The organism is Syntrophomonas wolfei subsp. methylbutyratica, from assembly GCF_001570625.1.
Lineage (GTDB): Bacteria > Bacillota > Syntrophomonadia > Syntrophomonadales > Syntrophomonadaceae > Syntrophomonas > Syntrophomonas methylbutyratica.
The window spans coordinates 1-57671 of the sequence record NZ_BBQT01000016.1 but is presented as its reverse complement, the minus strand read 5'-3'; the positions used below and the strand labels follow the sequence as shown (position 1 = coordinate 57671).

Sequence of the window (57671 nt, the reverse complement as noted above, 5' to 3'; positions counted from 1 at the left end):
TTTAAATCCACCGGGGTAATGATTTCCGATCGTAACCCCGAATGTAGTAATGAAGAAATCTTCATGCGGGATTTCTTTTCGAATTGGAGATACCCGGAGAAGGATTTCCGGGAGTTTTTCGAGTGCTTTTATGAACGGGAATTTCCTCTTTTGGAGCCTTACTGTAAGCCCTTTGCCGGGGTTCCGGAAATGATGGAGAAATTATTTGACCAGGATTTGAAGGTAGTAGTTGCCACCAATGCCGTGTTTCCCTTGACTGCTCTGCAACAACGCCTCAATTGGGCCGGGGTGGGCCATTTTGATTATGATTTGATTACCTCCTACGAAATCATGCATTTTTGCAAGCCCCATCAGGAGTATTACCAGGAAGTTGCTGAGGTGATCGGGGTAAAGCCTGAAGAATGCCTGATGATCGGCAATGATGTGGGAGAAGACCTGCCCGCCGGCAAGATTGGCATGAAAACATTCCTGGTGGAAGATATGCTGATTGACCGGGGGGTTGGATTAAGCCCGGATTGGCGGGGAAAACTCAGTGATTTGTTCTCTTTCATGGAGAAAATCTGAGTATTCCAAACCCCGACAGGTAATAATAGAGTAAGTTCCGGATCCAGACCATTCTAAAGCAAGCGTTGGTAAAGCGGGATGCAACACCCGGAAAGGCGAACAATTAGATAATACATGAAAGTGCAGGTGTTAAACCATTTCCACTAAGAAGAAGAAAAAGAAAAAGGTCTTGAGTGAGAAGGATCTGTTAAAAATAGAGATTGCCAAAGAACTGGGGATATGGGAGCAGGTAGAGAAAGAAGGCTGGGATTCCTTGAGCAATGCCACCTGCGGTCGGGTAGGGGGGCTTATGAGCAAAAGACTGCGGGATAGTGGAGCAGGAGATAAAAAAAAGCTGCTGTAGGGTGTTGGTTGGGGCCGGAAAAAGGCGGTTAGCGACTTTTCAGGGTGGAAATGCCACCCTTTTTGCTTTTTTATGAAGGCAAAGTTCCAGCTTTTTTAAGGTATGACTCCACTGCAAAAACCCTTTTGTTGCATAAGGGTTGCATAAATATACAAAGCGAGCGTTGGCGAAGCATGGATGCAACACCCGGCGAAGGCGAGCAGGCGAAAGGGGGCGAGCGACAGGATGTCGCGAGAGCGCTTCACCCATGGACGGGAGATTAGCGCGGTACCCCTTGAGCCGCGAGACAAGCCGCAGGTGTTGCCCATGCGAAGCGCCCTGTCGGGCACAACTGATGCTCCCTGCGGTCGCTATTAAGGACGCTGGAGCGGTATATTTATACAAGCCAATGAATATTATAACTTTTTGCAGAAGAATCAAGGTATAATAAAAAGACAAAGCAGGAGGTATATAGCAATGGACGAGATTGAAAGAGTAAGGCTTTATCTAAGCGAGAAAAATCCGGAATTGAAAATTATTGTACTGGAGGAAGACACCAGTACGGCCCCTCTGGCGGCACAGGCTCTGGGTACGGAAGTGGGACAGATTGCCAAATCGATTTTATTCAAAAGCAATGGAGATAAATATTTCATGATAGTAGCGGCGGGAGATGTAAAGATGGATAACAAAGCTCTCAAACAACTGCTGGGGAGCAGACCCAGAATGGCGAATGCTGAAGAGGTCCTGGCGGTTACCGGCTTCAATGTCGGGGGTGTCTGCCCATTTGCCTTGCCGAACCCGATTCCCATTTTTCTCGATGAAAGCCTCAAGCGTTATGATGTAGTTTATGCGGCCGCAGGGACAGCCAATACCGCCCTTCCCATATCCTACGAGGAATTGATGCGACTTACCGGAGGGTCACCCTGCCGGGTTGCGCGTGATAATTAGGAAACAGGATGATGATTTATGCCGGGTAGTTTTGTTCACTTACATAATCATTCCGAATACAGTCTTCTGGACGGAGCCTGCCGCATCAAGGACCTGGTAAACCGGGCCGTGGAACTGGAGATGCCGGCGGTGGCCATAACCGACCATGGGGTGCTCTACGGGGTAATCGATTTTTACCGCGAGGCCCGCAAAAGAGGAATCAAGCCCTTAATCGGCTGTGAGCTCTATGTGGCCCCGCGCAGCCGTTTGGATAAGGAAGCCCGTATCGATGACAATCTTTATCACCTGACTCTGCTCTGCAAGAATGAGCTGGGTTACAGGAACCTGGTACAGCTGGTAAGCCGGGCTTTCCTGGAAGGTTTCTATTACAAGCCCCGGGTGGATCAGGAGCTCCTGGAAAAATACCATGAGGGTTTAATCGCCCTCTCCGGTTGTGTGGCCGGGGAGATACCCCGCCTGCTCCAGAGCGGGGATTACCTGGGAGCCCGGAATAAAGCCCTTTATTACCAGGAATTATTTGGATCGGGAAATTTTTACCTGGAATTGCAGGATCATGGTTTACAGGAGGAAAAGGCAAGCTTGCCCGGCCTGCTTCGTCTCAGCCGGGAAGATAATATTCCCCTGGCGGCCAGCAATGACTGCCATTACCTGAGGAAAAAAGACGCCCAGGTACATGATGTGCTTCTATGTATTCAAACCGGCTCAGTGGTAAACGATGAAAAACGCCTGCGCTTTTCGGGCAGCGAATTCTATATGAAAAGCCGGGAGGAAATGGCCGCGCTTTTCCCGGATTGCCCGGAGGCATTGGAGAACACTCTGAAGATTGCCGATGAGTGCAATCTCGATTTTACTTTTGGCGAATACCATTTACCCGTATTTGAACTGCCGCCGGGACATAGTGCCGAGTCTTTCCTTAGTGAAATGGTACATGAGAAGTTCCGCCGCAAATACCCTGATGCGCAGGAGAAGATAATCGAGCGCCTGGAATACGAGTTAAGGGTTATAAATGAAATGGGCTTTGCCGCCTACTTTCTTATTGTGCAGGATTTGGTCAACTGGTCCCGGCAAAACGGGATTCCGGTGGGACCGGGAAGGGGCTCGGCGGCAGGAAGCCTGGTGTCTTATGTGTTGGATATTACCACTATCGATCCCCTGCGTTATGACCTGCTTTTTGAACGCTTTCTCAACCCGGAAAGGGTGAGCATGCCGGATATCGATATTGATTTTTGTTTTGAGAAGCGGGACCGGGTAATAGAATACATCATAAGCAAATACGGAGCCGACCGGGTGGCCCAGATTATAACTTTCGGGACTATGGCGGCCCGCGCCGCCATTCGGGATGTGGGACGAGCCCTGGATGTACCTTATGGGCAGGTCGACCGTATTGCTAAAATGGTGCCGGCTGAACTGGGGGTCAGCCTGGAACGGGCCCTGGAGATTTCGCCGGATCTTTTTACGGCTTACCAGAGTGATTATAATACCCGCAACATACTGGATATTGCCCAGGCTATCGAAGGTATGCCGCGTCATGCATCTATTCATGCTGCCGGAGTGGTTATCGGCCGGCAGAGTTTAAGCGAGATTCTTCCCCTGCAAAAAACTCCGGAAGGCCATGTGCTAACCCAGTTTACCAAGGAGACGGTAGAAGATATCGGGCTGCTAAAAATGGATATACTGGGTTTGCGTACCCTGACTGTGATAGACCGGGCCCTGGAGATAATCAAGAAGACCCGGGGCGAGGATATTGATATTAGCAGCATTCCCCTGGATGACGAAGCGGTTTACAAACTGCTGTCTGCCGGGGATACGGCCGGAGTCTTTCAATTGGAGAGCGATGGTTTGCGCCGCTTGCTCTGCGAGATGAAGCCCGACCGCTTCGAGGATATTATCGCGGTAATAGCGCTTTACCGCCCGGGTCCGCTGGGCAGCGGCATGGTGGAGGATTTTATCAACCGGAAAAACGGCCGCCAGGAGATAGAATATATCGATCCCTTGCTGGAGGATATACTGAAGGAAACCTATGGGGTTATTCTCTACCAGGAGCAGGTGATGCGGGTGGCCAGCGAGCTGGCCGATTTCACCATGGGTGAAGCCGATGTTTTACGGCGGGCCATGGGCAAAAAGAAGGCGGAGGAATTGATGGCCCAGCGGGATAAATTCATAGCCGGAGCAGCCCGGAAAGGGATTGGCCTGGCCACCGCCAGCCATCTCTTTGACCTTATGGAAAGCTTTGCCGGCTATGGTTTCAACAAAAGCCACTCAGCCGCCTACGCCCTGATTTCCTACCAGACCGCTTACCTAAAAGCCCATTACCCGGTGGAATACCTTTGCGCTTTTTTGAGCAGTGTAATAGATAATCAGGATAAAGTAGTTTCCTATATTAAAGAATGCCGGAGACTGGGGATAAAGGTACTGCCCCCGGACATTAATGAAAGTTATGAGAACTTCAGCGTGGCCCGGGATGCCATTCGCTTCGGCCTGGGGGCGATAAAGAATGTAGGGCAGAATGCGGTGAAAAACATTGTAGAGGCGAGAAAACAGGGGCTTTATACCTCCCTTTTTGACTTTTGCCGCCGGGTGGATCTGGGGCAATTGAACAAGCGCATGCTGGAAAACCTCATACTGGCCGGTTGTTTTGACTCGCTGGATTTTAGCCGCAAAGGGGCCTTATCCATTATGGAGGAATGCGTTAATCTCTCTCTGGCGATAAAACAAAATGAATGCAGCCAACAAGGCTCTCTTTTCGGGGATGAAATGGAGATGGTGGAAGAGCCGATTATAAAGCTGAAGGGCGAATATGAACCCCGGGAACGGTTGTTAAAAGAGAAAGAGGTACTGGGCTTTTTTGTTTCCGAGAGTCCCCTGGATGAATTCCGCTCTCTGTTACCCCTGCTCAGTACCCATTGTTTGGAAGATATTAACCTTTGGGAAGAAGAATCCTATGTTCGCGTGGCGGGGATAGTGGTGAATTTAAGCCGCCGGGTCAGTCGCAAAGGGGAGAGTTATGCCCGTTTCTTCCTGGAGGATCTGGGCGGGAGGATCGAAGTGCTGGTTTTCCCTTCGGCCTACCGGAAGAATGGTGATCGTCTGGAGGCGGACCGGGCAGTAATTGTAGAAGGCTACTTCGACCGGCGTGAGGAACAGCCCAAAATAGCCTTGCGGAAAACGGGCCCCATACCGGAGTCGTTGCGGGAAATGCATCTTCGCCTGGCCGGGAATGGCAATGGCGAAATGGATAGAAATAAGCTGGTAAAACTTATGCAAAAATACCCGGGGGATATTGAAGTCTTTTTGCACTTGCCGGGACGCCGCCTGCTGGTCTTGAATGAAAAATTCAATGTTTCCCCCAGCCAGGATTTAAAGCAGGAATTGGCGGCTATTTACGGTCCGCAGAATGTCTGGTTCAATTAGGACTTTTAGGGAAGGAGCAGAGCATATGAATGATAGTGGCTATATAGGAGAACAATATATTGTGGTTAAAGCCCTGGAGAATGGGGTAACCATTATAGGATTAACCCGGGGCAAAGACACCAAATTCCATCATACGGAAAAACTGGACAAAGGCGAGGTAATGGTACTGCAGTTTACTGAACATACTTCAGCCGTGAAGATCAGGGGACATGCCGAAATACTTCATCGCTACGGAATGAGTACCAGCGAAAGTACAATAAGCAGCAAAAATCCTTAAAGATACTGGCATATAACTTACTTTGCAAGCTAAATAATGCATTTTGCTAAATGCGAGGGGCAAAAAAAGAGGGCTGCCGGTGTCTGGTTCCAAAGGGGGAAACCGGCTTGCAAAAAATAGGAATATTGACCAGTGGGGGGGACGCATCAGGCATGAACGCCGCTATTCGGGCGGTGGTCAGAACAGCCCTCTATCATCAGATGGAGGCTTATGGCATACACCTGGGATTTGAAGGATTAATGGCCGGGAATTTTGACCCTATGTCCCGGGGGTCGGTGGCCGATATCATTCACCGGGGGGGAACCATATTGCAGACCTCGCGCTCACAAATCTTCATGACCGGCAATGGGCGGGAAAAGGCCCGGGATGAACTGCAGAAACGGGACATTCAGAACCTGGTCATAATAGGCGGGAACGGGAGCCTGCGCGGAGGTTATGAGCTTAGCAAACTGGGAATAAATGTTATAGGAATTCCCGCTACCATAGATAACGACATAGTATATACCCGTTCCATCGGTTTTGACACCGCTGTGAATACAGCTCTGGAAGCCATCAACCGGATCAGGGATACCGCTACCAGCCATGGGCGGATTTTTATTATTGAGGTTATGGGGCGGCATTGCGGGGAGATTGCCCTGGCGGCAGGTGTGGCCGGGGGAGCTGAATCCATCCTGATACCGGAAATCGAGACCGACCTGGATGAGGTTACCAGAAAGATCAAGCAGGGAACCCAAAGGGGCAAGCTGCACAGCATAATAATACTGGCTGAAGGGGTTTACCCGGTGATGGAACTGGCCCAGGAAATAGAAAAAAGAACCGGCAAGGATACCCGGGTCAGTATCCTGGGACATACCCAAAGAGGGGGCACGCCCACGGCTGTGGACCGGATAATGGCCTCACGCATGGGTATGGCCGCAGTGGACTTTATCGTGGAAGGTAAAAGGAATGTAATGGTGGCGGAAGAAGGAGATAGAATTCTTCCGGTTCCGCTGCAGGAAGTAATTAGGGGAAGCAAAACCCCGGAACTGGCAATGTTTGAGATAGCCCGAATACTCTCTATTTAACTGTTGAGACAAGAGGACGCCGGGGTGACACGGGGACGGGGTTGTTGACAAAATTCCTTCTCTCTAAACCCTATTTTCGTATTAATCCTTGACTCCACTGCAAAACACCTTTTGTTGCATAAGGGTTGCATAAATATACAAAGCGAGCGTTGGCGAAGCATGGATGCAACAACCAGGCGAAGGCGAGCAGGCGAAAGGGGGGCGAGCGACAGGACGTCGCGAGAGCGCTTCACCCTTCGGGTACGCCTGGTGTTCCACCCTGCGGGTGTCACTATTAAGGTTGCCTCCCATGGATGGGAGATTAGCGCGGCACCCCTTGAGCCGCGAGACAAGCCGCAGGTGTTGCCCATGCGTAGCGCCCTGTCGGGCACAACTGATGCTCCCTTCGGTCGCTATTAAGGACGCTGGAGCGGTATATTTATACAAGCCAATGAATAATAATAACTTTTTGTAATAGAATCATCCTTGTATATCAGAACCGGCCCTATGATATACCCAAAGACTATCCCCATGTCAGAGTGAAGGAGATGGCTTTATGAGAAAAACCAAGATTATATGTACCATTGGCCCGGCCAGCGAGCAGATTGAGAACTTACTGCTTATGATAGAGGCCGGCATGAATATCACCCGCCTTAATTTTTCCCATGGGAGCTATGAAGAACACCAGAAGAGAATTGCCAACATACGCGAGGCCCGTAAGAAGGCGGGAGTACCGGTAGCCATAATGCTGGATACCAAAGGACCGGAGATAAGAACTGGCTTGCTCAAGGCCGGAAAGGTGAAGCTGGAAGCCGGGCAGCGTTTTGTGCTCACCACCCGCCAGGTAGACGGAGATGAACACCTGGTACAGATCACCTATGATCGCCTGCCCCAGGAGGTGGAAAAGGGCAACAGCATACTGCTGGCTGATGGCTTGATTAATCTGCAGGTGCTGGAGACCAGCGATACGGACATTATTTGCCAGGTGGTCAATGGTGGGGAACTGGGAGAGAGGAAAGGAATCAATGTACCCGGAGCTCGTATAAACATGCCTTTCCTCAGTGAAAAAGATAAAGAGGATATTAACTTTGGCATAGAGCAAGAAGTGGACTTCATTGCCGCTTCTTTCGTGCGTACAGCGGATGATGTGCTGGAAATAAGGCGTCTTTTGGAGCGGCGGGATGCCGACATAGATATAATAGCCAAGATTGAAAGCCAGCAAGGGGTAGAAAACCTGGAAGACATTATCAAAGTAGCTGATGGGATAATGGTAGCCAGAGGGGATTTGGGAGTGGAGATACCGGCGGAGGAAGTACCGCTGGTGCAAAAGAACATCATAGAGAAATGCAGTCCCCGAGGAAAGATGGTGATCATTGCCACCCAGATGCTGGATTCCATGATAGTAAACCCCCGTCCCACACGGGCGGAAGTTTCCGATGTAGCCAATGCTATTTTTGATGGTGCCGATGCCATTATGCTTTCAGGAGAAACAGCTGCCGGGAAATACCCGGTTGAAGTGGTCAAGACCATGGCCCGCATAGCCGGGCGGGCGGAAGAAGTGTTGCCTTACCAGGAAATCTTGCGGCAGAGGAGACTGCAAGGAGAGCTGTCCATAACGGATGCTATCAGCTTTGCCACCTGTGCCACCGCCATGAATTTGAACGCCTCGGCCATAATTACTCCTACCGTAACCGGTCTTACCGCCAGGATGGTAGCCAAATACCGGCCCCAGGCCAGTATTGTCGCCGTTACCACTGAAAAGCGGATATTGAACAAGCTGGCTCTGGTGTGGGGCGTCTACCCCCTCTTGATTCCTGAAACCTCAGGCACCGATGAATTATTCGAAGAATCGATAAAAGCGGCCTTAGAGTCTTCCTATATTAACAACGGAGACCTGGTGATATTGACTGCCGGAGTGCCCATCGGTTCCCCGGGAGGCACCAATCTTTTAAAGGTTCATGTTGTAGGCCGGATTATGGCCCAGGGTATGGGCATAGGCAAAGACCCGGTTACCGGGAGGGTAAGAATAGTAATTTATCCGGAAGACATGGAAAAGATTAAAGACGGGGACATCGTTGTAACCACCAGTGCCGACTGTGCCCTGGCCCCCCACCTGTCCAGAATTGCCGCCCTGGTAGCGGAGGAAGGAGGCCTGACCTCCAATGCGGCTATTATGGGTTTGAATGCAAACATTCCCGTCATTGTAGGAGCCAGAAACGCCACCGGTCTATTGGAGGACGATATGCTGGTCACCCTGGATACCCCTCATGGCCGGGTCTACCAGGGAATTGCCCGGGTACGCTGATAATTTCGGAAGTTTAAACTACGAAAGAGGCAAAATTGGTTCTACTGCTTACTATGGCCTCTTGTACGGCTATCCTTCCAGCTCATGGCAGCGTCTAACTCCCCAGGTCATGAGGAAATAGTACAGGAACAGGGCGGCCAGCCCGAACCCCAGCAGTATGAATAAGGCGGCCTGAACCGGGGTATGGATATACCGGATTACTATATAAATAATACCTCCGCCGAGCAGTATGGCCAAGAGCATGGAAAAAATCACATTGAAATTCTGCTTGAAGGCTTGTTGCTCGTTTTCCCAATTGAGTTTGGGGTTGTATAGATCTATAAGCAATCCCGCTTCTACAACCGGGATGACAGCCACCAAGGTCACCCCCACCAGCATGGCTATCAAATAATTGTCCAAAGGCATCAAAACTCTCGCCGCTATTATCATCAAAACCGCGCCGCTCATTCCCAGCAGATAACCGGACAACAGTTTGGCCAGAATCTGTTTGCGGTAGGAAAGGGGAATATATTTGGAAACATATAATTCCCTGCCCTCCCGTGATATCGAAGTGGCGGTAACAGCGTTGGAGCCGATTATAAAAACAATACCCCCGACAATTATAGCCATGATAATAGTCTGCCCCCGGGGTTCACTTAAGAGCTTTTCCCAAGGCATAGTAGTTTCTTGATTGCGCCCCTGGATAAAAAATGGAATAGTCAGCAGTACGGGGACCAGCAGATTGGTCATTACACTGTTGATAAAATAAGTCGGGGTCCGAAACAGCAAACGCATTTCTTTGGCCCAGTATGACAGGAGCGGCGGCAGACCCTTGCCCGCCCGGCGGTAATCCGCTTCACTCAATTTCTTCCTTTTTACCGTGGTTTCCGTGGAGCCCACCAAACCTTTAAAATACAACTTATCACCGGTGAGCCAGGCTAGAGCCACCACCAGCAATGAAAGCCCGGCAAATACCAGCAGGTTCACCAGCCCGCTTAGCTGATCGGCATTGATCAAGGCCAGCCCCAAATAGCGGGTGGAGGGAAAGACCCGGCTCATCAAGTTCATCAGACCGCTGCGGTCGGTGAGCAGGTGCTGCAAATATGCGGTGTCCATGGCATTGGGACCTGATTTTTGAAATAGGAATTGGTAGCCTACCGCCAGTACGATGACCACCAATCCGCCCAGAATCTTCAGGAGGTCTTTGCGGCGGCTCAAGTTGGCAAACCGCATAATGATGACCGTTGGTATGGTAGCCAGCCCCAGGGGCAGCAAGGGAACCAGGGCAAAGCCAACCAAGGCGTACAGCCAATACAGAACGGAGGCACCGCTCTTGATCCCGTAAACCAGCAGCGGGGGCAGTAAAAAAGGCAAAGCGCTCAGGTATTCGTTGACCAGCACCACCGAGAAGCGGGCCCCCAGCACCTGATAGCCGCTCAAGGGCAAAGCCAGCAGGCTTTGGGCGTCATCGGCAAAATAGAAGAAATTGATGATATAGAAAATCCCAAATAGAAACACAATGAAACTCACCAGTACAATACCCAAAGTCAATATGGCTCCCTCCTGTCCCAGCGGAGCCAGCGCGTCAAAACCCCGAACCAGCAGCTTGACGTACAGAGCAATAGTTGGAGCCAAGGCTACAATGATCAGGAGCACCAAGCCAATCTTTTTGAAATATGGCTTGCGGTTCTTCGAGGTTTTCATTTGGAAAATCGAAATGCCGAAATAATTTATTAATAAGATTTTTAGCAAAGCCCAGAATCTATGCATTTTCCGTCAACTCCAGGAACAGATTTTCCAATGACCGGTTTTCCCGGGCATGAGTGCGGATTTCCTCCAGACTGCCGCAGAAAATCATCCGCCCTTTGTTGATTATAGCCAGGCGGTCACATACCTTTTCGGCCACTTCCAGCACATGGGTGGAGAAGAAAACCGTTTTGCCGGCATCGGCATGTTCACGCATCATTTCCTTCAAATCATAAGATGAACGCGGATCAAGGCCGGTCATCGGTTCATCCAAAATCCAAACCGGTGGATTATGCAGCAGGGCTCCGATCACCACGATTTTCTGTTTCATGCCATGGGAATAACTCTGAATCAGATCGGCGGCGGCCGTTGACATTTCAAAGCGTTCCAGCAGTTTCTGAATGCGTTCCACCCTGATTTCAGAGGAAACCTGATAGACGTCGGCCATGAAGTTCAGGTATTCGATGCCGGTGAGGCGCGAGAAAATATTGGGGTCGTCAGGTACAAAGCCGAACTGCATTTTGGCCTCCAATGGGCTGTCTTTTATATCCCGGCCGTTGATTTTGATGCTGCCCCGGTCGGCATTGAGGATTCCGGTAATCATTTTGATCAGGGTAGTCTTCCCAGCTCCGTTGGGACCCAAAAAGCCGAATATCTCCCCGCCTTGGACGGTCAGGCTGACATCGTCCACCGCCTTGACCTGGCCCCGGTTGTAGCTTTTGGATACTCTGCAGATTTCTATCATATAACTCTCCTAACCTTCAAGAAACTTGCCGTTAAGCTACTTTCTTACACATATTTACATACTGCATCATAGCATAGCAATAAGGAGAAGACAAATTTCAAGGCAGAGTAAAGCACCGTAATTTTTAAACATCGGAAGAACCGATCTATTTGTGGCTTTGCGGGAAGACCGGCCTTACCGGAACAGCATGAGCTGGGAGCAGATTGCCGGAATCATGAACGAAATGCCCAGGCCGGCGACCTGGAAATATCCCTATATCTCTCTATTCCACAGGGCTTTTAAGGCGATGGACAGGCCGGGAAAATCCGGATGTTCCACCAACTCCTCTTCCATTCCGCCCGCCACCAAGGCGTATACACCATCATGCCAGGCGAAACACTCAAGCGTTTTTTCCTGGGGATTGACCAGCCAATAATGTTCTACCCGGGCCTCCTGGTAAATCCGTCTTTTTTGCAAACGGTCTTTGCGGGTGCTGGAAGGAGACATAACTTCCACAACTAGCATGGGCGGCCCGTCAATCCGGGTATCTTTTACAATAACTTCCTGTTCGCTTGCAACATAAAGCAAATCCGGCTGGACCACGTTAACATCATGCAAGGTAACATCCAAGGGTGCATTAAAGACCTCACCCTTGGGATCAACCTTCCAGAAGTAATCTTCCAGGATTCTTTGCAACCTGCGGGAAACCCGCTGGTGCATAACATTGGGTGCCGGTTCTTTTATCAACATGCCGTCAAGAATCTCGAAATGATAACCCGGCTCTTCCGGCAAGAGCAGGTAATCCTGGTAGGTAAGCTTCCTGGGTTCCTCAGTTTCATACGGGGATGCACTTTCCTGAATGCTGCCGTTACTCAGTGCTTTGATTACATCGTCCTTTTTATAGCGGTACTGCTTGTTGCCCAGTTCAATGTAAGGTATTTTCTTTTCCCTGGTGTATCTCCATATCGTTTCCACCGAAAGATGCAGGGCTTCGGCCAGAGCCTGGGCCGTTATCAATTCCTTATCCATGCTCATGAAACCACCTCCATCATAATTATAAGCAACCTGTAAACTATAATCAACTATAATCAACTAAAGTTGACCGTTATCAATAATAAAATCCGTTAGAAAGTAATTATAACACCTGATTACGAATGGCATATTTATGGCATTATTAACGAAAATTATTCTATTGTGACAATACATAGGGGAATATGAAGGAAAATCGTGGTTGTTTGTTTAATGATTACTATGCTAACAAATAGGGAATTGTGCGGAAATGTTGGAAGAATCCAAGATTTGCGATGTTTTGTTCTCGGCTCTTTCGTCTAATAAAGAGAAGGCGCAACGTGCCTGGTACAAAATAGGAAACAGGAGTTAACCATTTACCAGCTTCCCATTATCCATATTTGGTTTTGCCCATTAGGCTAATGATGCGAATGGTTAACAGCGAATTGTCTTGTTGAGAGAAACATAAAGATTAAAGATAACATGCATTTGATAAAAGGTGAAGAATATGAGTGACATAGAAAAAGAGATCCAGCACCGGCTATTTGAGTTACAGGATCTAAAATACAAAGAGTTTTCGTGCAAACTTATGCCGACGGTGAACCCGGAAACTGTGATTGGCGTCCGCACGCCGGATTTGCGCAAGCTCGCCCGGGAGTTTTCCAAAATGCCGGAAGTTTCGGAGTTTCTCAAAATCCTGCCGCATGCGTATTTCGAAGAAAATAACCTACACGGTTTTCTGATTGAGACGATAACGGATTATGATGCCGTCGTTGCTGCCCTTGACGAGTTTCTGCCATATATAGATAACTGGGCGACCTGTGACCTTATTTCACCGAAGGTATTTAAAAAGCATCTGCACAAGCTCTACGGAAAAATCAAAGCCTGGCTGAAGTCAGATCGGATTTATACGGTGCGCTTCGGGATCGGAATGCTGATGAGATTTTATCTCGATGACGATTTCCGGTCGGAGATGATTGAGTTCGTGGCATGTATCCGTTCTAAAGAATATTATGTAAACATGATGATCGCCTGGTATTTCGCAACGGCATTAGCCAAGCAGTACGAAGCCGCTTTGCCGTACATTCAGGAGCAGCGTTTGGAGAAGTGGACGCACAATAAAGCTATCCAGAAAGCGATTGAGAGCTATCGGATCGGAACGGAAGAAAAGGCGTATTTGCGGACACTGAAAGTAAAATAAGGAATTTTCATTCTTTCTATGATACGCAGCAATTGTAGAATTCCGATATACTAAACATTAGTAGATTAATATGCAACAAGAGATTCATTTGAAAGTCAGGCAAATTTTTGCACGGTTTTAGGTTAGCTGTAACAGTACAGGATTGCCGGATGTAATATTATCGAATATTATTGCTATAACCAGTAAATAAAAGAATTTTATTAAATATGAGGATGGGTTAGCATTATGAAAAAATTAGTTATTATATTGCTCTTATTTATGATTACGATATTAAACGCTTGTTCGGATGTCCGCGAATCTAATAATTTTGAAGACTCCCAGCAACCGCTTACCAAGACTCAGATTGACGAAATTATCACAGCCGCAACTGAATCTGTTATAGTAGATGTTGATTTTTCCCAAATTTCAAAACCTAATCCGGTTCAACAAACAGAAATTAATGAAAGAATGCACTGTCTCGGTGAGAAGCTAAAGGGAAAGGTTACGATTGAAAATAGAAATATTGTTGTTGCTCGGGTTAACGGAGAAACTATTACGGCTTCAAATTGGTATTGGGAAAAGATTAATAAAATCCTACAGGCGGAATTCAACAATAAGAGTATTCCTTCTGATGCAGAAATACTGAGTGATTTAATAGAGACCAAAGTGATAAGCAGTGCTGCAAGAAGCCTGGGAATATATCCTCCTGAGGCTCAGATTAAGGCTTATATAGCAGACCAGCAAAAGTATATAGAAATTTTAAAACCGGAAGAAATTACTGTTCTAATACAGGCCTGGGGCATTTCAGAGGAAGATTATTTCTTATTAATGGAAAATCGCTTTGCTGATAGCCTGGCTAAAATCAATTGGGGTGTCTACCTGCAAAAATATGAGGATGAGGCACAGGAGGATGAGCAGGGGTATGTTGCAAAGAGTTTCTCCAGGATTGGTGATGATAGAATAAAGCCACTCGTGGAGAAAGCGAAAGTTGAGATTACTTCGGAAGGGCGCCAATTGGGGATAAGTTATCCAGCACCGGATTAATGCTTAAATTGCTTGAAATCAGTTATCCAGGTATAAAAAGGGGGTTCTGCTGTAAAGCAGAACCCCCTTGGCAGTTTTTCCAGGCTTATTTTCCTTTGAAAGTGGGTTTTCTTTTTTCAACAAAAGCACCCATGCCTTCAAACTTGTCTTCAGTGGCACAGCACATTCCGAACATATCGGATTCAATGCTCATGGCGGTATCGATGTCAACTTGCATGCCTTTGCCAATGGCAAACTTGGCATAACCGACAGCCAGGGGAGCCTTGGCGGCAATCTTCTTGGCCATTTTCCTGGCTTCGTCCATCAACTGCTCGGCAGGATAAACATGATTTACCAGGCCGATGCGAAATGCTTCCTGGGCATTGATGACATCCGCTGTGTAGGTAAGTTCTTTGGCCCGGCCTTCACCTACCAGGCGGGGCAGTCTCTGGGTTCCGCCGAAGCCGGGAATAACACCAAGTCCCACTTCCGGCTGAGCGAAAACGGCTTTTTCAGAAGCCAGCCTTATATCGCAGGCCATGGCCAGTTCGCAACCTCCACCCAGGGCAAAACCGTTAATTGCTGCAATAACCGGTTTTTCCATGAGTTCAAATTGTCGCATGACTCTTTCTCCGACATCGGAGAAGAATCTTCCTTCATGAGGGGACAGGGGCAGCATAAAGGTAATGTCAGCGCCGGCAACAAAGGATTTATCACCGACACCGGTAACGATAACTACTTTGATATTGGAGTCGGCTTTAATATCCTTTATGGCCTCTTCCATCTCATACAGGGTTTCAGCATTAAGAGCATTTAAGGCCTTGGGACGGTTGATATAGAGAATAGCAAGATAGTCTTCTTTTTCCAGAATCAAATTTTCAAACGCCATTGCTGTCTCCTCCTTTTTATGGTTCAAATTAAGTGAATGAAAAACAAATCACAAAGTAGTTATTACGATAAACGGGGGGCTGTATTTTGCAATAAGCCCCCGTAGTTATCTATTTATTAGATGGTCTACTATTTTTTGTAATCATAGAACCCTTTACCCGTCTTCATTCCCAGCCATCCGGCCCGTACCAACTGTTTCAGCGGGGGTGCCGGGCGGTATTTGGAATCGCCGGTTTCGGCAAAGAGGGTGTTGCATACGGCCAGAGCAATGTCAACACCAACCAGGTCGCAGAGGGTCAAGGGGCCCATCGGCCAACCCGCACCGAGCTTCATGGCGGTGTCGATATCGGCAGCGCTTGCCAGACCTTCATAATAAATGAAAGCAGCTTCGTTCATGCCGGGCAGGAGTATTCTGTTAACCACAAAGCCGGGACCCTCTTTAACTTTAACCGGGGTCTTGCCGATTTCTTTGGAAAACTCGACTACGGCATCAACGGTGGCATCTGCGGTCTGAACCGCCGGGATTACCTCGATGAGTCTCATTACATTGGCCGGGTTGAAGAAGTGTACGCCTATTACCTTGTCGGATCTCTTGGTAATGGCAGCAATTTCGGTAATGGAAAGGGAGGAAGTGTTGGTGGCCAGAATGACATCCGGTCCCATCAGGGCGTCCAGTTTGGTGTAGATCTCTTTCTTAAGGCTCATTACTTCGGGTACAACTTCAATAACAAGATCGCCGGCAGCCAGGTCATCAAAGTTGGTGGTTCCTTTGATTCTGCCTACTACGGCATCGGCGGTTCCCGGAGCAGCTTTGCCTTTTTCTTCGGCCTTGGTCAGACCTTTTTTGATAGCTCCGATGGCTTTGTCAACAAATTTCATATCGATATCATAAAGAATAACATTCTTGCCGGCAGCGGCAATGGCCCAGGCAATACCCTGTCCCATAGTTCCTGCACCTAGTAAAGCAACATTATTAAATCCCATTAAATTGTAACCCCCTTATATTATTTCTTTCTGATAAGTACATACAGCCTTTTCTTTTCTCTTTAAGGCGAAACGAGAGTCAAACCACCCCCTTACCTCATTTAATACTATGAAAAGCTATAATAACTGAGATATTATCTTATAGCTAATTCATGCAATTATTATACCAATCCCTTGAGAAGCCTTTGAAAAGCGGCATATGGGCCAATATTATCCGTATTTATGAGCTATTTTAATATGGAATAACAGCTTTCCTGATCAAGAGGTTGTCCCAAAAGTGCTACATCGTATAAAAAGAATACCGTGTTTTAAGCATTTGGAGGTGTGACGCAAAATAAGACAGTGCAACAAAAAGGCACAAGTCCGCAAAACGATAGCTATTACAGTTTTATATCATATTTATGTAGTTTCCTATAAAGTACTGATCTATGGATATTGAGGGTTTTGGCGGCCTTACTCTTGTTGCCGCCGCAATTCTTCAACACTTCTTCTATAAGCGCTTTTTCCTGCTTACCCAGAATATTGCCCAAACTGGAATGAGACCCTGTAGTGGAGGAATAATGGTTTTTTCTTTGGATTATGTTATCGGGAATATCGTTTATCGTAATAGTGTTGCCTTCACAGAAGTTTACAGCCCGCTCAATAGTATTTTCCAACTCGCGAATGTTTCCCGGCCAGTCATAAGAACAGAAACTTTGTATAACTTCCGGGTTTATTTTTTCTACTCTGGTTCCCAGTTCCTGGTTAAGGCGATGCAGGAGATGGTGGCTCAGCAAAGGAATGTCATCAACCCGCTGCCTCAAGGGAATCAGGTTAAGGACAATTACATTCAGGCGGTAGAAAAGGTCTTCCCGAAACTTGTTCTCACTAACCAGCTCTGCCAGGTTCTGATTGGTGGCCGCGATTACCCGGATGTTTACTTTGGTGCTGCTGAGACTGCCAATGCGTTCTACTTCTCTTTCTTGTAGTACCCTTAGCAGTTTAGCTTGCATGGACAATGACATATCCGCAATTTCATCCAGGAAAATGGTTCCATGGTTGGCCAGCTCAAATTTCCCCGGTTTACCTTCTTTGAGGGCTCCAGTAAATGCACCTTCGTTATAACCAAAAAGCTCCGATTCCAGTAATGTCTCAGGTACCGCTGCGCAGTTTACCTTGACAAAAGGACCTTTGCGGCGCGGGCTCATATTATGTATGGCATGAGCAAAAATCTCTTTTCCCGTACCACTTTCCCCGGTAATGAGTACGGTTGACACGCTGCGAGCGGCCCGGGCAGCCAGAGCTTTTTGCTCACAAATATGCTGATTATTTCCCACTATGTGGTTTAAGGAATATCTGGCCGTCCCTTGCTGGTATTGTTCCAAAAGCTGTTCCCATTCATTTACTCGGCTTAACTCCACCGGACTGCTCTTTACGATAACTCCCAGGCTCCGGTTATGCCGCATAATAGGAAGGAAAACCAATCTTAGGGCCTGTCCATCAGGTGATAGTACTTCAGTGGAAAATGTTTTTCCCCGGTCTATGGCTTGTTGCAGGTTGGTCCAAGGGATCAGCGCGCCCATTATTTGGTTCAACTCGTTGGTGGAATTGGAGGGGAAAAACCCCTGGCAAAGTTCATTGGAATACAGCAGATGGGCATTTTTATCAAAAACTGCTATACCTTCATAAGGAGTTTGCAGAAGAGAATTTAATTGGTACTCCTTAAAACTGTCGATAGTACGCAAAATGGCATAGGCGGCATAGCATTTGGGTCTTATCTCCAGTAAACCCCGGGTTACATTTACTTCATCTTCATTAATCACTTTGATGTCTTTAACTATCCTATGCGGACCTTTGAGTATATTATCAAAGGTTAAATGAGGGTTTAGACAATCTACATTTTGACCCAGTATTTGATTAGGATTAAGGCCCAATATCTTTCCTGCGTTCTCATTGCAAAAAATAATATTTAGTGAGGTGTCGGTTATGAGTATGCCTTCATCAATGTTTTGCAGAATCGGATATAAAAGCAAGTCATGGGAGTGAAGTTCAAGATTGAGCGACATCAGCTTCACCTCAGGTCTTCTGCTGGTAGTGATCAGACATTGATACCGCGGTTCAGGCTACGGCTAACTTCCTGAAGAGTCGTTTGTTTTATTATGGTATCCAGAGTTTGTGAGTCCAGAATCCCAGTGGCTTCAAGGGCATTCTTCTTTTGAAATTCACGTACAAACTGGTTCAAATCATCTTTTTCGTCCATGCCCAGGCTGAAAAGCATTCGTTGGATCTGTTCTTTTTCTTCCTGGCTTATAACCATATACTCGGAACTGCTGGATGATGAAGATGCAAATGAAGAACTGGAATTGGCCTGGTTCAAATCCTGGGAAGATGCATCTCCGGCTGGTTGGGGTACAACCGGAGTAGTGGCATCGTTAATATTACCTTCAGAAGACGGTTCAGCAGATTGGGTCTTAAGAAGGTCCGTGTGTTGAACTATGTAGCTTACATTACTTATAAGGCCGATAGTAGAGCCCAGAATAACCGCTGATGCGAGCACCAGGATCATAAAGAAAAAGTAACCTTTCCGCATCGAACTCCTCCCCATTAAACATCATTATTAAATCTATTGTATGCTATAGTCGAGCGTTTTTCAATTCCTCTTGACAGAAGAGCGGGTTTTTTTGTTTTTCCCGGGACTGACCTGCTTAGCATTGATAATGTTTTGACTGTAAAAAACGGTTAACCCCCGGTGCAATAGGTAAAAAACGTTGCGAGCTGGAGCGATAAGCAGAAGCGAAAGGCAGGGAGATTCCACAGGTTCCCCCTGCCTTTCATGCTATCCAGTGCAATTACTTTTTGATGGGAAAATAAACCTCTGTTACATATTCGCTGAGCGAAACACCATGGGAAAAGTCTTTCACATAGAGATCAAACGGCGGACCTGCAATGACATAGCCTTCACGTTCAATCCATTCGCTCAGGGCAGCGTAGCACTCTCCCAGATTGTCATAAGGGCCTATGTGTGTAGCAAAGCAGCAAAATCCCGGAGACAAATCCCTGATATGTTCCCCTGCTCCGCCTGCAATTTGCACGGCAATCTCCATATCGGAATTGTCGTGGTCAAATACCTCATCATGATAGATAATCAAATACGGGCCGCTGGGGTTTATTTTCTTTCTTTCCATTTCGGCAAACATAGCGGCAAAAGCGGCATCAAGGTCTTCCAGACCCATATTCTTCCTGTGGCTGAAGATAGTCATAGGGTGCATCTCAACGGTTTTAACCAAATAATCCGCTTGCATTATATTCTCACACCTTTCTATTTTCGCAATGTCCTGCTCCATCTGCAGCAGGATGTGCTGCTGGTCGTTGATATGCAGCAGGAACTCCTCTTTTTTGGCTTGTAGGAGTTCGCCCAGACGGCTGTTGTCCCTTGTGGCCAGAACGGCGGAAATCTCAGGCAAAGAAAACCGATACCGCTTTAGCCTCGTAATCAGCAGCATGTCCCGAAGCTGAGAGACTTCGTAATAGCGGTAGCCGGAGTCCTTGCTGACAAATCCGGGCTTGAGAAGCCCTATCTGATCGTAATAGCGGAGCGTCTTGGTAGATACCCTGCTGATTTTGGAGAATTCTCCGATTGTAAGCATAGAATCACCACCCGATGTAATTTGAACATGTTCTGATTGGAGTATACGGCTTCCAGTTAGGGCAAAGTCAAGCGCTCTTTTCATATTTATATAAAATTAATTTCTGGAGGCCGAGCTTATTCCGCCAAACAAATATCACAAGATGTTCGTTGATAAATGGTATCTGGTGCTGTATCAGATCAGACTAAGTTGTTTCATGCTGCCAGCATGGGCACAGCCCAATTTGAGCGAAAAAAGCCTGACACTTGGGGTTGCAGAAGGAAAAGCTGTATTAAAAAAGGAAGGGGCAAGGACTTACATACAATTTAGCTGTGCAAAAGGCCTTTAAATATCGGCGAGTTATTTCCTTCTTGACAAAAGAGTATAGCTCCTATACACTAATGCTATGCTGATAAAAGATAGTAAAAACAAAAACAAAATTAGCTTTACACTCTTGCGTATAGTGTGGAAGCTTTTGGAGCTTGATAAAAAAACCCGCAATTACGGTACGGACGAACCACTTTTTGAGGCGGAGATTCACATGATTAAATCCATTAAAGAAAATGAGGGCATTCATGTGACAGGCCTTGCCGATTTACTGGAGGTGACGAAGGGTGCAGTTTCTCAGATCGTCATGAGGCTTGAGAAGAAAGGAATGGTTGTAAAGGATAAGGATGACAGCAACCAATCAAAGCTTGTTTTGAAATTAACTCCCAAGGGTGAAACAGCTTATGTTAATCATGAAAAGCTTCATCAGGAATTTGACGACCTCATCCATGAAATCTTAAAGGAGGCATCTCCGGAACATATTGCATTCCTTACCGATTTCTTGGACTTACTTGATAACAGGATTGATGATTATGAAAAAGGTAAAAGCGAATGATATTTTTTTACCAAAACAGTATAGCTGCTAAACACTGCTCAACTTCTATTCTGTATATTTTTTAGGATAAGAGTATAGCATATATACGCATAAATTCCTGCAAGGAGGCAATCGAATGAATAACAGTGATGAGAAATTTAAAATACTGTATCTTAGTAAGCGCTTAATATGTGTAGTTCCCTTATTAATCTGCAACCGTTTATATAAGGAGATGATATTGTGAACAAATGGTTGAAAGTTACCATTCTATCTATTTCACTGCTTACCGTAATGTCCGGGGCCGCAGTAGCTCCGGCCCTGGCCGAAATCGCCCGGGCTTTTCCCCATATCGGTTCTAATTCCATAAAAATGGTTTTGACAGTCCCCTGTCTCTTGATTATCCTGGGGGGTTTAATTTCCGGCCGGCTGGTTTCAGTTATGAAAAAACGCAGTATACTGCTAATCGGTTTAAGCCTTTACCTTGTTGGCGGCTTGGGAGCGGGAATGGTTGACTCTTTTAGCGCTTTGCTCGTATTGCGAGGTATTCTGGGCTTGGGAGTAGGCCTGATTATGCCGCTGTCCATAAGCTTAATTGCCGACTATTATACCGGAGATGAAAGGGGTCGCCTTATGGGTATGTCTACGGCCGTATCAAGTTTAGGCGGCATTATTGCTACTGTTTTATCCGGCATAGTGGCAGTTATCAGTTGGAGATGGTCATTTAGTATATATGCCCTGGGTTTCGCCGTATTATTCCTGGTGCTTTGCTTCTTGCCCAAATTGGAAAAGGAAAGCGCCGCCGATAGTGAATTCAAAGCTCAACCCCTGCCGTCATCTATTTACTACACTGCTATATTAACCTTCGGATTATTGATAGTATTCTTCGCCATAGTTACCAGCTTGGCCTTGTTTATCCAGAACCAAGGTTGGGGCAATGCCAATACCACCGGTCTGGCACTGGGCTTAACCAATATTTTCGTTTTTGGGGCCGGCGTCAAATTTCAGACTGTTTATTCCCGGTTTAAATCCTATACCGTCCCCGGTGGTTTACTTTTATTGGTCGCCGGTTTTGCCCTGCTCAGCCTCAGTCATAACATCTATACAGTGTTGGCAGGATTAGCCGTGTTTGGTCTGGGCTTCGGCATACTAATGCCCTTGATATATTTGCAAACAACTTCCGTGGTTTCGGAAGAGATGCGGCCCCGTGCCACCGCACTGGTAGGCGGCTGCTTCTATCTGGGCCAATTTGTCTCTCCGCTTGTTTTAAGCCTGGTGGGGATAATCAGCGGCAATTACAGCATACGGATGATATTCACTGTTCTGACCTTTGCCCTGTTGGCAGCATTTATCGTATCAGCGGTTATGACAATAAAAAAAAGCCATACCTTATACCACGAATCCAATGAAACTATGTAGGAAATAGGGTGAACCTTTCATACAGGAGAGGTGCCGGGACTGTACAGTATGTTACTATACGGTAAATGCTTGTTTTTGCCGGATAAATATGCCATGCTAAAGGCGAACATTCGCAACACCCTGACCTACGAGTAATGCATATTTTGCAATTCATCCGCGAACACAACGGTGAGGTATCGATCGCAAATCTCGAGATAGAGACCGGCTTTTCAGCCCGGCACCTGCAGCGCATTTTTCGAAATTGTGTGGGAATAGGCCCCAAGCTTTATTGTCGGATCGTAAGATTTCGCCGAGCTTATAAGGAGATCCTCGTAGGCCAGGATTTAACTGCAATCGCTCATAATCGGGGATTTAGCGATCAGTCTTATTTTTGCAGAGAATTCAAAGAACTATCCGGTTTTACTCCCAGTGAATTCCGGCACCTTTTTTCTGATGTCGGTTTTTTTCAAGACCAGCCCTATTTAAAACGGTAAATTAAGAAAAAACTTCAACAGGAGGAAACTATGAATATTAAGTTTTCGTCTTCGGTTATTCTGGTGAAAAATATCGTGACCTCACGGGAATTTTATGAAGAACTATTAGGGCAAACCGTTATGATGGACAACGGTCCCAATGTCATTTATGAAGGGGGGTTTTCAATATGGCAGCGGGATGCCGCTCTGGGGATTATCTTCGAAGATACGCCGAAACCAAACATAGAAAACGCCCTCCCTGCCTTCGAGCTGTATTTTGAATCGTCTAGTCTGGAGCAAGCCTGGAAAAGGTGCAGCATTAACCCTGAGCGTGTCATCCACCCTATCATGGAACATCCCTGGGGACAACAGGGCTTTCGTATTTATGATCCGGACGGCTTCATAATAGAGGTTTCGGAACCGCTCCCTGTAATGGTGCAGCGCTTTATCAAAGAGGGATACTCCATGGCTCAAATCGCTGAGAAATCAGGTATGCCCGAATCATTGGTATGCTTCATGGCGGAACAGTCTGACTAGAGAGGAAAAGTAGTTATGGATCTAGAAAGTATTCAATCTTATTGCCGTCAAAAAGCAGGTACTACGGAGGACTTTCCCTTTGGTCCGGATGTGATGATTTTCCGGGTAGCGGGGAAGATGTTCGCTATGGTGAGATTGGACATAAGTCCACTGAGGATTAATCTCAAATGTGATCCTCTCATGGCGGAATCATTACGGCAGGAATTCCCGGCGATTACCCCAGGATACTATATGAACAAACGACACTGGAATACCGTCACTCTGGACGGCTCCATAAAAGAAAATAAAATCCTGTTCTTGATTGATCACTCCTATGAACTGGTGTACAAAAGTTTACCGAAGGCAACCAGAATAGAAATAGGGCAACCAAAAGGCTAAAAATGTCATATGTTAAACTGGCAATTTCTTTGCCAATCAAAGTAATGCCGTTTGTCTCATTTATTCTGGAAACGAGTTGGGAATATTTAAAAAGACCAAAGTAATGGTACATCATAGAAGGCATTGTATTTGGTGTTATTCGCAGCCTGGTGCAATTAGTTAAACGTATGAAAAAGAGCAAGAACGTACAATACAAAACATGAATACCGCCGTGAGATTAATACAGTCGGCTGGGCGGCTAATTAAAGGACTATAATTTTATCGAACAAGCCGACAAATTAACTTGGGAGGCATTTATATGGAAAAAGATAATCTAATGGAGATAATTGAAAAAGGGAAAATCGAATATCTGGATAAATCGATTGATGTAAACAAATTAATTTGGAATGATCATCCCAGTTATGCCGGGGTTAGTTTAAAACACCTGGTAAGCGGGCAAGAAACTGAGGGCAGATTCAATGTCGCCTGGTTAGAGTTGACGCCAGGCATGAAATAAGCGAGCATATTCATGAGGATAAATGGGAATTGCATGAAGTAATATATGGCAGTGGTAAATGTATAATGCTGGATAAGGAAATTCCATACCAACCGGGAACTGCGGCGCTTATACCTGCAGGTATAAAACATAGAGTAATAGCCGAGCAAGGCACTTTGTACCTGCTGGCCAAGTTCGTACCAGCTTTGTAAACGTACTGTAAGGTGTTGTTGGCTTTGAACGAATTAAATGGTAAGGACTGAATCCGCTGATTAACCCGAAGAAGTTGAAGAGGTATTTATCGGAAGACATCTTGTTAAAAAGTTACGTATGGGCCGATATTTGGTTCTTGGGCAAAGCGAAGAAGGCCGTTGCCTTTTCGTGATATATGATGTTAATGAGAATCGAATACGGATAGCAACAGCAAGAGACATGGAAGATAAAGAACGCCGACTCTATAAAAGAGAGGGGGGTTAAAAACGAAAAAGAAGTTACCGGCTTTTAAATCAGAAAATGAGGAAACTTTATTTTTGGAAAATAACAGCGTTGCCGATTATTGGGATACTCTAGAGGATGGAGAGCAATTAGAATTATCTCCTGAACTAACCGCAAGAATTAAGAAACGTAGTCAATTAAGAATAATAAGCCTACGTTTACGTGAGGACCAAATTGAAGCAGCAAAGAAAATTGCCCGGGATAAAGATATCCCGTACCAGGTTCTTCTACGATCCTGGATAACACAGGCGATTAAAACAGAGGAAAGTAAACACACATCCCCCAGCAGGCAACCCCAACCCGCCGTTTATCAATACCAATCTGACTACAGATACCCTGGAGTGTGCCTGGTGGGGAGAAACCGAAGATGACCTCGTATTCGTGACCATCACTGACCATACTTTAGTTTCTTACGATATCAATACTTTTAAAATTAATTATGCGGCCATTGCCACCGGGCCCAAGGTAAAAAAACTGGATACCACGGTTGCAGGAAATGGCGATAAGGTATTGTATGCTTTACTGGATGATGGGAAATTGTACCGTCTGCGCCAGGAGAATGACCGCTTGTTTTGGAATCCTTTGCTGAACGAGGTTGATCCTCGATGCTTCGATAATTTTAAGGTGGCCTATGTGGGAGAACATCTGCATGTTTTCGCCAGTGCCAATAGGATCCTATACCATCTGGAAAACCGTGATGAAAATATGACTTCGGCTTTTCTTCCCATAGCCCGGAATCTCACGGCTTTTTCCCTGGATAAATGTAATAAACATGAGTTAAACCTGGTACTTATGAAAGAATGTGCTCCCGCCGATGATAGCGTTAATTTTGGTTTTGTTGCCACCAACAACGGAATTGAGCATATCCGCTACAACAGTGATTCGGAACAATGGGACAGCGGAAGTATTATGGTTAAGTCGGCTAATCAAAAAATATATGAATATAATGCCTATGCCAGTGAAATCACCTTTTTTACCGAGGAAGGAAACCCCTGCCCGGGTCTGGATCTGGAGCTGTGGACTCCCGAATACAAGGAACTGTCCGTAAATGACCGTATCTACAAGGTGAGCCCCGACCATAAAATTACAGCGCAAACAGATATGATGGGCAAACTGCATATAGTTCAATCGGCGACCTCTCTGAACTCGGCTGATATCGTTTTTAAAATAGCCGGAGCAAATGATGATAACCACTATGTAATCAAACAGAATGAAAAGCATAAGGAGAGGCTTTCTAATATTACGGCCCAATCTCTCCTGGAAGCCAGGAAAGATGACGGTTCCTATTTGATTGCCCAGGAATACCGGCAAGAGCAAGTCCTAAACCATGTGGCCGATGCCATGCATCGTGTCCTCAACGCCAGCCTGCCGGATCGGAAAATGCAGATCAGCAATTCGCTGATTGCCCATAATTCACCCCGGGACATTTGCTGCTATAACAGTGACCCCACCATGATGTTGAATCGTATTCCCAATCCTCGGGCTATCGGGAGTTTCGAAATTGTATTTACGGATAATGATGTGCTTTTCAGAACCCTGAGTGCGGAAGAATATAATAATGCATGTTTGGAATCCGAAAACGGCTTTTTTTCTTTCTTCAAAGATATGTTTCGGGCTATTGCCGATGGTATCGTAAAGGTAACCAAAATCGTGGTAAATGCAGCGGAGGAGGCTGTTAGCGCCACCATTCATTTTGTTGAAGACGCAGTTGCAAAGATAGGCAATTTTGTTATCAACACGGTACAGGAAGTCGTTAGTCTGGCTGAGTCTATTTTTACCGCCATTAAAACCTTTTTTGTTGATATCGTCCACTGGCTGGGCATCCTTTTTAACTGGCAAGACATCCTTAAAACCCAGGAGTTTCTTGCTCAGGTGTTAAACGATACTTTCCGCCGGATGTCTGTGGTTATGAAAGAGAATCGCGGCAAGGTACAAGCCCGGTTCAAGACTGCTGAAAAGGAAGTGCAGGATGCTTTTGCCACCATAAAGGCTAAACTCGACCCATCCATAAATATCCGCCAGGGGCCGGAGGAAAGGAGTCCTGACGACCCCTATCTGGTAGGTTCGTCCAATAATATCGTACATAGCAAATTAATGGCTAACGGCAACCAGACCGGCCTGACTGATGATGGTCAGCTCGAAAACATCAATATGGACATTTTAGACCGCCTGTTATTAAAAATGCAGGAAGTCACCAGTTCTACCGGCACCAGTCTGCAAAAAGCGCAGGATTATTTCGAAAAAGCAATAGCCAATGAATTGGTTCTGCAAAATATATTATGCGGTATGGTAGAAATGGTGGAAGCACTGGTAGAAGCAGTTCTTTCCGCCACCGAAGCCGTAGTTTTAACTATTATAGACGGAATCGAGGAATTGCTGAGTCTGCTTAGCATTTGCCTGAATACAAAGATTAAAATCCCCTTCCTGAGCGAGCTTTTTTATAGCCTGTGCCACCAGGAAATGACCATTTTAAATGTGGGCACTCTATTGCTGGCTGTTCCCATTACCGTGATATACAAAATTATTTCCGGAGGTCAGGCACCTTTTGCAATAGAACTATCCCGGGATAGGCAGAGCAATTCTGTATCCGCTAAAGCCGCTTATATCATCAGTGCTGTTTGTGCCGGTATATTCTATGTATTAGGTGCGGTTCTGGAATGTTTTGAAGTCTACGAAATATCCAAACTCTTATTTGGGATATTAGCATTTTCAACTATTGCTGCCGGTTCATTGTGGCTGGGATTTTCAACCGATCTGAGTGCTGCTGCCAGTTCGGAGGCCGTATTAGGGGTATTAATCGTGGGCATATTATGTCTGGCGGTGGATGCCGGACTGTATATAGCCCGCTTTTTTGACCGACCACTTCCGGTAGGGCCGGAAGAGATGGATAGTTCCGAGGAAAGCCAGGATTTTGATGTGGATAAGTATAAGTATATATCCGCCATATTGGATGGCATCATGGGTGTCGTATCCATATGTGTTGGCACCTGGTATTTTATTGCGGAACTGATAAACCCCAAACCCAAAAGTGACTTAACCAAAGCTTTTGTGGTTATTGGGTCGGTAGTGCCGGGATTGGCCTCGACATGCAAATTTGGCAATCTGGCGGAAAAAACAAAGCCCAATCTATGTTTCGGTCTGAGAGCAGTTTCTTATATTTGCGGAGCTGCAGTGACTGTGGTCTACGCAGTAATGGCAGTTAAAGAGCCCAAGCCTCAGCTAGCATTACAGGGAGATATGCCTTATGTCTTTGCTTGAGTTGAAGGAGATCATGACTGCCCAGGAGCGCTACCGGGCAGAGAAGCCCGGGACGCTGCCGGATGACCTCTATTTACGCAGATGGACGAGCCCTGCTCTCAATACGGCACCGGATATCTGGATTGCAGGAAACGTACCGCTGCCTGATATCCAAAAGCTCAGTGAAAACTATGCCACCGACAGCTCGGGTGTTTCTCTGCAGTCGCGTCAGGATAACTATATTTATGTGCGAGCCAGGAATAATGCCTCAGAACCAAGGCGGAGGAGGGTTGCGCAATTGTATGCGGCAGAACTGGATTTGATTATGTGGCCCCACTCCTGGAAAGAAATCTACACCGATAGCGGCTCCAATATTTCACCCTTTGCTACGGTTGCTCCTCAGGCTGTAGCGGTAGCAACCGAAACCTTTGTATTTCCATATGTGATGCCGGCTACTTCCGGATATACCCTGATTGCCCAGATCAACGATTTAAGCAACCAGTTGAATCCTAAACCACAACAGTCCACCCCTCTGGATATGGCAGCATTTAATGCCGATCCCCTGTGGGCCAGCACTAATACCTGCCTTATCCCTGCTCAGGGGTATGTGGTTAAAATGGACACCAGATTGACTACCGCCTCCACGCCCAAAGCCGGAGGAACCTATTTAATAACCCTTGATGTCAAAGGCTGTGTGGGCACAGAGGTAGAGCTTAAAGGCAGCACGGCGGACAGTAAGGGCAAGCCCATCCAGTTTCGCAGCCAGGTAACTGCTGATGGACGTTTTTTTGGCTCAAGCTATTATTTGGAGCCTGGTTTTAATGCCTATATTTCCCTGTATATTTATACCGATGATATGAAAAAGGCGGAGCAGGCCGAGCTGACTTTTACCAGCAGCTATCAGGCCAGCGGCAATGATATCCAGAGGGCGGTGGAGATGGGCTTGATTGCCGGCGACATCAGTCTGGATGCGTTTCATTCCGGCTACATCGAAGAAGCAAAACCCTTTATAGCCCTTCGTTCTTTAAAACTATGTGCAGGTGGGAAGTAATGACTAATATGGGTATGACATTTTATTCTAATGAAGAACTTCCTGATGACCTTTATATGCATAAAACCGATAGTTGTTACAAACATATGCATGGTTTGCCGGAATGGTATAATTTTAATGCCCCGTGCATTCTTGCCCACCCGGCAGATTCCTCCAGCATTAAGGAAGGATACAGCAGTTGGGCGCTCAGAGCCCGCAGGTTCACCACCGGGGTGGAGTTAAATGTCAGAATAGCAGCATCTAATAATGCCAGCACACCTAAAAGCAACCGAATTGCCTGTCTGTATTATGTGGAAAAAGACTACTTGCCTTTTACCGCTCACTGGCAGGAGGTCAGGACATACCAGGGCAACCTGCTCTCCGACTTCGGCACTGTTGACCCGGGTCAAAGAGTTTTGGCCCAGGATAGTTTTAAGCTGATACTGCCTGAAAATGGGGACTATTATATCATCGCGCAGATTAATGATATTGAGAACAGGCTGAATCCCAAGCCCCCCTCCACCAGGGCCATTGATTTGGAAAAGCTTCATCAGAGTTATTTATGGAGCGTTCTTGATACTGCCAATCCGTATTATATTACTGGCTGAAGCGACCAGGGGAGGGATATTATGGGAAAAAAGAGCAAAAACCGATTTATAGCCCTGCTTAATCTAAATGCACCACGCTTAAAATGGAAATCTCAATACTGGTAGTTGCCCCCGTCATTTGCGTTGCGGTAAATCCATAAAATCACCGTCACTGATTCGGAACGACACAGGGGTCGTTCCCTACACTTCTACATTACTGCACAGTTTACTTGGAATACGTCATACAATTCTTCTCCATCAACTTTGATGTATAATATAACCACAAATAATAATTGTTGGAGGCAACCAATTTCTCTATGAAGAAATCCGCAAAATCAAATAATAACCTTAAAAGATTTTTATTTATGGCCTTAGGCGGTTTATTGGGAATTGTGTTGTATGGAATTGGGAAATATTTAATCGCCGGCCATATTGATATTGAACATTTGATAACATTCTTTATTATTTGGTTAATAGGAGGAGCAATCGGTTTTTTAATTGGCATAAAGATGTTTGATCTTTAACTTAGTGACTCATTTTGCCATTGCCATTACCTTGCCATTACCAATAATAAACAATAATTGGAGGCCTTACGTTTGAGTAAATATCAAAAATGGACCGTTTTATTTTGTTTGCTTATGAGTGCATCACTCATTTTCGGGCAAACAGCCAAAACAGTTTTTACCTTCGCTCCATTAACTGGTTGGATTTTAGGTGCAATATTTTGCATCCTAGCTATTATTACAGCGATAAAAGCCTATTCAGCAAGTTGACCTTGGTGTGAAAATTCCTTGCTGCACAATTATAACAGACTACGCAGTACCAAATATGGATAATAGGAAGCTTGAACTTTAAAAATACCCTCATGCTAATAGCCTCATCGGCAAATTGAACTTTATCCCTTGAACGAGTTATAGAACTCCTTCAACTCTGCTTTTGTCTCTGCTGGAAGCTGGCTTTTCTTAATACCCTGAATAGCTCCCTCCAATGCATACAACCTATGAATACAAGCGGAAGGATCAATCGATTTTATCTTTAGCCAAGCCTGTTTACTTCCTGATTTTTCTAATTGTTCATAGGTTGTAATCCCTACTTCATAGAGTTGCTGTTCGATGACCTTACCAATATTAGAAAGCTTGGATAAATTGCCCATATATATAGTTTATCCCTCCAAATTGGTGCCTTTCTAAACATCTCAGCACATATCTTGACTTCACATTATTAGCCTTATATCTTGTTTGCCCAGCATGTTGAACACTGAGATGAATAATATATCAGCTATTTTAATAAGTCCAGATACATACCTTCTAATTATCTCATGTAATTGTCTAACTTGTTTAAAACGTAATCCGCAATAGCTGAAGGAACATCCTTCTTGGTATAACAAAACTCATACCCCCGATATCCATAACCCCAAGATCCCCCTCGCCGTTTTTGTAAGATATACCGGCTTTCCGATTAACTTATGCAAAGTCGCAATTCAGCCAAATTCTTTCTTAAAGGTGGTTTTAGTCTTTTTTCCTTAATAATGACAATCTAATCATATTATAGTTCTTTGCTCGAATCAATGAATAAAGCAGCGATAAAGCGCATTTATTAGTTTTAGTACTATAAAAAGACGCTGATCTCTCAGTGCCTACAAGGGATTCAAGAAATACAAACAAACTCAAAATATCATAAGGATAGAGTTTTATTGTATATTTTCAAAAACCAATTTCAGCGAAAATTTGAACAATCAAATGGCAGATATCCGTAAAATCAATGTCCTTCGCATAATCAAAGTCTGTTTGGTATTTCCGCCAAAACCCTTTCATTTGTTCACTTTCTGAGATGTTATTCAGAACAGCCTTATAATTTGACATGACGGCAAGGCTTTTGCGTCGGGACGCGGTTTCCGTCAATGCGCTTTTTAATACTGACCTGTCGCATTCATGGCCTCTGAGCTGATACAGAATGTAAATGTCATAAAAATCTCTCGGCCTGGTATTGGCAATTCCACGGGTCACTATGGTTTCCAGCTTTTCGGCCAGCACCGTTTCCAAATTGTAAGCCATGATTTTGATCGTTCTGTCATCAAATAAAAGCTTGAAAGAGTATTCTATTGCTCTGGGCGTGATTTTGTCTCCGGTGGTAACGTCCACGGAAAGGGGAACGGCCAGCGGCGGATAATTGGCCTTCATCGCTACTCTGATCCCCGGATAATCATCACCTTCCCGTATATCGGACGTATTCAGCACTTCAAATTTGACATTATCCTCAATGGGAGTAGCGCCGATTTCCTCAAAGATTCTCCTGACCGTATCATGGGTAACATCAAAGCCTCTGATGGTGGTATCCAGATCCATCGTCGCCCTGGTGTCCAGTCCGACAATGGCTGAAATCAAAAAGCCGCCTTTTAAAATCAGATTGGATTGATATTGGGATACGGAAATACGTTCCAATAATCGTTCCAACATGTAGTTCTGCATGACAAGCTGGGCGGAAATGTTTTTTTCGGCGGCCATCTTTTTTATATAGGCTTTCAACTGCATAGGGTTCTTGGCTGTCATAGCAAAACCTCCATATAGTTCAGTATTTTGGGCTTTACCCGCACTTTCGCGGCATAGTCGAATAGCTTGGTGATATTTTTCCCCGGCATTTTAGCGTATTGCTTCATCGTCTGATTGACGATCTGGATGTCGCAGGTATTGTTTCCCTTCACAATATCGCAAAGCGTCCGTTCCACATCGTACAGGCGGATCGGATTCCCGCAGGGAGAAATACCGGTGGTCAATCCGAGCTCATATAAATCTTGAACGGACTTTCTAATAGTAACATTTTCTTGTTTGAGGGATTTGACATGATACCCATAGGGAAACGTCATGACATATTTATGGGGTGTCCTGTCCGTCAGGCCATGAATGTACAGGGCCGTTTCATGGGAAAAAACGCCCCGGCTGTATTTGTACTGCAAGACATACATTTCATCTTCCCATATTTCCGGCTTGCTATAAATTCCCCGGTCAATTCTAACCAGGAGTTTCATGTCCAGCATTTTTTTTAGATAATGCCTGGGTATATTGGCCGCGGTGACCTGTGAAGCGGTAATGACTCCGTTGTTCTGTTCAAGAGCCTCTTGGATTTTGTCAATATGCTTCATTGTGCACCACCCCCTCCTTTAATACAATTACACTCTATATTATATCGTTCTAGAGTGTAGTTGTATACATCGGAGAGGTTAAGTACTGCCGAGTTTTATTTTTTTCTATATTGCTATTTGGGAGCGATAGGGAGGTATGGATAAAACATTTACCGTCATCGCTCCGACCCGTGCCGTCCTCTCAACATCATTTTCAAATAATCATTGTAATCCTTCCCATGCAGGGGCGGTTCATCGGAAATGGCATAGATGGAGGAAAGGAGGGCCTTGATGGTCTTCGCCGCCAACCTTCCCGGTGCGTCGTTGTCCAGATGCAGGGCAATTTCGGTTATTTGCGGGTAATCCTTGAGGTACTGCGTCAGAGCGGCGGGCGGGGTGCTTTCCCCGATGTTCTTTTTCGGCTTGTAAATACCCGCCAGGGAGAGGCAGTTTTCCCGCCGCCAATCCCTATCGGAAAGCAGCTCCAAGGTGCCGTAGGACAAAAGGTCAATGGCGCTTTCAAACAGGTGCAGCTTGGTGGATTTTTCCCTTGCCGGAATGGAGAAGGAGAAGCGCTTGTCGCTGCCGCCAACGTCTCCCATAAACCGGCTGCCGGATGTGCCCCGGAGCGCACCGTAGCGGGGAACCCCCTGGGGGTCGAAGCCAACAAAGACCGCGTTGCGGCGATAGTGGCTTTCATACAGCCATCCGGTTTGCAGGCAGTAATCAATCAAGGTACTGTGTATGCCGCGCCCTTTGAGATAGGCAACCACGCGGTCGTTGTTTTGGTTTCTTTCCGGTAACAGCAACCTTTTCGGCCCGGCGGTTTCCCGCGCCTTTGACGGGGCAGGCGGTATAATCACTGCCTGTCCGTCTATCCGCATGACCGCCTCGGGGAGCGTCATGCCCCGGACTTTTATGAGATAATCCAGGGCGGAGCGCCCGCCGATGCCGCGCGACCACCAGTTCCATTTCCCGTTGGATATTTTCAGGCTGTCATGGGTGCGTGTGGTAAATACATTGCCGGAAAAGTGAACCAGCTCCTGCGGTTCGTAATGCTGTAAATAAGTAAGCAGATCCATCTGTTTGGCGCGCTCGATCTGTTCCGGGGTCACATAGGGCATGTTTTCTCACCTCATCTTTCATAGCCCACGGCCTTTTTTTCGGAAAAATCCATGTCCTCGTCCGGTTCGCCGTCCACCATTTCATTTTCCCGCTTGTCCATGTTCAGCAGGATGTTCAGTTCATGCAGCCGCGCGGATTTGCTTTGCAGCTCCTGCTCCTTTTCAAAGGGGATGTCAATTTCTTTCTTGGCCGTTTCCATCTGCTGACGGAGGGTTTTTAGTTGTTCCCGGCAATACTCCAGTTTTTTCGGCATTTCGGCAAGGACGTTATTCAACCTTGTAATGTTGCCGTGAACGTCCGTACCTAATGCAACCGTATGGCTGAGAGCGCCCCGCAGGGTGATCTGGTACTGCTTGTTGAAGCTGTCAAAGGAAAACATCATGGGAAATCCCATATAGCTGCCCATTTCCCGCGGCTCCGGCGAAGTCATGGCTTTGCAGGCTTCCAGGATGGCCGCGCCCGCCTTGGCCTTTTCGGTGTAGGAGATGCCTTTGACCGTCATGCCTGCAAATTTGCTTTCCTCGGCATTCCCCCCGGCAGTTTCCAATGCGCTGTGCCGTTGATACAGGGCAATATCCTTTTCATAGCCCGCAATACGTTCCTCGGCTGATTTGATCTGCCGGGGGAAGTGTTTGAGCAATCTGTCCTCCAAAGCGTAGCGCTGGCTTAAATGATTGGCTTTTAACAGCTTCAGCTTGGAAACCTGAATGTCTAAATCCATCTTCTCTTTGATGTGGGGGTTGCCTGTCGCCAGCGCCTTAACCTCCGCATAGCTTAAAGCCGTTTCGTCAATATCCTCGGCAGAGCGCACCGGTGATTTTGAAGTCATGATCTGTGAGATAAACCGCTGCTTGTTCTCCAATATCTGATAGAGATAAGCGTCAAAGGTGTTTTCCGTGACATACCGGAAGATATGCACCTCGTCGTTTTTGTTGCCTTGTCGCACGATACGTCCGGAACGCTGCTCCAAATCCCTTGGCCGCCAGGGGCAGTCCAGATCGTGCAGCGCAATCAGGCGGTCCTGGACATTGGTGCCCGCGCCCATCTTGAAGGTGGAGCCCAACAGGGTGCGTACCTGTCCCGTGCGCACCTTGGCAAACAGCTCCTTTTTGCGGGTTTCCGTGTTGGCCTCGTGGATGAAAGCCACCTCGTCGGCGGGGACGCCGTGGGCCGTGAGCTTTTGGCGCACATCGTCGTAGACGTTGAAATTCCCGTCGTTCTTGGGGGTGGACAGGTCGCAGAACACAAGCTGCGTCAGCTTTTTATCGCGGTGATCCCGCCAGAAGCGAAAGATATTATCCACGCAGGCGTTCACCTTGCTTTCTTCGTGATCGGGCAGCATGGGATTGGCCAAGCGTTGGTCAAGGGCCAGCTTGCGGCCGTCGTTGGTGATTTTCAGCATGTTGTCTTCGTGTGGTTCCACCATCCGGTTGCGCACTCTTTCGGCGCGCTCGCCAAGCTCGGCCACCATGTCCTGCTGAAACTCGCTGGGCTTGACCGCCACATTGTGGTAGTTGGCCTTGGGCACAGGGAGGTCCAGCATATCCGCCGTTTTGATGTCTGCCACCTCTTTGAACATGCTCATGAGTTCAGGCAGGTTGTAGAACCGGGCGAAGCGTGTTTTGGCCCGGTAGCCAGTGCCCTCCGGCGCAAGCTCGATGGCGGTCACGGTTTCCCCGAAGGTGGAGGCCCAGCAGTCGAAATGCTGTAAGCCGTTTCGCCGCAGGGTTTCATATTGCAGATACCGCTGCATGGTGTACATCTCGGTCATGGAGTTGGAAATAGGCGTCCCCGTGGCAAAGATGATGCCGCGGCCTTCCGTCAGTTCGTCCAGATAGCGGCATTTGGCAAACAGGTCGCTGGATTTCTGGGCCTCGGTCTGGGCCAGCCCCACCACGTTCCTCATCTTGGTGTAGAGGAACAGGTTTTTGTAAAAGTCCGCTTCATCCACGAACAGCCGGTCAACGCCCAATTCCTCAAAGGTGACGACATCATCTTTGCGGCTGGTGTCGTTGAGCTTTTTCAGCTTTAATTCCAGGTTCTTTTTGGTCTTTTCAAGCTGCTTGATGGGGTAGCGTTCCCCTTTAGCCGCCTTGATTTCCTGGATGCCATCGGTAATTTCCCATATTTGCTCCTGCACTTGGCGCTTTTGGCGCTCTGCGGAAATTGGGATTTTCTCGAATTGCGAATGCCCGATGATCACCGCGTCGTAGTCGCCGGTGGCGATGCGGGCGCAGAATTTCTTACGATTCTTGGTTTCAAAGTCCTTTTTGGTGGCCACCAGGATGTTGGCGCTGGGGTAAAGCTGCAAGAATTCCCCGGCCCATTGCTCCGTCAGGTGGTTGGGCACGACGAACATGCTTTTGTTGCAAAGTCCCAAATGCTTGCCTTCCATTGCCGCCGCCATCTCGTAGGTTTTCCCCCCACCGACGCAATGGGCCAGCAGGGTGTTGCCGCCGTAAAGGATATGGGCTACCGCGTCCACCTGATGCTGGCGCAGGGTGATTTCCGGGTTCATGCCGGTAAAGCGGATATGGCTGCCGTCGTATTCGCGGGGCCGGATGGCGTTGAAGCGGTCGTTGTAGATTCGCGTCAGCCGTTCCCGGCGCTGGGGGTCTTTCCATATCCAATCCCGGAAAGCCTCCTTGATGGCTTCCTGCTTTTGCTGGGCGATGGCGGTTTCCTTTTTGTTCAAAACCCGCTTTTCAACGTTATCCTCGTAGACCGTGTCAAAGATGCGCACATCCTTGAGATTTAACGTTTCTTCGATGATTTTGTAGGCATTGATGCGCCGTGTGCCGTAGGTGACGTTGGCCTTGATGTTGTCGCTGCGGTCGTCGTTTTTGCCCTTGACGTTCCAGTTGGCGGTATAATTGGAATACAGCACGTCGATATACCGCTGGTACATATACGGCGTTTCCAATAGTTCAAACATAAAGTCCTTGACCACATCGGGAGGCAGCCAGGTCGCGCCTAAACGCACGTCGATTTCAGAAGCGGACAGGTCTTGGGGCTGCACCGCTTCCAGCGCCTTGATGTTGACCGCTATCTTTTCCGCCTGTTCGGGGGGCAGGATTTTGGCCAGCTCCCGCACCTGCTTGAGCTTTTCCCGCACATTGCCGGACAGGTAGACGTCCGCCGTGACATAGGGGAAAGATTCCACTTGGAAGAAGGCGCGGGGGGCGTGTTCCGGCTCCGCCTTCCCGAAGTCGCGGAAGATCACGCCTTGAAGGTCGTCGGCAAGCCGTTCTTCGGATAACCCAGTCAAGGATTGCATGAGACCTAAGTCCACGCAGGCTTTTTCCGCGATGGAGATGGCCAGGGCTTCGGCGGCGGTGTCCACATGGGCCACGCTGGTACGCTGCCGGATAGTGCGCTTGGTAAACATGTCCGCTTTGCGCTCCATCTCGCCGTTTTCGTCCAGCACCTCCAAAGAGCAGAGCAGGCAGTAGGCGCTGTCATCGGCAAAGGCCATGCTGTTGCCGCGGCTGTTGATCAGGCCGTATTTGGCGGTAAAGGCGTCGTACAGGCGGTTCAGCTTGCGCTGCTGCTGCAAAATGGCCTCATCGCCGTAATCCTCGGTCTGGTATTCGATCAGGTCGCGAACGCAGTCCCGCAGCTCGATCATGCCCTTGATTCGGCCCTGGGCCGTGACGGAGGTTTCCACCCGGTTCATCCGGCTGTTTTCCCGGAAGTAGATTTCGCCGTCCACCAGGCAATAGCTGAAATTGCGGACGCTGGGGTCTGCCGGGATGGAAGAAATATCGGCGTCCTCGCCGATGTCTTCCAGCTCGTACTCGGTGATTTCCGCGTGGATGTTTTCCAGCGTCTCGCGGAGAAGCTCGGTAAGATCGGTATCCTCATGGGGGAGGCAGGTACATTCCTGCCGTCCGTATTGTGTATTTTCCTCAGTGAGTTGTCCCAAAATCATATCGGGATTTTGGACGAAATAGCTGTTGACGGTGAACCCTTCGGGAGTTTTGTCGAGATGCACCCAATCAGGCTCAATATCTATCACACGGTCGCGCTTTTGCAGGAAGATGATGTCCGCGACGACCTCTGTGCCGGCGTTTTTCAAAAATGCGTTGTTCGGGAGCCTTACAGCGCCTAAAAACTCCGCCCGCTGTGCGATGTACTTACGGATTTCAGGATTTTGCTTATCCAGCGTACCGCTGCTTGTAATAAATGCCACTACGCCACCCGGACGCACCTTATCTAAGGTCTTGGCAAAGAAATAGTCATGGATGAGGAAATGATGCTTGTCATATTTTTTGTCTGCTACGCCATAGTTGCCGAAAGGCACGTTGCCGACGGCCAGGTCGAAAAAGCTGTCGGGCAGATTGGTTTCCTCAAAGCCCTGGACGGCGATGTTGGCGTTTTGATAGAGCTGCCTGGCGATCCGGCCCGTGATGCCGTCCAGTTCCACGCCGTAGAGCTTGGAATCTTTCATGCTCTCGGGCACCAAGCCGAAGAAGTTGCCGATGCCGCAGGCAGGCTCCAAGATGTTGCCAGTCTGAAAGCCCATGTTTTCCAAACAGGTGTAGATAGCTTTAATAACGGCAGGCGATGTGTAGTGGGCGTTTAAGGTGGAGGCCCGCGCGGACACATATTCGTCCTCGTCAAGCAATTCTTTCAGTTCACCGTATTCCTTCGCCCATGACGGATTGTTTTCGTCAAAGGCTTGCGGCAGGCCGCCCCAGCCCACATAACGCGACAGGGTTTCTTGTTCTTCCGGGGTGGCCAGGCGGTTTTCTTCTTCCAGTTGGTTCAAAAGCCGGATGGCCGCGACATTCCAAGCGTATTTGGTCTTTTGACCACCGTGCCCCAATTCATCGTCGGTAATATGGAAATTGACGCGGGGCTGCTTCGGTTTTTCCGGCACAAGGTCAAGGCGGACTTTGGTTGCTTCGCCGCCCTGTACTTTCTGCCAGACGGGTCCCGTCTGCTGCTCCAAAATGCCGCGCACGAAACCGACCCTCTCCCGGCGGAAGATGGGGAAGCCTACGCCATTTTGGAAGGTGATGTCCCGCAGGCTGACCGTTCCGGCCTCCTCTTCGATCGTGTCAATGGAAAAGCGGCGGCCGTCGATGGACAATTCCAGGCCCACGGCCATTTCTTTTTCGGCTGGTTGCTTTTCCGTTTCCCCGGCTTGAGCCTCCGGCAGCTCCCGGTCCAATTCCACATCGGATTTTTCATCCCCGCCGTCCTCATTGTCGAAGGTAAATGTATCGCCGGTTTGCCGCACCCACTCCGGCGCGTCGGGGTCGTCGGCGTGGATGGTCACAAGGTCGCGGGGTTCCGTCAGGTAGTCCTGATAGGTCCGCTCGAACACGTCCTCATGGAGCCATTCCCGAAACTGCGGCAGGGTGGCGTAGGCTTCGTAAAAGTCCGGGTGTTCCTCCCGCATGGAAAGGATAATGCGGTCAAGGGCGCTGTCTAATTCCTGTTTGGCTGGGTCCGGGTCGGTGTCCCTGTCCCGCAGGTAGGGATAAATCTCATCTCTTCGCACCCTGTCGATAACCTGGGGCAGATATTCCCGGTACAGCGCGCGGGCTAACGGTTTTTCCGTTTTTTCTTCGGCTGGTTGCTCCGGTGCTTCCCTGGCTGTTATAAGGTGGTCGTTGAGGGGGGTTTCCCGCAGCATCCGCTCAAATTTGCTCCGCGCAAGCTCCTTGCCGAATAGCGGGAAGCTTATGTCCCGGAGATGCACGGTGCTATCGTCAAAGGAAAAAATCTCATATTCATCCGCGCCAAGATAAACGGTGTCGCCAAGGGAGAAGGCATACTGCGCATTTTCCCTTGCTGGCGGCTCCGGCGCGGCGGGGGGAGGCTCCCGGTTCAGGATTTCGCGGGCGTAGGCTTCCTCGGCAAGCTGCTGGCTGCGTTCCTCCATCTTCTGCCGGTAGGCGGGCAGATGTTCCTTTTCTTTGTTGTTCAAATAACGGTCGGCAGCAATCAGCTCGCCGATTCGCTTTTGTACCTTTGTCCAGGGCAGAATAATTTTTGTGTCGGGTCCGGTGAGCTTTCCGCTGGTGAGAGTAATGCCTTTGCCGTCGTGCCATTCGTCAATGTTCGTGCCGATCAGGACAGGCGTCCGCCCGCCAGTACCATATTCATTTTTTAGAAAATCGGCGTTTTCTTTCGCGGAGGCATTCTGCTGGAAGTGCAGATAAATCCGGTACTTTCCGTCCTGCACGCCGCTTCCTTGCCGCAAAACCGCGTCAATGGCTTCCTGCGGAATAGAGAAAGCGGAGGATTTTTCGTCCTCCGCCTGTTCTATGGTCTCTATTTGGTGCTCCTCGGTTGGAAGTAGGGTTAGCTGTAAATCAGTTCCGCCAGTACGCTTTCCTCCGCTTGGTGCTTGAGGCTGTTCATGTGCCCTGTCCAGCCCAGCGGGTCGCTCGCCTTGTCCGGCGGGGGGTTCTTTGCCAGGAGCTGCGCCGTGGTCCGCTCGACGCGTTCCCTTGCCGTCCGGTCGATATCCGCCAGGTGGCTGTACAGGCCCCCGGATAGCATCAGGCTGGCGTACATCCCTTTCCGGTGGTTTTTCAGGTATGTTCTGCGCAACATCCCATATTTGCCGAGGTGCGTTTGTTCCTCCGGCAGGGCCAGGTCGGGTATCAGATAATCGCCCTGCTGCGTGTAGGTCAGTTCCATGCTCACCGCTCCTTTTATTACTTTGTTTTACGCTTTTATTGTGCGCCGTGCCTCGATCTTTGGCAAATGTGCGACTTTGCTTTTGTTCCGCTTTTTGCAAATCCTTGACTGTGGCCTCGATTTCCCGCAGGAGCATTTCGGATATGTCGCTGGTGGCTGTGCCCAAGCGGGAAACGGTGTCGAGGGTGTTGAAGTGAAGCATGCTCTGAAAATCCTCAAAACGCAGATATTGGTCGGCATCATAGCCGCAACGGGTCAAGAGCATGTAAGCCACGGAGCTTTTTAGCGCGTCCTTGAAAAACAGCTCGGCGTTCAGATCGTCCAATTCTGCCAAGAAGCTGCCTTCCCGGAAAGAAAGCAGCTCGGGCAGGTAATCCGTGAAATTGTCGTCCACCGCGTTTGCGGCGGCACTGAGCAAGGCATAGGGCAGGCTGTTTTTTTCGTCTAATTCCCCGAAGGTGTTTTCCAGGGATTCCGTCACCGCTTCGGCATAGTCGTCCCGCATTTCCCACAGTGGGACAGGGCGGTTGTAGCGGCTGTTGGTGTCGCTCACGTCGAACACATGGCGAAGCCTTAACCGGCTTCCACTGTCATCGATGAGGGCAATGCCCTTCGCGCCCTTGTTTACCCATCGTCCCAGTTTCCCGTTCCACACTTCAATGGGAGCGCAGGCCGTCGCGTCAGGCCGTTGCGCGTAAATCAAAAGCTGGTCTTGAAAGGGATATTTGTAGCTCCAGGCCGAGGTTTTCAGGAAGGAAGTCCAGTTGGCGTGGCTTCTGGTGACGCTGCGGGCTGTCCTTTCGGAAAGCTCGGTGATCAGTTGCAGCTTGGTCGCCAATGCGCATCCCTCCTTATTTTAATATATATTGGTTGGACAGCCTGCCGCCGTCTTCGGAGTACCGGGGAACAATGCCGATCATGTCCAGCCGCCCCAAACGATTCAGATTGCGGCTGGTGGCCGAACGGGAAAGCCCCACGCTTTTGGAAAGATTTTTGATGGATATGACCACGCTGTTGTGGCGGCCTCCCGCCATATCTAGCAGATAGCAGTAGAGGAGCTTTGCCGACGCGGGGGCGGGGAGGCCTGCGCACAGCCTGTATCTGGTCAGATCGCTCATGTTCTCCCTCCTTAAAAGCACGGGCCTCACCGTTCCGGTTCATGCTTTTTCTTATGGATTGGCTTGCTCTGTGCTTGCTCGCGCAGTCGTTCCTTTTCGTTTATATAGCAGTAGATGTAGAAGTTGTAATCGCCCCCATGCGGAAAGCAGCGGATATAATAGCGGTGTTTGTCGGTATCCACCCGAAAACCGTAAACGTCGAGATGCCACGCGCCCGGAATTTTGGATTCCGGGTGCGCGTGGCAAAATTCCGCCATGCTGCTGCGGTCTTTCAATAGCCCCTGTTTCCGCAGGGAGTTGATAAATACGTCAAATTCGTCCTTAAATGCCTGTGTCTTCAGGTCGCCTTGATGCTCCCACCAGGTACTCCAAAACTCTCTGCCGCCGCATCCGAAGTCGCCGCGCAAATGGCCGATGCAGCCAAGCTCCTTGTCCTTTTCGGCGTTGGAGTAGAACAGGGCGGCTTCCTCCGGGGTGGCGGCATTGATTTTAAATGCCATTTTGTTCACCTCACCGTTCCGGCTCGCACCGTTTTTTGACCGGACGTTCCGGCTTTACCTCATTTTCTTGATCCTGCTGTAACAATTTGAGATGATGAATTTCATCCAGCGCCCGGTTGCACAGGTCCTCCAAAGCAGTCAGCCGGTCGCCCAGGTAATGCCCCCAAAAGTAATCCTTTTCGCCCTTTCTGCATTTCCATGTAACAAACTTCGCGGGAGCCGTATCGCTTTGCCCGATGACGAATTCCGCGTTGCCCACGGCCAGCCGGTCGGTAATGACATACCCGGCGTTGATCTCCTTTTCCATAGCCTAAAAACCTCCTAACGCTCTTGTCCTTGTTTTTTGCGTTTTGCCTGCCGTTCGGTCTGTATCTGCTTTAGCCGGTCCTTGGCCCAATCGGGCATATATTCGGGTTTAAGAACACCCAGGATGTCCTCCCGATTCCAGCGGGATTCCTTGCCGGAATAGAGATTGACGGTGTAGACCGCCCGGCCTCTGGTATTGGCATAAGTGCCAAAGCCGCTCACGGCCAGCACAAGCTGCTTGTCGGCGGTGCGATATTCAGGACGCAGGCGCTCCGTCCTGATGACCACAACCTTGTTTTCAATGTTTTCGCCGTAATCGTTTGGTGTGCAATGCTCCGTCGTGAAGGGCGAAAGCGGGACGGTGATTTTGTCCCGTTCCGCTTTTACCGCTTCAAGCTGCGCTTGTACCCGGTCGGCAAACTCCGCCATCATTTCCAGATAGTCCGCGCTTCCCGCGGCATTAAAATAGTGGTCGATACCCAACGGATTATCCCAGGTGCAGTCGCAGACCATATAGGGGCAGTCGCTTTTCTTTTCGTCCACCGCAAAGAGGACTTCTTTATCTCCAACATGGATGGCGTGTGTTATCTCATAGGTGTCCACCATGCGTTTTTCTTCGCTCATGCTGTTTTCCTTCCATCTACGGACCGTCAAAAAAAGACGGTGTTGCCGTCCCTTTTGCCGCCGCGCCGTTATTTCTTTTTTCGCCTGAGATACAGGGACGCCGTGCCGCCAATAATCACCAGGCAAAGCACGATGGTTAAAATCGTTTTCAACTCCACAAAAAACACCCCCTTGTATTTAAGTCAGCAGGTCAGTCCGTATATAAAAAGAACACCGGCATATATAAAAAATCCGATGCACAAAAAGACGGCCAGCGGTACGCTCCTTTGCCGGGTTGCCTTTGCATAGACGCAGGCGGGGGGCAAAGCGAAAAAGAGGATGGCCGCCAGCGCGTTCAGGCCAAAACAAAACCCCAGCGCCGCCGCAAGCTTTACATCACCCCCGCCCACGCCGCCGTATTTCACGGCAAGGAGCAGCAGGCAGATACCCGGCAGCAGAAATCCCGCAATCCGCTGGGCCGGGGTCGGGTACGGCAGAAGAAAAGCGGATACGCCGCCGATCAGGAGAATAGAAATCCATGTCCAGTCGGGGATGATCCGCTTTTTCCAATCCATAAGGGCCGCCCACAGGAGAGGAATGGCGCAAAGCAGCATATCAATTTCCCGTGGTGACATCATCATCGTACATGCTGTCCACCACATAGATTTTCAGCTCCCCTCCGGTTATCCATTTGGACAGTGTTCCGCCGGGCGTATGGGCGTCGGTAACAAGAAGCTGTACGATGCAATCCCTGAAATCCGGGAACCAGACCGGGATGTACTGCTTCCTATAGCGGAAGGGAGAGGCGGGATTCTCCCGGAAAACAAATTGCCCGCCTTCCTTTACCAGAGGGATGGCGGTTTCATAGCGGTGTTCGGGCAAATAGACCTCCGCCGTCTGCGGGGCGGTAATCAGCTCCGGCCGGTCGTAGTTGGTGTTCACAGTGGCCGTGACGCGGATGGCATAGCCATAGCCCGATTTGAGATAGCCTTTGGCTTTGGTGTCATAGTCCAGCGCGGCATTTACCCGTAATTCGGCGTAATACTGCCGCCATACAAACTGCCCGTTTTCATACCGTTGCTCCCACCATGTCACCCTGGGCTGTTCATTTCTTTGGGGCGGATCGGGCAGCGCCCGGCTTTCCGCCGGTTCCTCATAGGTTACGTTTTTAATGACGGACTGTTGGGCATAGGTGTTGTTGGCGGTGGAGGTTTCATTATCCAAAATCTCATCGGGGTTGATGGTGGCAATCAGGGTAATGTTTTTATCTGTCTGGACGCTCGGAGTATCCCATCTGACTGACACGGTATTCCAGGTATTCTGCTCCATGACTACCGCATCCACACGCTTTTTAAGCGAAAGCTCCGGGATCTGAAACAGCACGGAAACTCTCTGTCCGGGTGTAAAGTCCATGCTTCCTTTGTTGGATACCCGGATGGTGCTGATTACCGTTTGGTTTTCTTTATACCGGTCGGGCGTAATTCGCTGCACGTCCAGGTCATAGGGACGCTCCAACACCGCGATCTTTGCCGCTGCCTGGTTGTTGCTCATGTTGGTATCCGTATAATCCACGGGTGGCGATACCTGTGCCGCAAGCCGGATGATTGTCCCTTTTTCGCCTGCCGTGCCGGTGACAAGGAAGGATTTCTTTTCATAGGCTTTGAAATTGGCCGTGGCGGGCACGGCGGGGACCGCCTGGCCGTCGATGGTGACATTCAGGCCCACATCAGTCAATGCCTTGCCGGTGGAGTTGGCAAAGTATATGGTAAAGCTGTATTCCTCCTGTTCGTAAGCCGTGGGCGGAGACGACAGGTTCACCCATACGTCGCACGACAGATTATCCGGGTTATCAGGATTATTCGGATTGTCCGGGTTGTCTGGATTGCCGGGTTCCTCGGGATTATCAGGGTTATCGGGGTTCGGCGGATTATCCAGGCTGTCAGCAGGTTTTTCCACTACCGTGATGCTTGAAATCGCGGTGTTGTTGATTGGATTTTCATCTGTCAATCCATTTGGTGCTGTGATATTGGCCCACAGACGGTATATCTCGCCCGCATTCCCTGCCGTACCCGTGACAGTAAAGGATTTGGTTTCCTGCGGCTTGAAGTCAGCCGTTTTCGGTATTTGCGACAGCGTATTTTCATTGCTTTTCCCCTTCAAGGGGACAGCTTTCAGGTCCATATCGGAATGATTGGCAAAGCTCACGGTAAAGCTGTAACCCTCATGCTCGTAAACCGTGGGCGGGGCCAGGATGCTTGCCGACAGGTCGCAGGATTCCTTCATGCCGGGTGGTTCGTCCGGGGGATTGCCGGGGTTGCTGGGATTGTCCGGGTTATCCGGCTGGTCAGGCTGGTCGCCGGGCTCGGGCGTTGCTTCGGGCGCGGGGTCAACGATTTTGATCACCGCCGTAGCGGTATTGTTGCTGAGATTGCCGTCATGGAAGCCCTCCGGCACGCCGATGTTGGCCCACAAATGGATTTCACCGGCGGCGGTGTTGGCGGTTCGTTTGACAACATAGGTTTGGCTGGTATTGGGCTGGAAGTCCTGCACAGCAGGAATTTCCTCTATCAGAACGCCGTCCGTCGTACCTTTAAGGGGCACGTCATAGGCGGGACTCTTTCCGCTGTTCATGTAAATGACGGTAAAGGAATAATCGTCGCCCCGGTTCACTGTGGCCGGGGCGCGGATGGCAACCGACAGGTCGTTCCCGTCACATGCTTTGAACTTAAAATAGAAGTGGGCGGCAGGGATTTGATAATGGATTTTCTGGGTAATTTCCGTCTGTGTTTTGCTTTCTCCGTCGGTAAATTTTTTTGTTTCCGGGGTATAATCCCATTCCAGCCCCATGTATTGATAGTTGCGGGACAGCTTGATGTCGTCCTTATGGAAGGTGACGGCGGCGGTCTGATAAGGGTAAAGCAGCTCCGGCACTCCTTTGTCTTGGGCGTTGAGCTTCCCGAAAATCTCCTGCTTGCTTTCGTCGCACCAGGTCGCTTCCACATCAATTTTCACCGGGGCCTGATAGGACAGCGCCGTATTGCCCATGGTTTCAAAGGCAATCAGAGTTTGGGGCGTCCAGTCGAAACGGGCGGTCAGCGGTTCAAAATCCGTGCCCGTGTCATAGGTTCCGTAGATTTTACCCGTTGAAATATTGTGGATTTCCACCACCAGGCTTCCTTTCAGCGTGTAGGTGCCGCCGTCGTGTTTGCCGATCCACCCGGCGATCCGCGCCTGTTCATGGTCGGCCACGGTGTTGGCGTTTACAAGGTCGATGCGCTGCAGCTCCGGGAAGGACTTTATCAACTTTTCATTCTCGTAGATTTCTTTCACGTTCATGCCGATGGTGCGGTATCGGGTGTCATAGGTCGCCCGGACTTGAAAGACCACATTGGCCGTAACGACAAGAACAGCTCCCTGATCCGTTTGGACGGTGACGGTGCAGGGACCGCAAGCCTCTTTATTTTCAATCGTCAATGTGTAGTTTGGGGTTATCGCTTGGCTTTGTTCTCCGTACTCTAGCCGGACCTCGGTGAGCACGCCGGTTTTGGCCGTGGCATTGATAGAGATTTGGGTCGGAAACTGCTCCACGGCAACCACTCCGCTTTCACTGGCAAGGCTGTCTATGGGGGAAGCGACATTGATTGCAATGTCGCTCTCTGACAAAGCAAAGGCTTGGGCCGACAGCAGCAGGCAGCAGACAAGCACAAGTGGAATGGTAAAGATGAGCTTTTTAATCATGGGGAACCTCCTTCCTCAATGCGGATGTTGACGCTGGATATGGTGAAGGGTAGCCGGATCGTGCCGCTCAGAAAGTTAAAGGCGCTGCGGGTTTTCAGCGTCCCGGTCAGCGTCAGGCCGGGCGGGCTGTCGGTGGCGTCGATGCGCTCAACCTCAAGCTGATAAACCCACTGATTCCCGGCATACTTGTTTAGTTCAGAATCCAGCCCCATATTTTCGTACAAATAGGCGTACAGCATCTCTTCGGCCAGGGCGCTGTCCAGCCGGGAATAGCCGTCCCTGCGGTAATCGTCCCGTATGGCGTATTCCACGGATACGTTTACTCCGCGTTGGAGTACGTACTCCACTTGCTGGTAGAGGCTTTCCATGCGGAAGTATTCGATAAGCATTACGGAAAGGGTCAGGATGAAAAAGACGAGGAGCAGGATAAACAAAAAAACGTCGCCCTTCCGGTTGTTCATAATTCGTTTGAGATGGCCCACAGCTTTCCCCCTTTCCGGCGCTCTCATTCCGGGAGCTTCCAGTATTTCTCCGACATGCCGCCAATACTTACTTTCATCGGAATATGGATTTCAACAGGGGGGGCAAAGGATGGTTTGAAAATTGCAAAGGCGTGGCTGTATTTCATCGTGACTGTAAAGGTCTCCCGCAATTGAATTTTCTGGTCTTGGACGTCGCAATACGCCACATCCTCGACAGTCATCTCCGGTGATAGTCCAGTTTGCTGCTTCAGCCGGTAGAACACATCATAGGCGGCGTTAGATACCTGCCCCTCCAGCTCAACCACCCGCACAACACGCCGACACATGTGATTTAAATTCAAATAAGTGGTGAAAACGCCCAAAAAGCTTATCACCGTAGCCATGAGCGTAATTACCACCAGGGTCTTGATGATCAGATCGAAATAGCTGCTGCCTTCTTTGTTCAGTAGCTTTTGAAAAGGCCGGGGGAGAGAAGCTCTCCCCCGTATGCCCCGGTGCTGGCTGTTCATTGGTGTTGCACCTCCCGCGTCCGCGGATATGCCTTTGGCGACTTTCATCAGTTCAGCAAGCCGGTAATTTTGCTGACAATGCTGTTCCAGATGGTGGTGATGGAACCTTGATACAGAGTCATGAACACCGCGCCCACTACCACGACGATGAGTACCACGATGAGCCAGCCGGTCATTTGATCGCCGTCGCGCCTTGCCAGCACGTTTCCGGCTTTCAGGCCCATCATTCTGATTTTGTTTTTCAAAGCAGTCATCATAATCAATACCTCCGTTTGTTTTTTAGATTTGGTTTCAAAGGGAAAGGGGAAGCAATGCTTCCCCCGCGCCGCTGCCTTTTGCTGCAATTAGTTCAAAAGGCCGGTGATTTTGTCCACGATGCTGTTCCAGATGTCGGTGATGGAGCCTTGGTACAGGGTCATGAATATTGCGCCTACCACGACAACAACCAGCACCACGATCAGCCAGCCGGTCATCTGGTCGCCGTCGCGCTTTGCCAGCACGTTTCCGGCTTTCACAAGAGTGTTGTCCATCCTCTTTCTCATGGGATCTGTCCTCCTTTCTTCCGTAATTGAGGCTGCGTTTTTGATGGTTTGCATGGGTATTAACCTCCTGAAAATGTATTTTTGAAAAGGGTTGCCCCGTTTTCACATTAAAAAAGGCCCCCCATTGCCTGGGTCATGTGGGAGCCGATGACGTAGAGCAGGGTGGCCAGGGTCACGGCCACCAGAGGGATGGAAGCGATCTTGACCCTGCCGGGCAATTTATTCAGTTTTAACTTCAGGGCTTCCCTGGCTTTGATGTCCATGTCCCGGGCAAGGTAGGCCAGAGCCTCCCTTTGATGCTCGCCCCGGTGCAGGCCGATGAGGGCGTTGGTCAGAAAGGAAATATCCGTCAGCCCCAGACGTGCGTTGAAGCTTCGCAGGGCGGTTTCAATGTCCTTCGCTTTCATCTCCATGACCAGGATGGAGATGTCGGAATAAAACACATCGCTGGCCACCCGCAGGTAATCTTTAAAAATCTGGATCAAATCCACCTGCACCACGGTTTGATTGCCGCCTCTGATGTCGTCCAGTTTATACAGGATGGAACGGATGAAGCTCGGCATTTCCATTTCAATGCGGTTCTTTTTCGCTTTTAATTGGTCTTTGAGGTCGGAGGTGAAATGAAAATACACGACCACCGCAAAAATGAGAATAACGGGCGCGACGTTTGTTGCCCCGATCAACAAAAGGGGAATCAGCAGCGGCAGGGTGAACGCGGCGCAGATGAGCGCCCTGGCCTGGTATTCCCTGGGTGTGAGGTTAAGCCCGCCGCGCCGCAGCATGGACGCCATTCTTGCCTCTTGTACGGGGTCAAGCCGGATCAACCGGGAAACCGGCCTGACCAGGGGCATGACAAAGCGATTTATTAGCCGTTTGCCTGGTTTCTCTTTTTCGATTTGCAGGTTTTTTAGGTTTTTCTTCATGCTTGCTTGGGGGATTTTCAAAAGCTCCCGGCAAATTAAAAATCCCGCCGCAAGCAGCAGGATGAAAATGACGGTTTGGTAAAACAACGGTGAACCTCTTTATCTGTTGGATGGTTTTGTCGCCCGCAGCACATAAAAGGCCGTGGCCAGGGCGGTCAGCAGCATGAGGACAACCAGCAGCTTGCCGATGGCGGTTGTGGTCAGGATGGAAAACCACTCGGCGTTGGAAAAGCGCATCATGGGAATGACGGAGAACATCAGGCCCGCCGTCAATAAATAGTCCCGCCAGACCCGCACCATCATGCCGTCGCTTTCCACTTGCATGGATTTGGCGTCGTTCATGGCTTTGACCACCGGAAACAAGGCAAATTTCAGCTGCCGATCTTGATGGCACAGGATGAGTATTTTGGTCCACTCCGCAAAGTACCGGTTTTTGATCTTGGCACCTAAACGGTACAACCCATGTTCTATGTTCGGATTGATGAACTTTATCTCAGAGACAAACTCGTCAAAAGGGGTAGGGGTTCTCAGGTGAAGGGGGAATGTAGCGGTTTTTTTCCTCTACATAAAGCTCCATCGCTTTGACAATGTCATCGCAGCCCGCGTAGGCGTTGGAAATCACCGACATCGTGTTTTCCAGTCCCTCGATTTCCTCCCGCGCCGCTGCCGCGCTCTGTATGGTCAGGTAGATGTACGGGGCGGAAAGCACACACACCGCCATCACCGCCGCCAGGTCGCCGCTGCCAAACAGCAGCATTCCGGCCAGAAAACCGCCTGCCGCCGAAGCGAACATCATGATCAGGAATTTCTTTCTTGTGCAGCGGGTCTGCCGGAACAAGGTGGCAAACCGGATGGCGATCCGCTCGGCGGTTTTCAGCTTCCCGCCTGCCAGATAAAGGCGGCGTTTTTTCAACGGGTTCCTCTCCACAGCAAAGGGATTAAGCCCCAACCAGAGGAAGAGGGCAAGGCTTACAAGTACAAAAACAAGCATAAGGGATAGATGAATCGGGTTCATGCGAGGCCTCCTTCCGCGAAGCGGCGGATTTCCTTTTGCGGGACACCGCCTACCAGCAGCTTTTCGGCCAGGGCCGGGGATATGTTCCCCAAACGCTGGTGGCTTCCAACCACCTTTGTAATCCTCCCGGCCTTATCCCGTTTATAGTGATCCACCACATATTTGAAAAGGGTGTTGCCGGTGACTTCGCCGTCCTGTACGCCGGTAGCTTCAAAAATCTCCATATATTTTCTCGAATGGTCCGGGAGCTGCATTTTGAAAACCATGACCGGGAAGGCTTCCACGATGTTTTTCATTAGCCTTCCCTCGGATAATGAGGTTCCGGCTTCTAAACACATCGTTAAAATTCGGTCGTAAGCGGATCTGGCGCTGTTGGCGTGCAACGAGCTAATAACCGTATGCCCCGTCCGCCCGGCTTCCTGAACCACCATAGCTTCCTTTCCCCGCATTTCGGCGGGAACAAGCACGGTGGGATGGAGTCTCAGGGAGAGTTTCAGTAAATCCAGCATGGTAATCTTATTCGGCGCTTCCTTTGTTAGGAGATGAACCACGTCATTGAGCATTACGCCGTTTTCGTCAAACTTCACCAATGATAACTCCCGCGTGTCTTCGATGGTGACGACGCGCTTTTCAGGGGATACGCAGCTAAGAATGTAGCCCATGTCCGCCGTTTTCCCTGATCCTGTGGCCCCCGCGATTGCCAGCGATATGCCGTTGTTGATACATAGAACAAGAAAATCCAATTCCTCAGCCGTTGCCGTCTCCCAGCGAATCAGGTTTTGCCTTGTGATATAAAAAGGCTTTTGTTTTCGGATGGAGGCGATGGCTCCGGCATCCGGGTCAACACATGGCTCAATGGCTCCCGACATGCGGACGCCCCGTGAAATATAGCTGTCCCCGACAGGCTTGGAACCGTCGAGGATGACGTTTCCGAAACGGCTCATCTTGCGGACGATGTTGGCGCAAGCGTCCGGGTTTCCGAAGGTTTCCGCAAGCCGTACCTTTTTGTCTTTGTACAGCACCCAAACGCCGCCATAGCCGTTGACATTGATTTCCTCCACGCTACTGTCCTGGAGGTAGGGAGATAACAGCCCCATACCGGCCATGTCGTTATACACGGCGTCCACCAACTCGGAAATGTTACGCAGGTCTTTGGACACCAACTGCTCACTGTTTAAGTAGCGCATAATCAAGTCTTTGAGTTTTGCTTCGGCTTCTTGGGAGTACAGGACCTGGGCTAGCTCCGTGGAATGATTTTGAGCGATGATCCGCTGCAGCCTGTCTAAAATCTCACCGTAGTCCCGCGCTTCCAGATTGCTTTCTCCGCTGTCGGAGCGCCGTTTGTTGGCGCGGTAAATTAGATCATGGATGGAAAATCTGCTGTTCATGGCTTCCCACCTCCGCAGATTCTGTCGGCAATTTGCTCCAACACCTTGCCGTAATGCCGACAGGCCCGGTCACGGTGGAAATACAAGGGTGTTCCGGCGTTTTGCAGCTCGCTGGCCCGCTTGACGTAAGGCAGCTCAAAGGGAAAGGAGAGCCCGGTCATGTCCCGGTAGACTTTGTCGTCAAATTCACCGCCCGGAGCTTGCAGGATATGGATTTGTTTTTCCGCTATATGCAGCTCCCGCACAAAATCCGAAACGGATTGATGCCACATCTGCGCCGCGACGGAGGGCCGGTGCAGGGTGCAGATTGTTTCCGCCAGCCACAGGCCCCCCTTGGTAATGTCCGTCTGCGCGATTTTCCCAATAATCAGGGACTTGTCGTTGATGACATCCTCCGGCAGGCCATAGCTTCCGACTTCCGCTGCAACAAGATGTTTGTCCTGGATTGCCGTCCCTGCCGGAATGTCCTGCGCCGCTCTTGGCACCATGATCGTTGCACTTTTGCTTTCGTAGAAGCGAGGCAGGAGAAAAAACGAAACGCCCGCCGCCAGGATTAGGCAAAGGGCGCTTAGAAATATCCGATTCTTGAGTAGCTTCAAATTGTTCTGTTCCTCCTTTCAGGCTTTAGGAGCGGTTTTACTTGCCGAAAAAGAAGGGGGGCCGCCTTTTCTGCTTATTGTTCTTTCCGACATTCTGCCCATTACCGTCTTTCTGCGCCTGCTTGCCGCCCGTATGGACACGTCGGATCAGGGTTGAAATCACTTCATTACTCATTAAATATCACGCACTTTTTCTTGCTGCATTTGTGGTGATGCTCGTCAAAGTGCAAGCAGTGCTTACAATCCCGATCTTGAACCGTTTTAGCAGGTTCGGAGTCATGTTTCGGCTTTTCCTGCATTATGCGCTCGTATGCGCGCAGAGGCCCTTCTGTAAAATGCATGGAAGCACCTCCTTTCAAAAAGGGCATAAAAAAACTCTCATCCATTTGAGAGGGAATTGCCATACGTAGCGGTCAAATACAGATTTATCGCTCCTGCTCTCGCTGCCGCTTTTTGTACCAGCTTTCAAGCAACTGAACGATTAAGTCCTCCTTCTGTTTTTCGGTAAAGCTACTGGGAAAAAAGCGGTCAATGCGCTCCCTTTGGATATTGAATTTTTCCTTTTGATTCGGTTTCTCCTCAGTAAGAATGGAGAAGATGACATCCATATTCAGCCTGCCATCCTGACTGAGCTTTTTCATCCGCTGCGCCTGTGCCAAAGATGGAGTGCATTCCTCTGACTGCATGGTGTCGTAAAGTTCCTGCTGTTCTTTTTCGGCCAAGTAGGAGATTTCCACAGCAGGATTAAATGCGATCTGCTTTTCGTCCACCATTTCAAGAACAGGCGGTATGAGTTCAGTGAGACGAATATAACGCTGAATTTGATTGCGGCTATCACCGCTCTGTTCAGCTAATATTTGGTCAGAACGTTTTTGTGTCCCAACTTGGGACGCATTTTCTTTGCTTGGTCTGCCTGCTTGCCGTTTCATGGCTTCCAGCTTCATTTTATAGGCAAAGGCTTTTTCACTTGGGGAAATGCTTTCCCTTTGCAGATTGCTGTCAACCATGATAATCGTGGCGGCATCATCGTCCAGTTCACGGACAATGCAGGGCATGGTTTCCTTACCCGCAAACTCGCTTGCCTTTTTGCGCCGGTGTCCGGCAACCATTTCATAGCCGCCATCCGCTTTGGGCCGGACAAGGCCGGGGACTAAAACGCCATACTGCTTTACGCTGTCCGCCATTTCCAGCATGGCTTCATCCGCTTTTACCTTAAAAGGATGGTTTGGAAAGTCGCTGATTTCAGATAGGGGAATGTCCAGCACCTTTTCACGCTGTTCCTCGGCGCGGCTTTCCTCGGTGGTGAAAAGGTCATCTACTGAGGCCAGCTTGATGCTGTCTCTTGCGCTGCTTTTCGCCAATGTCCCACACCTCCTTTGTAAAAGCTTCATAGGCTTTTGCCGCCAGACCGTGAGGGTCGTGAAGGTAAATGCTCTTTCCTTTGGCGCTGGTTTCCGCCGCACGGATAGACAAGGGGATTTCCGTTTGAAAAATGCGCAATTTGTCGCCGTAGTCGCGGCGCAGGATAAAGGAAATGTCCTTGGCAAAGTTGGTGCGGTTATCCACCATTGTCACCAGAACGCCATCAATGGTCAGCTTCGGATTGATTTGTCGTCTTACCCTGGCTATGGTCTGTAAAAGCTGCGTCATTCCTTTGGCGGGCAGATAATGGGCCTGAACCGGAATAATTACGCTGTCCGCGGCGGCAAGGGCGTTGATGGTCATCATGCCCAGGGAGGGCATACAATCAATCAGCACATAATCATATTTGTCTTTCACGGTATTGATATAGCTGCGCAGCACCGTTTCCCGGCTCATGGTATTGACGAGGGATACCTCAATGGCTGACAACTCAATGTTACCCGGCATAAGTTCAATGCCTTCTTCGTGGTGAAGGATGCCCTCATTAGGCTCATACGGTTCCTCTGTCATGCTTTTGGTTAAAACGCTCGACAGCGAAGCAGGTAGATTGTCCGGTTCATGGAAGCCCAACGAATCCGTTAGGTTGCCTTGTGCGTCCGCATCCACTAAAAGCACCTTTTTACCCTGCATCACAAGGCCGATACCCAGATTGACTGTTGTGGTCGTTTTGCCCGTGCCACCTTTCTGGTTGGCAATGGCAATTACTTTTGGCACCTGAAATTCCTCCTTTCACGCAAAAAAAGCCGCCTGCTTTATCGGGATAATAAAGCAAACGGCTTTTAATTGTGGTTTATATATAAAAAAAGGACATAATCAATCAACACTATGTCCTCTTGTTCATTTATTTGATTGGTAAGCGGTGGAACAAATACCGTCGTGAAAAGCGACCTCCCCTCTGATAGATTAAGAGCAAGAGAACAGAGGGGAGGTTTTAAAGTGAAATCCACAGCTGAAAAGCTGCAGCTCTGGGAGCAAAGAATAAGAGAACGCATCCAAACCGGCATGACGATCGGAGAATGGTGTAAAAAGAATGGTGTGAGCAAATCCCAGTACAATTATTGGAACCGCCGGGTGCGCGAAAAACAAAAAACAGGTGAAGAAACGAGTTTTGCCGATATCACCCCCATCCTTTCACCTGATGATGCAGCAAGGCAGAATCCAGTATTCACTTCCGACTTCCAGATCTTCTTCAAAAGCATCCGGGTAACAGTTCCCGGTAGTTTCAATCCGGCCGCACTGGCAGGGCTAATGAAGGTTCTGCAGGAATTATGATGCAGCATATCGCCGATAAGGCGGACCATATTTACCTTGCTCTGGGAGCCACGGATTTTCGCAAGCAGCAAAACGGACTGGCCTCCTTGGTGGCATTGAAATTCAACCTGGATCCCCATGCGGGAACAAGCGTCTTTTTGTTCTGTAATAAACGCCGCAATGCCTTGCGGGCCTTACGCTGGGATGGTAACGGCTTTATCCTGGTTACCAAAGCACTTGCCGACGAGATGAAATTCCAGTGGCCAAAGAATCAGGGCGAAGTGCGGGACATCACCAAGCGTCAACTGGAGTGGCTCTTGGCAGGACTACAGGTAGACCAGAAAAAAGCGTACCCCGACAGGATTGACACTGCCGGCATCATTTACTGAAAACGCCCTGAAATGCTGACAAAAATGCCAATTTTCTGGTATAATGGAAGTAACAAATCCACCGGGAAGAAGGCCGCCATGCAGACTGTCGACGAAAAAGATCAGCGCATCAGACAACTTGAAAACGAAAACCAAAAACTGCAAGAGAAGATTGACCGGCTGGAACATAATGTCGAAGCCCTCACGCAGGCTGTTCTACAGGCCGCCAAGCAGCGGTTCGGCGCTTCCAGTGAAAAAACGCCGCCAACACAAGGACAAGCTTCCCTGTTCGGTGAAGAAGACGCAGATAACTTCTCTTTGCCCTATGCGAGCGTCATTTCCATCAAGGAACACAAAAGACCCGTACGCAAAAAAGGTGATCGTGAGAAACTGACGGCAGGACTTTCCAGAGAGACCGTGGAGTGTGTTCTGAACCCGGAAGAAACTGTGTGTGGGATCTGCGCCAGTGAACTGAAGGTTATTGGCAAGAAAAAAGTACGCTCTGAGCTGGAATATATCCCGGCCAAGCTGGTTATGAAAGACTATATCCAATATGTGTACAAATGTGTGGAATGCGGGAAGAGCGAGGCGAATCCCTACGATGCCATATACGGCGCGCCGGTACCGGCTCCTGTATTGTCGCACTCCATCGCCTCCCCCTCCAGCGCAGCTTGGATTATGTATCAGAAATATGTACTCTCGGTACCCTTATACCGGCAACAACGGGATATTCAAAGGATGGGTGCGGTCCTGAAAAGAGATACCATGGCCAACTGGGTCATACGCTGTGCCCAGTATTGGCTGAAACCGCTGTATGACCGGATGCACGGCCAATTGCTGAAATGCGGCATCATCATGAGGAAACTACCTGGCAGGTCAACCGTGAGCCTGGGAAGAAGGCTTCGAGCAAATCCTACATTTGGATCCACCGGAGCGGCAGTTGCGAAGGACCGCCCGTTATTCTCTATGAATACACACGAACACGCGCGGGAGACCATGCCAAGAAATTCCTGGCAGGATTTCATGGTTTTCACGTCAGCGACGCTTACGAGGGCTATGAAAAAGTGGAAGGCATCACCCGCTGCTTCTGTTATAGCCACTTGCGGCGATATTATCTGGAAGCCATCCCCCTGGACTCCGGGAAAAAGGAGATCCCCGGTTCCGGTGGAGCGATCGGACGAGCCTATTGTGATAAACTTTTCCGGTTGGAACGGAAATGGAAGGAATTGTCCCCGGCGGAGAGGAAAAAGAACCGGCTTATGTACAGCGTCCCTGTACTGGAGGCCTTTTTCGCGTGGGCGGAAACGACAAGGACCCGGCAGGAGAATCTGCGGAAAGCCTTAAATTATACCCTGAACCACAAAAAATACTTCACCAACTTCTTGCTGGACGGAAGAATTCCCTTGTCCAATAATTTATCGGAAATAGCGGTCAAGCCCGTGGCTATAACAAGAAAGAACTCCCTTTTTTCCGACTCGGTGGAGGGAGCCGAAGCTTCCGCCATCATATTCAGCATCGTAGGGACGGCAAGCGCCAACAACCTGGATGCTTACAAATATCTCGAATATATCTTCCGCCGGCTGCCCAACCTGGATTTTAAACCCAACCATCCGGTTCTGGGTGAATATCTGCCATGGTCCGAGAAAGTGCAACTTGAATGCAGGATGCAAAATGCCGGAACACAAGCTGAAGAGAAGGATGAACCCAGAGATGAAACAGCCTAATATTGACTTTTTAATGAACATGACCAAGGAATACCTGGACGGGAAGATCGACAGTATAGCCTACAGCCTGGATTTTCCGCATGAACTGGAGCAGCGTTACAAGAAGGCACACCGTGAGGATGACGATTACTGTGAACTGATTTATGAATGTCTTTACGAAGAAGGGATAGGCCGGTTTAATGAGCTATCCGATGGGGAATTCAAAAAGCTGATACGGAAACAGTATAATTACATCAAAAAAATTGCACGAGAAGGGTTTTATTAAAAACAGCTCCACGCCAAACCAGTGGAGCTGTTTTTAGACCATACGGTATGTGTTCCACCGCTTACATTTGATTGTAATATGGATAATGTGCAGTCTACCATTATCTTGGAATTGGTATATTCTAAACATAACGGGAAGTATGTATATGTCGGTGTGGTTGGACACCTACGTCGTTTGAGATTTAACAGCCTGAGTGTCAAATCTGGCGCGAAATACTTAAATCACTAGTCACATCTTAGGGCATCTTTATACAAATATGATAAAGATAAACTATAGTTCCATTCCTCTGATGGTAAGATCGTCCTGTCTTTATTTCAGAATAATTTTCTTTATAAACATTTTCCTCGAAAGCATCCAAAGGATATTGAAAGTCATGATTTCTTATATGTTCACGATATTTATTCCAAAATGAAGATGGGTAATATTTTGCGATAGAGCCACACGTGTGACGAAATAGAGCCACCATGAGCATCAAATAGAGCCACCTTGGTCATGATGAGAGCCACCTCCGATATAATGATGGAATGCACTACACAGTGCTA

General features: G+C 48.8%; 55 protein-coding genes and 2 pseudogenes (1 of these 57 running past the window's edge). 27 read left to right on the top strand and 30 right to left on the bottom strand.

Annotated elements, in window-relative coordinates:
* The 8 genes from AWB54_RS11315 to pyk all read left to right on the top strand — a co-directional run.
* Positions 1-564, top strand: the 3' portion of a protein-coding gene (locus AWB54_RS11315; RefSeq protein WP_061214714.1) for an HAD family hydrolase. The gene continues 144 nt to the left of window position 1, outside the view; the window shows 564 of its 708 coding nt (coding positions 145-708); its start codon lies off the left edge, out of view; the stop codon is at positions 562-564.
* 169 nt (positions 565-733) lie between these two features.
* The gene (locus tag AWB54_RS11310; RefSeq protein WP_153014716.1) at positions 734-907 is read left to right on the top strand and encodes a small, acid-soluble spore protein, alpha/beta type; all 174 of its coding nucleotides are present in this window, start codon (positions 734-736) and stop codon (positions 905-907) included.
* Between the two features lie 225 nt (positions 908-1132).
* On the top strand, positions 1133-1264 hold the full coding sequence (locus AWB54_RS16540) for a hypothetical protein (protein WP_268873648.1): 132 nt from the start codon (positions 1133-1135) through the stop codon (positions 1262-1264).
* Positions 1265-1363: 99 nt separating this feature from the next.
* Complete coding sequence (locus AWB54_RS11300; RefSeq protein ID WP_061214711.1) at positions 1364-1834, top strand: YbaK/EbsC family protein; 471 nt, start codon at positions 1364-1366, stop codon at positions 1832-1834.
* Between the two features lie 18 nt (positions 1835-1852).
* Positions 1853-5245 carry a DNA polymerase III subunit alpha gene (locus AWB54_RS11295; RefSeq protein ID WP_061214710.1) on the top strand — a complete coding sequence of 1131 codons (3393 nt, stop codon included), beginning with the start codon at positions 1853-1855 and terminating at the stop codon, positions 5243-5245.
* A 25-nt stretch (positions 5246-5270) separates the two neighbouring features.
* The gene (gene mtrB / locus AWB54_RS11290; RefSeq protein ID WP_061214709.1) at positions 5271-5522 is read left to right on the top strand and encodes a trp RNA-binding attenuation protein MtrB; all 252 of its coding nucleotides are present in this window, start codon (positions 5271-5273) and stop codon (positions 5520-5522) included.
* Positions 5523-5629: 107 nt separating this feature from the next.
* Complete coding sequence (gene pfkA, locus AWB54_RS11285; protein WP_061214708.1) at positions 5630-6586, top strand: 6-phosphofructokinase; 957 nt, start codon at positions 5630-5632, stop codon at positions 6584-6586.
* A gap of 535 nt (positions 6587-7121) precedes the next feature.
* Entirely contained in the window at positions 7122-8870 is a 1749-nt protein-coding gene (pyk, locus tag AWB54_RS11280; RefSeq protein ID WP_061214707.1) for a pyruvate kinase, read from the top strand.
* Between the two features lie 69 nt (positions 8871-8939).
* On the opposite strand, the gene AWB54_RS11275 is transcribed toward pyk, so the two are convergent.
* The 3 genes from AWB54_RS11275 to AWB54_RS11265 form a co-directional block, all read right to left on the bottom strand.
* Positions 8940-10619 (bottom strand): putative ABC transporter permease subunit, encoded by a 1680-nt coding sequence (locus AWB54_RS11275; protein WP_061214706.1) that lies wholly within the window; start codon positions 10617-10619, stop codon positions 8940-8942.
* On the bottom strand, positions 10612-11340 hold the full coding sequence (locus AWB54_RS11270) for an ABC transporter ATP-binding protein (RefSeq protein WP_061214705.1): 729 nt from the start codon (positions 11338-11340) through the stop codon (positions 10612-10614). Before AWB54_RS11270 ends, AWB54_RS11275 begins: the two co-directional genes overlap by 8 nt.
* Positions 11341-11592: 252 nt before the next feature.
* On the bottom strand, positions 11593-12354 hold the full coding sequence (locus AWB54_RS11265; RefSeq protein ID WP_061214704.1) for a Uma2 family endonuclease: 762 nt from the start codon (positions 12352-12354) through the stop codon (positions 11593-11595).
* Positions 12355-12835: 481 nt separating this feature from the next.
* Between AWB54_RS11265 and AWB54_RS11260 the strand changes: the two genes are divergently transcribed.
* Both AWB54_RS11260 and AWB54_RS11255 read left to right on the top strand, forming a co-directional pair.
* The gene (locus AWB54_RS11260) at positions 12836-13528 is read left to right on the top strand and encodes a DNA alkylation repair protein (RefSeq protein WP_061214703.1); all 693 of its coding nucleotides are present in this window, start codon (positions 12836-12838) and stop codon (positions 13526-13528) included.
* Positions 13529-13753: 225 nt separating this feature from the next.
* Positions 13754-14551 (top strand): SurA N-terminal domain-containing protein, encoded by a 798-nt coding sequence (locus AWB54_RS11255; protein ID WP_061214702.1) that lies wholly within the window; start codon positions 13754-13756, stop codon positions 14549-14551.
* An 85-nt stretch (positions 14552-14636) separates the two neighbouring features.
* Here AWB54_RS11255 and AWB54_RS11250 read toward each other — a convergent pair whose 3' ends face one another.
* The 5 genes from AWB54_RS11250 to AWB54_RS11230 form a co-directional block, all read right to left on the bottom strand.
* On the bottom strand, positions 14637-15419 hold the full coding sequence (locus AWB54_RS11250) for a short-chain-enoyl-CoA hydratase (protein WP_061214701.1): 783 nt from the start codon (positions 15417-15419) through the stop codon (positions 14637-14639).
* A gap of 128 nt (positions 15420-15547) precedes the next feature.
* Complete coding sequence (locus AWB54_RS11245; RefSeq protein ID WP_061214700.1) at positions 15548-16402, bottom strand: 3-hydroxyacyl-CoA dehydrogenase family protein; 855 nt, start codon at positions 16400-16402, stop codon at positions 15548-15550.
* 380 nt (positions 16403-16782) lie between these two features.
* Complete coding sequence (locus AWB54_RS11240; protein WP_061214699.1) at positions 16783-18447, bottom strand: sigma 54-interacting transcriptional regulator; 1665 nt, start codon at positions 18445-18447, stop codon at positions 16783-16785.
* 32 nt (positions 18448-18479) lie between these two features.
* A complete protein-coding gene (locus AWB54_RS11235) occupies positions 18480-18971 on the bottom strand; it encodes a peptidoglycan-binding domain-containing protein (protein WP_061214698.1) in 492 nt (163 codons plus the stop codon).
* A 259-nt stretch (positions 18972-19230) separates the two neighbouring features.
* Entirely contained in the window at positions 19231-20028 is a 798-nt protein-coding gene (locus AWB54_RS11230) for a MerR family transcriptional regulator (RefSeq protein WP_061214697.1), read from the bottom strand.
* Positions 20029-20482: 454 nt separating this feature from the next.
* On the opposite strand from AWB54_RS11230, the gene AWB54_RS11220 reads away from it, so the two are divergent.
* The 13 genes and pseudogenes from AWB54_RS11220 to AWB54_RS15965 all read left to right on the top strand — a co-directional run bounded on the left by AWB54_RS11220 (position 20483) and on the right by AWB54_RS15965 (position 30249).
* Positions 20483-20890 carry a MarR family winged helix-turn-helix transcriptional regulator gene (locus AWB54_RS11220; protein WP_235811173.1) on the top strand — a complete coding sequence of 136 codons (408 nt, stop codon included), beginning with the start codon at positions 20483-20485 and terminating at the stop codon, positions 20888-20890.
* Positions 20891-21109: 219 nt separating this feature from the next.
* A complete protein-coding gene (locus AWB54_RS11215; protein ID WP_061214694.1) occupies positions 21110-22285 on the top strand; it encodes an MFS transporter in 1176 nt (391 codons plus the stop codon).
* A 134-nt stretch (positions 22286-22419) separates the two neighbouring features.
* Complete coding sequence (locus AWB54_RS16725) at positions 22420-22758, top strand: helix-turn-helix transcriptional regulator (protein WP_061214693.1); 339 nt, start codon at positions 22420-22422, stop codon at positions 22756-22758.
* A gap of 30 nt (positions 22759-22788) precedes the next feature.
* Positions 22789-23274: a VOC family protein gene (locus AWB54_RS15745; protein ID WP_061214692.1), complete on the top strand. Its 486-nt coding sequence runs from the start codon at positions 22789-22791 to the stop codon at positions 23272-23274.
* A gap of 15 nt (positions 23275-23289) precedes the next feature.
* The gene (locus AWB54_RS15740) at positions 23290-23652 is read left to right on the top strand and encodes an MmcQ/YjbR family DNA-binding protein (protein ID WP_061214691.1); all 363 of its coding nucleotides are present in this window, start codon (positions 23290-23292) and stop codon (positions 23650-23652) included.
* A gap of 298 nt (positions 23653-23950) precedes the next feature.
* Entirely contained in the window at positions 23951-24148 is a 198-nt protein-coding gene (locus AWB54_RS16380) for a hypothetical protein (protein WP_235811172.1), read from the top strand.
* Between the two features lie 29 nt (positions 24149-24177).
* Positions 24178-24339 carry a cupin domain-containing protein gene (locus tag AWB54_RS16375; protein ID WP_235811171.1) on the top strand — a complete coding sequence of 54 codons (162 nt, stop codon included), beginning with the start codon at positions 24178-24180 and terminating at the stop codon, positions 24337-24339.
* Positions 24340-24624: 285 nt separating this feature from the next.
* Positions 24625-24993: pseudogene (locus tag AWB54_RS11190) on the top strand (CopG family antitoxin); the annotation flags it as partial.
* 10 nt (positions 24994-25003) lie between these two features.
* Positions 25004-27880 (top strand): MFS transporter, encoded by a 2877-nt coding sequence (locus AWB54_RS11185; RefSeq protein WP_061214689.1) that lies wholly within the window; start codon positions 25004-25006, stop codon positions 27878-27880.
* A complete protein-coding gene (locus tag AWB54_RS11180; protein WP_061214688.1) occupies positions 27867-28910 on the top strand; it encodes a hypothetical protein in 1044 nt (347 codons plus the stop codon). The genes AWB54_RS11185 and AWB54_RS11180 overlap by 14 nt, the downstream gene beginning before the upstream one ends.
* Positions 28910-29497, top strand: coding sequence for a hypothetical protein (locus AWB54_RS11175; RefSeq protein WP_061214687.1), 588 nt, complete (start codon positions 28910-28912; stop codon positions 29495-29497). The genes AWB54_RS11180 and AWB54_RS11175 overlap by 1 nt, the downstream gene beginning before the upstream one ends.
* 296 nt (positions 29498-29793) lie before the next feature.
* On the top strand, positions 29794-30000 hold the full coding sequence (locus tag AWB54_RS11170) for a hypothetical protein (protein ID WP_061214686.1): 207 nt from the start codon (positions 29794-29796) through the stop codon (positions 29998-30000).
* Positions 30001-30072: 72 nt separating this feature from the next.
* Entirely contained in the window at positions 30073-30249 is a 177-nt protein-coding gene (locus AWB54_RS15965) for a hypothetical protein (RefSeq protein ID WP_160328950.1), read from the top strand.
* A 122-nt stretch (positions 30250-30371) separates the two neighbouring features.
* Here AWB54_RS15965 and AWB54_RS11165 read toward each other — a convergent pair whose 3' ends face one another.
* The 22 genes from AWB54_RS11165 to AWB54_RS11065 form a co-directional block, all read right to left on the bottom strand.
* Positions 30372-30629 (bottom strand): TfoX/Sxy family protein, encoded by a 258-nt coding sequence (locus tag AWB54_RS11165; RefSeq protein ID WP_061214685.1) that lies wholly within the window; start codon positions 30627-30629, stop codon positions 30372-30374.
* A gap of 550 nt (positions 30630-31179) precedes the next feature.
* Positions 31180-32025, bottom strand: coding sequence for a nucleotidyl transferase AbiEii/AbiGii toxin family protein (locus AWB54_RS11160; RefSeq protein WP_061214684.1), 846 nt, complete (start codon positions 32023-32025; stop codon positions 31180-31182).
* Positions 32022-32615, bottom strand: a complete 594-nt coding sequence (locus AWB54_RS11155) for a type IV toxin-antitoxin system AbiEi family antitoxin domain-containing protein (RefSeq protein WP_061214683.1) — start codon at positions 32613-32615, stop codon at positions 32022-32024. The genes AWB54_RS11160 and AWB54_RS11155 overlap by 4 nt, the downstream gene beginning before the upstream one ends.
* A gap of 155 nt (positions 32616-32770) precedes the next feature.
* Positions 32771-33718, bottom strand: a complete 948-nt coding sequence (locus tag AWB54_RS11150) for a DUF3991 and TOPRIM domain-containing protein (protein WP_061214682.1) — start codon at positions 33716-33718, stop codon at positions 32771-32773.
* 11 nt (positions 33719-33729) lie between these two features.
* A complete protein-coding gene (locus AWB54_RS16825; RefSeq protein WP_061214681.1) occupies positions 33730-41214 on the bottom strand; it encodes a DEAD/DEAH box helicase family protein in 7485 nt (2494 codons plus the stop codon).
* 13 nt (positions 41215-41227) lie between these two features.
* Complete coding sequence (locus AWB54_RS11140) at positions 41228-41494, bottom strand: helix-turn-helix domain-containing protein (RefSeq protein WP_061214680.1); 267 nt, start codon at positions 41492-41494, stop codon at positions 41228-41230.
* A 26-nt stretch (positions 41495-41520) separates the two neighbouring features.
* Positions 41521-41994 (bottom strand): hypothetical protein, encoded by a 474-nt coding sequence (locus AWB54_RS11135; RefSeq protein ID WP_061214679.1) that lies wholly within the window; start codon positions 41992-41994, stop codon positions 41521-41523.
* Positions 41995-42004: 10 nt separating this feature from the next.
* Positions 42005-42301 carry a hypothetical protein gene (locus tag AWB54_RS11130; protein ID WP_061214678.1) on the bottom strand — a complete coding sequence of 99 codons (297 nt, stop codon included), beginning with the start codon at positions 42299-42301 and terminating at the stop codon, positions 42005-42007.
* Between the two features lie 14 nt (positions 42302-42315).
* Positions 42316-42924 (bottom strand): hypothetical protein, encoded by a 609-nt coding sequence (locus tag AWB54_RS11125; RefSeq protein WP_061214677.1) that lies wholly within the window; start codon positions 42922-42924, stop codon positions 42316-42318.
* Between the two features lie 182 nt (positions 42925-43106).
* Complete coding sequence (locus tag AWB54_RS11120) at positions 43107-43544, bottom strand: prepilin peptidase (RefSeq protein WP_235811169.1); 438 nt, start codon at positions 43542-43544, stop codon at positions 43107-43109.
* Positions 43519-46641 carry a hypothetical protein gene (locus AWB54_RS11115; protein ID WP_061214675.1) on the bottom strand — a complete coding sequence of 1041 codons (3123 nt, stop codon included), beginning with the start codon at positions 46639-46641 and terminating at the stop codon, positions 43519-43521. The genes AWB54_RS11120 and AWB54_RS11115 overlap by 26 nt, the downstream gene beginning before the upstream one ends.
* The gene (locus AWB54_RS11110) at positions 46638-47123 is read right to left on the bottom strand and encodes a hypothetical protein (protein WP_235811168.1); all 486 of its coding nucleotides are present in this window, start codon (positions 47121-47123) and stop codon (positions 46638-46640) included. The genes AWB54_RS11115 and AWB54_RS11110 overlap by 4 nt, the downstream gene beginning before the upstream one ends.
* A gap of 23 nt (positions 47124-47146) precedes the next feature.
* Positions 47147-47632, bottom strand: a complete 486-nt coding sequence (locus tag AWB54_RS11105) for a DUF4320 family protein (protein WP_061214673.1) — start codon at positions 47630-47632, stop codon at positions 47147-47149.
* A gap of 47 nt (positions 47633-47679) precedes the next feature.
* A complete protein-coding gene (locus AWB54_RS11100; protein ID WP_061214672.1) occupies positions 47680-47889 on the bottom strand; it encodes a hypothetical protein in 210 nt (69 codons plus the stop codon).
* 87 nt (positions 47890-47976) lie between these two features.
* Positions 47977-48228: a hypothetical protein gene (locus AWB54_RS11095; protein ID WP_235811167.1), complete on the bottom strand. Its 252-nt coding sequence runs from the start codon at positions 48226-48228 to the stop codon at positions 47977-47979.
* A 53-nt stretch (positions 48229-48281) separates the two neighbouring features.
* On the bottom strand, positions 48282-49184 hold the full coding sequence (locus tag AWB54_RS11090) for a hypothetical protein (RefSeq protein ID WP_235811166.1): 903 nt from the start codon (positions 49182-49184) through the stop codon (positions 48282-48284).
* Between the two features lie 12 nt (positions 49185-49196).
* Entirely contained in the window at positions 49197-49439 is a 243-nt protein-coding gene (locus tag AWB54_RS16360) for a hypothetical protein (RefSeq protein WP_235811165.1), read from the bottom strand.
* 166 nt (positions 49440-49605) lie between these two features.
* Complete coding sequence (locus AWB54_RS16355; protein ID WP_235811164.1) at positions 49606-50112, bottom strand: hypothetical protein; 507 nt, start codon at positions 50110-50112, stop codon at positions 49606-49608.
* A complete protein-coding gene (locus AWB54_RS11080; protein WP_061214671.1) occupies positions 50109-51500 on the bottom strand; it encodes an ATPase, T2SS/T4P/T4SS family in 1392 nt (463 codons plus the stop codon). The genes AWB54_RS16355 and AWB54_RS11080 overlap by 4 nt, the downstream gene beginning before the upstream one ends.
* On the bottom strand, positions 51497-52099 hold the full coding sequence (locus tag AWB54_RS11075; RefSeq protein WP_061214670.1) for an SAF domain-containing protein: 603 nt from the start codon (positions 52097-52099) through the stop codon (positions 51497-51499). The genes AWB54_RS11080 and AWB54_RS11075 overlap by 4 nt, the downstream gene beginning before the upstream one ends.
* Before the next feature lie 425 nt (positions 52100-52524).
* Positions 52525-53490, bottom strand: a complete 966-nt coding sequence (locus AWB54_RS11070; protein ID WP_061214669.1) for a ParB/RepB/Spo0J family partition protein — start codon at positions 53488-53490, stop codon at positions 52525-52527.
* A complete protein-coding gene (locus AWB54_RS11065) occupies positions 53411-54235 on the bottom strand; it encodes a ParA family protein (protein WP_061214668.1) in 825 nt (274 codons plus the stop codon). The genes AWB54_RS11070 and AWB54_RS11065 overlap by 80 nt, the downstream gene beginning before the upstream one ends.
* A gap of 222 nt (positions 54236-54457) precedes the next feature.
* Here AWB54_RS11065 and tnpA point away from each other — a divergent pair, with 222 nt between their 5' ends.
* The 4 genes and pseudogenes from tnpA (at position 54458) to AWB54_RS11045 (ending at position 57129) form a co-directional block, all read left to right on the top strand.
* Positions 54458-54793, top strand: a complete 336-nt coding sequence (tnpA, locus tag AWB54_RS11060; RefSeq protein ID WP_061214667.1) for an IS66 family insertion sequence element accessory protein TnpA — start codon at positions 54458-54460, stop codon at positions 54791-54793.
* Complete coding sequence (gene tnpB / locus AWB54_RS11055; RefSeq protein WP_061214666.1) at positions 54790-55161, top strand: IS66 family insertion sequence element accessory protein TnpB; 372 nt, start codon at positions 54790-54792, stop codon at positions 55159-55161. The genes tnpA and tnpB overlap by 4 nt, the downstream gene beginning before the upstream one ends.
* A gap of 78 nt (positions 55162-55239) precedes the next feature.
* Positions 55240-56864 (top strand): annotated as a pseudogene (gene tnpC / locus AWB54_RS16715) (IS66 family transposase).
* A complete protein-coding gene (locus tag AWB54_RS11045) occupies positions 56851-57129 on the top strand; it encodes a hypothetical protein (protein ID WP_061214665.1) in 279 nt (92 codons plus the stop codon). Before tnpC ends, AWB54_RS11045 begins: the two are co-directional and overlap by 14 nt.
* Positions 57130-57671: the final 542 nt, after the last annotated feature.

Excerpts from the sequence above, each read along its gene's own strand:
- AWB54_RS16540 (WP_268873648.1), top strand. The coding sequence starts at position 1,133 with ATGTCGCGAGAGCGCTTCACCCATGGACGGGAGATTAGCGCGGTACCC.
- AWB54_RS11300 (WP_061214711.1), top strand. The coding sequence starts at position 1,364 with ATGGACGAGATTGAAAGAGTAAGGCTTTATCTAAGCGAGAAAAATCCG.
- AWB54_RS11295 (WP_061214710.1), top strand. The coding sequence starts at position 1,853 with ATGCCGGGTAGTTTTGTTCACTTACATAATCATTCCGAATACAGTCTT.
- mtrB (WP_061214709.1), top strand. The coding sequence starts at position 5,271 with ATGAATGATAGTGGCTATATAGGAGAACAATATATTGTGGTTAAAGCC.
- pyk (WP_061214707.1), top strand. The coding sequence starts at position 7,122 with ATGAGAAAAACCAAGATTATATGTACCATTGGCCCGGCCAGCGAGCAG.
- AWB54_RS11275 (WP_061214706.1), bottom strand. The coding sequence starts at position 10,619 with ATGCATAGATTCTGGGCTTTGCTAAAAATCTTATTAATAAATTATTTC.
- AWB54_RS11270 (WP_061214705.1), bottom strand. The coding sequence starts at position 11,340 with ATGATAGAAATCTGCAGAGTATCCAAAAGCTACAACCGGGGCCAGGTC.
- AWB54_RS11265 (WP_061214704.1), bottom strand. The coding sequence starts at position 12,354 with ATGAGCATGGATAAGGAATTGATAACGGCCCAGGCTCTGGCCGAAGCC.
- AWB54_RS11260 (WP_061214703.1), top strand. The coding sequence starts at position 12,836 with ATGAGTGACATAGAAAAAGAGATCCAGCACCGGCTATTTGAGTTACAG.
- AWB54_RS11255 (WP_061214702.1), top strand. The coding sequence starts at position 13,754 with ATGAAAAAATTAGTTATTATATTGCTCTTATTTATGATTACGATATTA.
- AWB54_RS11250 (WP_061214701.1), bottom strand. The coding sequence starts at position 15,419 with ATGGCGTTTGAAAATTTGATTCTGGAAAAAGAAGACTATCTTGCTATT.
- AWB54_RS11245 (WP_061214700.1), bottom strand. The coding sequence starts at position 16,402 with ATGGGATTTAATAATGTTGCTTTACTAGGTGCAGGAACTATGGGACAG.
- AWB54_RS11240 (WP_061214699.1), bottom strand. The coding sequence starts at position 18,447 with ATGTCGCTCAATCTTGAACTTCACTCCCATGACTTGCTTTTATATCCG.
- AWB54_RS11235 (WP_061214698.1), bottom strand. The coding sequence starts at position 18,971 with ATGCGGAAAGGTTACTTTTTCTTTATGATCCTGGTGCTCGCATCAGCG.
- AWB54_RS11230 (WP_061214697.1), bottom strand. The coding sequence starts at position 20,028 with ATGCTTACAATCGGAGAATTCTCCAAAATCAGCAGGGTATCTACCAAG.
- AWB54_RS16725 (WP_061214693.1), top strand. The coding sequence starts at position 22,420 with ATGCATATTTTGCAATTCATCCGCGAACACAACGGTGAGGTATCGATC.
- AWB54_RS15745 (WP_061214692.1), top strand. The coding sequence starts at position 22,789 with ATGAATATTAAGTTTTCGTCTTCGGTTATTCTGGTGAAAAATATCGTG.
- AWB54_RS15740 (WP_061214691.1), top strand. The coding sequence starts at position 23,290 with ATGGATCTAGAAAGTATTCAATCTTATTGCCGTCAAAAAGCAGGTACT.
- AWB54_RS16380 (WP_235811172.1), top strand. The coding sequence starts at position 23,951 with ATGGAAAAAGATAATCTAATGGAGATAATTGAAAAAGGGAAAATCGAA.
- AWB54_RS11180 (WP_061214688.1), top strand. The coding sequence starts at position 27,867 with ATGTCTTTGCTTGAGTTGAAGGAGATCATGACTGCCCAGGAGCGCTAC.
- AWB54_RS11175 (WP_061214687.1), top strand. The coding sequence starts at position 28,910 with ATGACTAATATGGGTATGACATTTTATTCTAATGAAGAACTTCCTGAT.
- AWB54_RS11170 (WP_061214686.1), top strand. The coding sequence starts at position 29,794 with ATGAAGAAATCCGCAAAATCAAATAATAACCTTAAAAGATTTTTATTT.
- AWB54_RS11165 (WP_061214685.1), bottom strand. The coding sequence starts at position 30,629 with ATGGGCAATTTATCCAAGCTTTCTAATATTGGTAAGGTCATCGAACAG.
- AWB54_RS11160 (WP_061214684.1), bottom strand. The coding sequence starts at position 32,025 with ATGACAGCCAAGAACCCTATGCAGTTGAAAGCCTATATAAAAAAGATG.
- AWB54_RS11155 (WP_061214683.1), bottom strand. The coding sequence starts at position 32,615 with ATGAAGCATATTGACAAAATCCAAGAGGCTCTTGAACAGAACAACGGA.
- AWB54_RS11150 (WP_061214682.1), bottom strand. The coding sequence starts at position 33,718 with ATGCCCTATGTGACCCCGGAACAGATCGAGCGCGCCAAACAGATGGAT.
- AWB54_RS11140 (WP_061214680.1), bottom strand. The coding sequence starts at position 41,494 with ATGAGCGATCTGACCAGATACAGGCTGTGCGCAGGCCTCCCCGCCCCC.
- AWB54_RS11135 (WP_061214679.1), bottom strand. The coding sequence starts at position 41,994 with ATGGCATTTAAAATCAATGCCGCCACCCCGGAGGAAGCCGCCCTGTTC.
- AWB54_RS11130 (WP_061214678.1), bottom strand. The coding sequence starts at position 42,301 with ATGGAAAAGGAGATCAACGCCGGGTATGTCATTACCGACCGGCTGGCC.
- AWB54_RS11125 (WP_061214677.1), bottom strand. The coding sequence starts at position 42,924 with ATGAGCGAAGAAAAACGCATGGTGGACACCTATGAGATAACACACGCC.
- AWB54_RS11120 (WP_235811169.1), bottom strand. The coding sequence starts at position 43,544 with ATGATGATGTCACCACGGGAAATTGATATGCTGCTTTGCGCCATTCCT.
- AWB54_RS11115 (WP_061214675.1), bottom strand. The coding sequence starts at position 46,641 with ATGATTAAAAAGCTCATCTTTACCATTCCACTTGTGCTTGTCTGCTGC.
- AWB54_RS11105 (WP_061214673.1), bottom strand. The coding sequence starts at position 47,632 with ATGAACAGCCAGCACCGGGGCATACGGGGGAGAGCTTCTCTCCCCCGG.
- AWB54_RS11100 (WP_061214672.1), bottom strand. The coding sequence starts at position 47,889 with ATGATGACTGCTTTGAAAAACAAAATCAGAATGATGGGCCTGAAAGCC.
- AWB54_RS11095 (WP_235811167.1), bottom strand. The coding sequence starts at position 48,228 with ATGCAAACCATCAAAAACGCAGCCTCAATTACGGAAGAAAGGAGGACA.
- AWB54_RS16360 (WP_235811165.1), bottom strand. The coding sequence starts at position 49,439 with ATGAACGACGCCAAATCCATGCAAGTGGAAAGCGACGGCATGATGGTG.
- AWB54_RS16355 (WP_235811164.1), bottom strand. The coding sequence starts at position 50,112 with ATGAACCCGATTCATCTATCCCTTATGCTTGTTTTTGTACTTGTAAGC.
- AWB54_RS11080 (WP_061214671.1), bottom strand. The coding sequence starts at position 51,500 with ATGAACAGCAGATTTTCCATCCATGATCTAATTTACCGCGCCAACAAA.
- AWB54_RS11070 (WP_061214669.1), bottom strand. The coding sequence starts at position 53,490 with ATGAAGCTTTTACAAAGGAGGTGTGGGACATTGGCGAAAAGCAGCGCA.
- tnpB (WP_061214666.1), top strand. The coding sequence starts at position 54,790 with ATGATGCAGCATATCGCCGATAAGGCGGACCATATTTACCTTGCTCTG.
- AWB54_RS11045 (WP_061214665.1), top strand. The coding sequence starts at position 56,851 with ATGAAACAGCCTAATATTGACTTTTTAATGAACATGACCAAGGAATAC.